The sequence below is a fragment of the Streptomyces sp. Ru71 genome (assembly GCF_002920535.1).
Lineage (GTDB): Bacteria > Actinomycetota > Actinomycetes > Streptomycetales > Streptomycetaceae > Streptomyces.
The window spans coordinates 1-45,594 of sequence record NZ_PQSS01000059.1 but is presented as its reverse complement, the minus strand read 5'-3'; the positions used below and the strand labels follow the sequence as shown (position 1 = coordinate 45,594).

Annotated in this window: 46 protein-coding genes; 28 read left to right on the top strand and 18 right to left on the bottom strand. The window is 74.1% G+C overall.

All coding sequences use genetic code 11. The features are described 5' to 3' along the window. Both C3489_RS27705 and C3489_RS27700 read left to right on the top strand, forming a co-directional pair. Positions 1 to 508 (top strand): RimK family alpha-L-glutamate ligase (locus C3489_RS27705; RefSeq protein ID WP_181139876.1); only part of this gene is annotated, 508 nt, incomplete at its 5' end. Between the two features lie 215 nt (positions 509 to 723). Continuing rightward, on the top strand, positions 724 to 1,584 hold the full coding sequence (locus C3489_RS27700; protein WP_374936785.1) for a ribonuclease BN: 861 nt from the start codon (positions 724 to 726) through the stop codon (positions 1,582 to 1,584). Between the two features lie 17 nt (positions 1,585 to 1,601). On the opposite strand, the gene C3489_RS27695 is transcribed toward C3489_RS27700, so the two are convergent. Both C3489_RS27695 and C3489_RS27690 read right to left on the bottom strand, forming a co-directional pair. After that, on the bottom strand, positions 1,602 to 2,087 hold the full coding sequence (locus tag C3489_RS27695; protein WP_103784808.1) for an SRPBCC domain-containing protein: 486 nt from the start codon (positions 2,085 to 2,087) through the stop codon (positions 1,602 to 1,604). Beyond that, positions 2,084 to 2,455 (bottom strand): helix-turn-helix transcriptional regulator, encoded by a 372-nt coding sequence (locus C3489_RS27690; protein WP_103784807.1) that lies wholly within the window; start codon positions 2,453 to 2,455, stop codon positions 2,084 to 2,086. Before C3489_RS27690 ends, C3489_RS27695 begins: the two co-directional genes overlap by 4 nt. Positions 2,456 to 2,587: 132 nt before the next feature. On the opposite strand from C3489_RS27690, the gene C3489_RS27685 reads away from it, so the two are divergent. Both C3489_RS27685 and C3489_RS27680 read left to right on the top strand, forming a co-directional pair. Then, entirely contained in the window at positions 2,588 to 2,965 is a 378-nt protein-coding gene (locus C3489_RS27685; protein ID WP_103784806.1) for a hypothetical protein, read from the top strand. A 74-nt stretch (positions 2,966 to 3,039) separates the two neighbouring features. Further along, positions 3,040 to 4,029 (top strand): NAD(P)-dependent oxidoreductase, encoded by a 990-nt coding sequence (locus tag C3489_RS27680; protein ID WP_103784805.1) that lies wholly within the window; start codon positions 3,040 to 3,042, stop codon positions 4,027 to 4,029. Positions 4,030 to 4,215: 186 nt separating this feature from the next. Here the strand turns inward: C3489_RS27680 and C3489_RS27675 are convergent, their stop codons facing one another. Together C3489_RS27675 and C3489_RS27670 are read right to left on the bottom strand one after the other, a co-directional pair. Then, a complete protein-coding gene (locus C3489_RS27675) occupies positions 4,216 to 5,328 on the bottom strand; it encodes a sensor histidine kinase KdpD (protein ID WP_103784804.1) in 1,113 nt (370 codons plus the stop codon). A 1-nt stretch (position 5,329) separates the two neighbouring features. Then, complete coding sequence (locus tag C3489_RS27670; protein ID WP_103784803.1) at positions 5,330 to 6,082, bottom strand: response regulator transcription factor; 753 nt, start codon at positions 6,080 to 6,082, stop codon at positions 5,330 to 5,332. A gap of 114 nt (positions 6,083 to 6,196) precedes the next feature. On the opposite strand from C3489_RS27670, the gene C3489_RS27665 reads away from it, so the two are divergent. From C3489_RS27665 to C3489_RS27655, 3 genes are read left to right on the top strand one after another with little or no spacing between them, the layout of a single operon-like run. Further along, the gene (locus C3489_RS27665; protein ID WP_103784802.1) at positions 6,197 to 6,904 is read left to right on the top strand and encodes a glycosyltransferase family 2 protein; all 708 of its coding nucleotides are present in this window, start codon (positions 6,197 to 6,199) and stop codon (positions 6,902 to 6,904) included. Continuing rightward, a complete protein-coding gene (locus C3489_RS27660) occupies positions 6,901 to 7,518 on the top strand; it encodes a DUF2064 domain-containing protein (protein WP_103784801.1) in 618 nt (205 codons plus the stop codon). The genes C3489_RS27665 and C3489_RS27660 overlap by 4 nt, the downstream gene beginning before the upstream one ends. A 56-nt stretch (positions 7,519 to 7,574) precedes the next feature. Next, a complete protein-coding gene (locus C3489_RS27655; RefSeq protein ID WP_258054973.1) occupies positions 7,575 to 8,612 on the top strand; it encodes a bifunctional 2-polyprenyl-6-hydroxyphenol methylase/3-demethylubiquinol 3-O-methyltransferase UbiG in 1,038 nt (345 codons plus the stop codon). A gap of 313 nt (positions 8,613 to 8,925) precedes the next feature. Here the strand turns inward: C3489_RS27655 and C3489_RS27645 are convergent, their stop codons facing one another. Further along, positions 8,926 to 10,170: a molybdopterin-dependent oxidoreductase gene (locus C3489_RS27645; RefSeq protein WP_103784811.1), complete on the bottom strand. Its 1,245-nt coding sequence runs from the start codon at positions 10,168 to 10,170 to the stop codon at positions 8,926 to 8,928. Positions 10,171 to 10,283: 113 nt separating this feature from the next. On the opposite strand from C3489_RS27645, the gene C3489_RS27640 reads away from it, so the two are divergent. Further along, positions 10,284 to 11,642: a hypothetical protein gene (locus C3489_RS27640; RefSeq protein ID WP_103784799.1), complete on the top strand. Its 1,359-nt coding sequence runs from the start codon at positions 10,284 to 10,286 to the stop codon at positions 11,640 to 11,642. 168 nt (positions 11,643 to 11,810) lie between these two features. Next, the gene (locus tag C3489_RS27635; RefSeq protein ID WP_103784798.1) at positions 11,811 to 13,394 is read left to right on the top strand and encodes an adenosine deaminase; all 1,584 of its coding nucleotides are present in this window, start codon (positions 11,811 to 11,813) and stop codon (positions 13,392 to 13,394) included. A gap of 89 nt (positions 13,395 to 13,483) precedes the next feature. Here the strand turns inward: C3489_RS27635 and C3489_RS27630 are convergent, their stop codons facing one another. Beyond that, positions 13,484 to 14,503 carry a LacI family DNA-binding transcriptional regulator gene (locus C3489_RS27630; RefSeq protein ID WP_103784797.1) on the bottom strand — a complete coding sequence of 340 codons (1,020 nt, stop codon included), beginning with the start codon at positions 14,501 to 14,503 and terminating at the stop codon, positions 13,484 to 13,486. Positions 14,504 to 14,752: 249 nt separating this feature from the next. On the opposite strand from C3489_RS27630, the gene C3489_RS27625 reads away from it, so the two are divergent. From C3489_RS27625 to C3489_RS27610, 4 genes are all read left to right on the top strand, one after another. Beyond that, a complete protein-coding gene (locus C3489_RS27625; RefSeq protein WP_103784796.1) occupies positions 14,753 to 15,346 on the top strand; it encodes an ABC transporter substrate-binding protein in 594 nt (197 codons plus the stop codon). After that, positions 15,343 to 17,151, top strand: coding sequence for a glycoside hydrolase family 35 protein (locus C3489_RS27620; protein WP_181139874.1), 1,809 nt, complete (start codon positions 15,343 to 15,345; stop codon positions 17,149 to 17,151). Before C3489_RS27625 ends, C3489_RS27620 begins: the two co-directional genes overlap by 4 nt. A 64-nt stretch (positions 17,152 to 17,215) precedes the next feature. Then, a complete protein-coding gene (locus tag C3489_RS27615; protein WP_103784795.1) occupies positions 17,216 to 18,181 on the top strand; it encodes a class II fructose-bisphosphate aldolase in 966 nt (321 codons plus the stop codon). Next, positions 18,118 to 20,340, top strand: coding sequence for an RICIN domain-containing protein (locus C3489_RS27610; protein ID WP_103784794.1), 2,223 nt, complete (start codon positions 18,118 to 18,120; stop codon positions 20,338 to 20,340). Before C3489_RS27615 ends, C3489_RS27610 begins: the two co-directional genes overlap by 64 nt. A gap of 27 nt (positions 20,341 to 20,367) precedes the next feature. Here C3489_RS27610 and nadE read toward each other — a convergent pair whose 3' ends face one another. Together nadE and C3489_RS27600 are read right to left on the bottom strand one after the other, a co-directional pair. Then, positions 20,368 to 21,198 carry an ammonia-dependent NAD(+) synthetase gene (nadE, locus tag C3489_RS27605; protein ID WP_103784793.1) on the bottom strand — a complete coding sequence of 277 codons (831 nt, stop codon included), beginning with the start codon at positions 21,196 to 21,198 and terminating at the stop codon, positions 20,368 to 20,370. Between the two features lie 37 nt (positions 21,199 to 21,235). Next, positions 21,236 to 22,162 (bottom strand): SMP-30/gluconolactonase/LRE family protein, encoded by a 927-nt coding sequence (locus C3489_RS27600; RefSeq protein WP_103784792.1) that lies wholly within the window; start codon positions 22,160 to 22,162, stop codon positions 21,236 to 21,238. A 189-nt stretch (positions 22,163 to 22,351) separates the two neighbouring features. On the opposite strand from C3489_RS27600, the gene C3489_RS27595 reads away from it, so the two are divergent. After that, positions 22,352 to 23,530, top strand: coding sequence for an MFS transporter (locus C3489_RS27595; RefSeq protein ID WP_103784791.1), 1,179 nt, complete (start codon positions 22,352 to 22,354; stop codon positions 23,528 to 23,530). A 45-nt stretch (positions 23,531 to 23,575) separates the two neighbouring features. Here the strand turns inward: C3489_RS27595 and C3489_RS27590 are convergent, their stop codons facing one another. Together C3489_RS27590 and C3489_RS27585 are read right to left on the bottom strand one after the other, a co-directional pair. Continuing rightward, complete coding sequence (locus tag C3489_RS27590; RefSeq protein WP_103784790.1) at positions 23,576 to 24,625, bottom strand: LacI family DNA-binding transcriptional regulator; 1,050 nt, start codon at positions 24,623 to 24,625, stop codon at positions 23,576 to 23,578. Between the two features lie 75 nt (positions 24,626 to 24,700). Then, positions 24,701 to 25,549: a class I SAM-dependent methyltransferase gene (locus tag C3489_RS27585; protein WP_103784789.1), complete on the bottom strand. Its 849-nt coding sequence runs from the start codon at positions 25,547 to 25,549 to the stop codon at positions 24,701 to 24,703. Positions 25,550 to 25,686: 137 nt separating this feature from the next. Between C3489_RS27585 and C3489_RS27580 the strand changes: the two genes are divergently transcribed. From C3489_RS27580 to C3489_RS27560, 5 genes are all read left to right on the top strand, one after another. Further along, positions 25,687 to 26,271 carry a TetR/AcrR family transcriptional regulator gene (locus tag C3489_RS27580; RefSeq protein WP_181139873.1) on the top strand — a complete coding sequence of 195 codons (585 nt, stop codon included), beginning with the start codon at positions 25,687 to 25,689 and terminating at the stop codon, positions 26,269 to 26,271. 166 nt (positions 26,272 to 26,437) lie between these two features. Next, positions 26,438 to 26,956, top strand: a complete 519-nt coding sequence (locus C3489_RS27575) for a DUF4232 domain-containing protein (protein ID WP_103784787.1) — start codon at positions 26,438 to 26,440, stop codon at positions 26,954 to 26,956. Positions 26,957 to 27,169: 213 nt separating this feature from the next. Continuing rightward, positions 27,170 to 28,090 carry an AraC family transcriptional regulator gene (locus tag C3489_RS27570; protein ID WP_103784786.1) on the top strand — a complete coding sequence of 307 codons (921 nt, stop codon included), beginning with the start codon at positions 27,170 to 27,172 and terminating at the stop codon, positions 28,088 to 28,090. A 47-nt stretch (positions 28,091 to 28,137) separates the two neighbouring features. Further along, the gene (locus C3489_RS27565; protein WP_103784785.1) at positions 28,138 to 28,590 is read left to right on the top strand and encodes a VOC family protein; all 453 of its coding nucleotides are present in this window, start codon (positions 28,138 to 28,140) and stop codon (positions 28,588 to 28,590) included. 49 nt (positions 28,591 to 28,639) lie between these two features. Beyond that, complete coding sequence (locus C3489_RS27560; RefSeq protein WP_103784784.1) at positions 28,640 to 29,380, top strand: maleylpyruvate isomerase family mycothiol-dependent enzyme; 741 nt, start codon at positions 28,640 to 28,642, stop codon at positions 29,378 to 29,380. A 16-nt stretch (positions 29,381 to 29,396) separates the two neighbouring features. Here C3489_RS27560 and C3489_RS27555 read toward each other — a convergent pair whose 3' ends face one another. Further along, complete coding sequence (locus C3489_RS27555) at positions 29,397 to 29,792, bottom strand: MarR family winged helix-turn-helix transcriptional regulator (RefSeq protein ID WP_103784783.1); 396 nt, start codon at positions 29,790 to 29,792, stop codon at positions 29,397 to 29,399. 86 nt (positions 29,793 to 29,878) lie between these two features. Between C3489_RS27555 and C3489_RS27550 the strand changes: the two genes are divergently transcribed. After that, on the top strand, positions 29,879 to 31,369 hold the full coding sequence (locus tag C3489_RS27550; RefSeq protein WP_103784782.1) for an MFS transporter: 1,491 nt from the start codon (positions 29,879 to 29,881) through the stop codon (positions 31,367 to 31,369). A 100-nt stretch (positions 31,370 to 31,469) separates the two neighbouring features. On the opposite strand, the gene C3489_RS27545 is transcribed toward C3489_RS27550, so the two are convergent. Continuing rightward, positions 31,470 to 32,135: a response regulator transcription factor gene (locus tag C3489_RS27545; protein WP_103784781.1), complete on the bottom strand. Its 666-nt coding sequence runs from the start codon at positions 32,133 to 32,135 to the stop codon at positions 31,470 to 31,472. Beyond that, positions 32,132 to 33,355, bottom strand: coding sequence for a sensor histidine kinase (locus C3489_RS27540; RefSeq protein WP_103784780.1), 1,224 nt, complete (start codon positions 33,353 to 33,355; stop codon positions 32,132 to 32,134). Before C3489_RS27540 ends, C3489_RS27545 begins: the two co-directional genes overlap by 4 nt. A gap of 151 nt (positions 33,356 to 33,506) precedes the next feature. Here C3489_RS27540 and C3489_RS27535 point away from each other — a divergent pair, with 151 nt between their 5' ends. Both C3489_RS27535 and C3489_RS27530 read left to right on the top strand, forming a co-directional pair. After that, positions 33,507 to 33,965, top strand: a complete 459-nt coding sequence (locus C3489_RS27535; RefSeq protein ID WP_103784779.1) for an SRPBCC family protein — start codon at positions 33,507 to 33,509, stop codon at positions 33,963 to 33,965. Beyond that, entirely contained in the window at positions 33,965 to 34,294 is a 330-nt protein-coding gene (locus C3489_RS27530) for a TfoX/Sxy family protein (RefSeq protein WP_103784778.1), read from the top strand. Before C3489_RS27535 ends, C3489_RS27530 begins: the two co-directional genes overlap by 1 nt. A 49-nt stretch (positions 34,295 to 34,343) precedes the next feature. Here C3489_RS27530 and C3489_RS27525 read toward each other — a convergent pair whose 3' ends face one another. Further along, a complete protein-coding gene (locus C3489_RS27525) occupies positions 34,344 to 35,042 on the bottom strand; it encodes a TetR/AcrR family transcriptional regulator (protein WP_103784777.1) in 699 nt (232 codons plus the stop codon). Positions 35,043 to 35,185: 143 nt separating this feature from the next. Between C3489_RS27525 and C3489_RS27520 the strand changes: the two genes are divergently transcribed. Then, a complete protein-coding gene (locus C3489_RS27520) occupies positions 35,186 to 35,635 on the top strand; it encodes a nitroreductase family deazaflavin-dependent oxidoreductase (protein WP_103784776.1) in 450 nt (149 codons plus the stop codon). Here C3489_RS27520 and C3489_RS27515 read toward each other — a convergent pair. Continuing rightward, on the bottom strand, positions 35,625 to 36,917 hold the full coding sequence (locus tag C3489_RS27515) for a geranylgeranyl reductase family protein (protein WP_103784775.1): 1,293 nt from the start codon (positions 36,915 to 36,917) through the stop codon (positions 35,625 to 35,627). The genes C3489_RS27520 and C3489_RS27515 overlap by 11 nt on opposite strands. 136 nt (positions 36,918 to 37,053) lie before the next feature. Here C3489_RS27515 and C3489_RS27510 point away from each other — a divergent pair, with 136 nt between their 5' ends. Beyond that, complete coding sequence (locus C3489_RS27510) at positions 37,054 to 38,409, top strand: dipeptidase (RefSeq protein ID WP_103784774.1); 1,356 nt, start codon at positions 37,054 to 37,056, stop codon at positions 38,407 to 38,409. A 61-nt stretch (positions 38,410 to 38,470) separates the two neighbouring features. Further along, positions 38,471 to 38,911 carry a hypothetical protein gene (locus tag C3489_RS27505; RefSeq protein ID WP_219821987.1) on the top strand — a complete coding sequence of 147 codons (441 nt, stop codon included), beginning with the start codon at positions 38,471 to 38,473 and terminating at the stop codon, positions 38,909 to 38,911. Positions 38,912 to 38,914: 3 nt separating this feature from the next. Here the strand turns inward: C3489_RS27505 and C3489_RS27500 are convergent, their stop codons facing one another. Together C3489_RS27500 and C3489_RS27495 are read right to left on the bottom strand one after the other, a co-directional pair. Further along, on the bottom strand, positions 38,915 to 39,958 hold the full coding sequence (locus tag C3489_RS27500; protein ID WP_103784773.1) for an NUDIX hydrolase: 1,044 nt from the start codon (positions 39,956 to 39,958) through the stop codon (positions 38,915 to 38,917). A 149-nt stretch (positions 39,959 to 40,107) separates the two neighbouring features. Then, positions 40,108 to 40,302 carry a hypothetical protein gene (locus C3489_RS27495; RefSeq protein WP_103784772.1) on the bottom strand — a complete coding sequence of 65 codons (195 nt, stop codon included), beginning with the start codon at positions 40,300 to 40,302 and terminating at the stop codon, positions 40,108 to 40,110. Between the two features lie 183 nt (positions 40,303 to 40,485). Between C3489_RS27495 and C3489_RS27490 the strand changes: the two genes are divergently transcribed. Further along, positions 40,486 to 42,525, top strand: coding sequence for an NPCBM/NEW2 domain-containing protein (locus tag C3489_RS27490; protein ID WP_103784771.1), 2,040 nt, complete (start codon positions 40,486 to 40,488; stop codon positions 42,523 to 42,525). A gap of 25 nt (positions 42,526 to 42,550) precedes the next feature. Here C3489_RS27490 and C3489_RS27485 read toward each other — a convergent pair whose 3' ends face one another. Continuing rightward, a complete protein-coding gene (locus C3489_RS27485; protein ID WP_103784770.1) occupies positions 42,551 to 43,504 on the bottom strand; it encodes an ROK family protein in 954 nt (317 codons plus the stop codon). A 229-nt stretch (positions 43,505 to 43,733) separates the two neighbouring features. Between C3489_RS27485 and C3489_RS27480 the strand changes: the two genes are divergently transcribed. Both C3489_RS27480 and C3489_RS27475 read left to right on the top strand, forming a co-directional pair. Continuing rightward, positions 43,734 to 44,822: a LacI family DNA-binding transcriptional regulator gene (locus tag C3489_RS27480; protein ID WP_103784769.1), complete on the top strand. Its 1,089-nt coding sequence runs from the start codon at positions 43,734 to 43,736 to the stop codon at positions 44,820 to 44,822. 7 nt (positions 44,823 to 44,829) lie between these two features. Further along, the coding region (locus C3489_RS27475) for a hypothetical protein (protein ID WP_103784809.1) at positions 44,830 to 45,594 on the top strand (765 nt) is incomplete at its 3' end.

Below are 45,594 nucleotides of genomic sequence, written 5' to 3'. Positions count from 1 at the left end.
CAACGACACCTTCCACCTCACCGGCGTGGACCAGCTGGAGCGGGCGGCGGCGTTCTACGCCGAGCGGGGCACGGACTGGATGCTGTCGCGGGACGCGGGGAACTTCACGGCCGACGGGCGGCGCCATCAGTTCCGGGTGTTCGTGCTGCACGGCCGTGTCGTGCACGCCCGTGAGCATCTGCAGCCGGCGCTGGACACCCCGTGCAACACCTGCCAGGGCGCGACGCCGGTGCCGATCGCGCCGGCGGATCTGCCGCCGCGGCTGACGGAGCTCGCCGTCGCCGCATCGGCCTCGGTCGGGCTGCCGTTCGCCGGTGTGGACCTGGCCGTGGAGAACGGCGGGGTCGTCTTCGAGGTCAACGTCCAGCCGGCCTTCGTCGACGGTGAGCTGCCGACGGTGGCGGTGCCGTATGTGCGGGCGCACCTGGAGGCGGTCCTCGGGCGCGGGGGCGACGGCCGGGCCACGGCGGGGGCGGCCTCCTCGGGCGGGGCACCGTCCGAGGTGTGAGCACACCGCCCCCCACCGCGGGCGCCGAGGTGTGAGCACACCGGCGGGAGCGCAGGCGCCGAGGTGTGAGCACCCCGGCGTCCACCGCGGGCGCCCGCGGTGGATCATCCGATCGGCCTCCGTCGGCCGCTGGCTCCCACGCCATGGGCAAGTAGGCTGCTGGTGAGCGCTGTGCGTCGCGCGAGCCGACGGAAGAGCACCCTGTGAAGAGAAGTCTGCGCGTGCTCCACCAGGGAGTGAGCTGGGTCAACAGCCATCACCTCCTGCGGCGCGGCAGGGAGCTGGAGCTGATGCACCGGGCCATGGGATTCGCCACCCTGGCCCTGGTGACGCTGGCTCCGCTGCTGATCGTGGTGGCCGCGGCGGATCCGCTGGAGCGCGGGGGCTTCTCCGCCTGGCTCGCCGACGGCATGGGGCTGTCGGGCCGCTCGGCGAAGATCCTCACGGACATCACCACCCCGCCCAGCAGCGTCGTCAACACGACCAGTGTGTGGGGTGGCATCGCGCTGGCCGTGTTCGGTGTGTCCTTCGCGGGCAGCGTGCAGAACGGCTACGAGCGGATCTGGCATCTGCCGCCGGGGCCCTGGCACAAGATCTGGCGGCAGGCGGCCTGGCTGACGGTGCTGACCGTGTACCTGTACCAGGAGGTGCAGACCCGCGCGGCCCTGAGCGGGCCGGAGCGGATCGCGCTGTCGTCGGCGACGGGCATCGCGTTCTTCTGGTGGGGCCAGTACTTCCTGCTCGGCGGTCAGGTGCGCTGGCGGCACCTGCTGCCGGGCTCGGTCGCCACGCTGGTGGGTCTGGTCGGCCTCAGAGGGTTCTCGTACCTCGTCTTCACCCCGCTCATCCTCGACAACGCGATCAGCTACGGAACGGTCGGCATCGTCCTGGTGGTGGAGTCCTGGCTGATCGGGGTGGGGTTCGTCGTCTACGGCGGCTCGATGTTCGGCCATTGGCTCTACGAGCACCATCTGCGGGCCCGCCACGGCGCGGGGCCCCCCGGGTCCGGGCCGCGGCCCCCCGGCAGCCCGGACTCCCCGCCCGGAGGCCCGGACATCGGCCCGCTGAAGGGCTGACGGGTCCGGGCGGACGGTCAGCCGGCGAGGATCGCGTCGATCTGGCCGACGGCCTCCTGCAGGCCCTCCTCCATCCCCATCTTCATCAGCTGCTCCATCTGCTCACGCGAGTCGAAGGTGGAGCGCATCTCCATGCGCGTTCCGTCCGCCTGCTCGGTGAGCCGCACCCGCACCGCCATGGTCGGCATGTCGGCGGCCGGGTTGCCGTCCTGGTCGGAGAAGCCGTCGGTGAACTCCAGCAGGCCGGGCGGGGTGACGGTGGTGACCCGCCACCAGCCGCGGTACTTGTCGCCCTCGGGCCCGGTCATGAAGTACGTGACGTTGCCACCCGGGGTCAGGTCGTGCTCCTCGACGGTCGCCGGGTAGGTCGGCGGCCCCCACCAGCGCTCCAGCTGCCGCGGGTCGGCCCACAACTGCCAGACCCGCTCGACGGGTGCGGTGAAGTCGGCGATCAGGGTGAGGGTGAGGTTGTCCAGGTCCTTGTCCACGCTGGTGACGCTCATGGGTGTCGTCCTTCCGGATCGTGGGGAGGGGGGTCGGTGTCCTGTGCGAGCAGCCGGGACATGCGGTCCACACGACCGCGCCAGGCCGATTCGAGTTCGTCGAGCACCTGGCGGGCCCGGCCGACCGCGTCGGGGTCCGTACGCACGAGCTGCTCCCGACCGTTGCGCTGCTTGCCGACCAGGCCGGCCCGCTGCAGCACCGCGACGTGCTTCTGTACGGCGGCGAAGCTCATCGGGTAGGCGTCGGCCAGCCGCGACACGGACACCCCGTCGGTGAGGCACCGCCGGAGTATGTCGCGCCGGGTGGCGTCGGCCAGTGCGTGGAACAGACGGTCCACGGCCTCGTCGTTCAGTTCATCTACAACCATTTGGTTGTACGTTAGCTCACCACCGGCCGCATGTACAGCGCTCGGCGCCGGTCCGCGCCGGAGCACGCCCTCACTTTTCGTGTCGCCCACCTCCGCCCGCCCGAGCCGCCCGGTCCTGGATAGAGTCGGGCCATGTCGCATGCAGACAAACTGCTGGTCGCCATCGCCTCGCACGTGGAGTCCGGGCACAGCAACCAGATGTCGCTGACCGTGGTCGTGGACGGAGCCGTGATCACCGGGCGGCTCGCGCCCGAGGGGGTGTGGCGCCAGCGCGTGGCCGAAGTGCTGCGGGACTCCGAGCGGCTCGGCAGGTTCGCCACGATCTTCACCGGGGGCTCGCCGGAGGCGGAGGCCACGGACGGGGGCAAGCCGCCCACGCACCTGCACTTCCATCTGGCGCGGATCATCCAGGGCACCACCGGTATCCCCGAGTCCGGCGGCATGTACCGCGTGGCCATCGAGGACGTGACCGCCTGGACCATCGGGGACGTGCGCTACTCCGACGGCTGATCCTCCCCTTACGAAGCCGTGACGTGCCGGGCCGCGAACCACCGCGCCGCCCGCCGCGGACCTAACCTGCGGCCATGCGAGTACTGGTCACCGGCGGTGCCGGGTTCATCGGGTCCCATGTGATCGAGGCGCTGGCCGAGCGCGGACACGAGGCGGTGGTGTTCGACGTGCGCGCCGACCCGGCCGCCGACGTGCGCGACGCCGGGGCGGTGGAGCGGGCGCTGGCGGGCGTCGACGCCGTGTGCCACCAGGCCGCGATGGTCGGTCTCGGCACCGGGTTCGCGGACGCCCCGGACTACGTCTCCCACAACGACCTGGGCACCGCCGTCCTGCTCGCGGCGATGGCCCGGGCGCGGGTGCGGCACCTGGTGCTGGCCGGGTCGATGGTGGTCTACGGCGAGGGGCGGTACACCTGTCCCGCGCACGGGGCGGTCCGGCCGGGGCCACGGGCCGAGGCGGACCTGGCGGCGGGGCGGTTCGAACCGCGCTGCCAGATGTGCGGCGGGGACCTGAAGCCCGGCCTGGTCGCCGAGGACGCCCCAACCGATCCGCGCAACGTGTACGCGACGACGAAGCTCGCCCAGGAACACCTGGCGGCCGCCTGGGCACGCTCCACGGGCGGTGCGGCGGTGTCGCTGCGCTACCACAACGTGTACGGCCCGCGGATGCCGCGCGACACCCCGTACGCCGGGGTGGCGTCGTTCTTCCGGTCCGCGCTGGCGCGGGGCGAGGCACCCCGGGTGTTCGAGGACGGGTGCCAGCGGCGGGACTTCGTGCACGTACGGGACGTGGCGACGGCCAATGCGGCGGTGCTGGAGGCCGGTTCGGCCCCGGGCGCGCTGACCGCGTACAACACCGGCAGCGGCGAGCCGCGCACCGTGGGTGAGCTGGCCCGTGCGCTCGCGGCGGCGCACGGCGGGCCGCGGCCCGTGGTGACCGGCGAGTACCGGCTGGGCGACGTCCGGCACATCACGGCGGACTCCTCACGGCTGCGGACCGAGCTGGGCTGGCGGCCGAAGGTGGAGTTCGAGGAGGGGATGCGGGAGTTCGCGGCCGGGGCGTGAGGGTTTGTGTGGGGCGTGAAGTCTCGTGCGGGATGTGGAGCCCTGGCCGGGGCGTGAGCTGTGGCCGGGACGTGAGCCGGGGCCAGGAGGCGAGTCTCGGCCGGGATGCGAGCCGGGACCCGGACGGGAATCTCGGCCGGGGCATGAGCCGGGGCCCGGACGGGAATCTCGGCCGGGGTGTGAGCGTCAGGCCTCGGCTGTCGGCAGGACTACCTCGAAGCGGCAGCCGCCCGCGACGTTGCGTACGGCGGCCCGGCCCTGGTGGGCCTCGACGATGCCGCGCACGATCGCCAGGCCGAGGCCCGCGCCGGCCGGCGGGGTGCGCGCGTCGGAGCCGCGCCAGCCGGTGTCGAACACCCTCGGCAGGTCCTCCTCGGGGATGCCGCCGCAGCCGTCGGTCACGGACAGCACCACGCCGTCGGGGGCGCGTTCGGCGGCCACCGCGACCGTGCCGTCGGCCGGGGTGCGGCGGATCGCGTTGATCAGCAGGTTGCCCAGCACCCGGCTCATCTCCTTGCCGTCGACCTCCACCGGCACCGGCTCCACCCGGTCGCCGACCAGCCGTACGCCGTGCTCGCGGGCCAGCGGGCCGGCCCCGGCGAGGGCGTCGCCGACCAGGTCGTACAGGGAGATCCGGGAGCGGGTCAGGGCGAGGGTGCCGGCGTGGATGCGGGACAGCTCGAACAGGTCGCCCACCATGTCGTTGAGGCGCTCCACCTCGGTGCGGATCTGCCGCAGATAGCGGTCGGGGTCGGCGGCCACCCCGTCCTCCAGCGCCTCCGCCATCGCCCGCAGGCCGGCCAGCGGGGTGCGCAGATCGTGCGAGATCCAGGCGACGAGCTCCCGGCGGGAGGACTCCAGGGCGCGCTCGCGCTCGCGGGACTCGGCGAGCCGGGCGCTGGTCGCCGCCAGCTCCCGGCTCAGCTGGTCGAGTTCGGCGGTCGTCGGGCCGTCGGGCGCGGCGAAGGAGCCGCCGTCGCCGAAGGACCGCGCGGCCAGGGCGAGTTCCCGGCTGCGGGCCACCACCCAGCGGCCCAGCAGCAGCGCGGTGGCCAGGGAGACGACGGCGGCCATGGCGGCGACGGTGGTGACGACGCTCAGGTCGTGCGCGGACAGGAACATCGCCTCCGCCACCGCCAGGGTGCCGGCCAGCATCGCGCCCACCGCCACCGCCGCGACCACGGTCAGCGAGGCGGTCAGTGAGCGCCGGCGGATCAACCGCAGGACGCCCGCGCCCACCAGGCCGGTGGCGGCGGCGCCGCAGAAGGCGTACAGGGCGATCAGCAGGGTGTCGGACACGTCAGCCCTCCCCGGCCCCGGTCGCCCCGGTGGGGTCGAAGCGGTAGCCGACGCCCCATACGGTCTGGATCAGGCGCGGCCGGGCCGGATCGTCCTCGACCTTGGCGCGCAGCCGCCGTACATGGACGGTGACGGTGGACAGGTCGCCGAAGTCCCAGCCCCACACCTCCCGCATGAGGTCCTCGCGGCTGCAGGCGCGGCCGGGGTGCTGCAGGAAGAAGGCGAGCAGGTCGAACTCGCGCAGTGTGAGGGCGAGTTCCACTCCGTCGCGGGTGGCGCGGCGGGCGGCCGGGTCAAGGGTGAGCCCGGCCGCGGCGAGCGGCCCGGCCGCCGGTCCCGGCCGGGTGCGGCGCAGCACCGACTGCACCCGCAGCACCAGTTCCCGGGGGCTGAACGGCTTGGTGACGTAGTCGTCGGCGCCGACTTCCAGGCCGAGGATGCGGTCGTCCTCGTCGCCGCGCGCGGTGAGCATGATCACCGGGACGGGTGCGCGTTCGCGGATCCTGCGGCACACCTCCAGGCCGTCCATGCCGGGCAGCATCAGGTCGAGGACGACCAGGTCGGGGCGGTTGCGGGCGGCCCGTTCCAGCGCGGTGGGGCCGTCCGCCGCGCGGTCCACGGCGCAGCCGGCGCGGGCCAGGTAGCCGGCGACGACCTCGGCGACGGTGGGGTCGTCGTCGACGACCAGGACCCGGGCGGAGGGCGCCGCCGGGCCGTCGGCCACGGGCTGCGCGAAGGGGTGCGGCTGCTGCATGGGTCCAGCCTCGCACCGCGCCCGCGCCGGTGGCGCGCGCGGGGCGTCGGACCGGTTCGATGTCCGTGTTTCGTAAGGAGCCGAGGCCCGGAATGCCGGTTTTGCGTCCGTAGGGTGAGTGCCGTGACGACCTCTCCCGCCCGCTGCGGCGTCGACGTGATCCTGCCCTGCCTCGACGAGGCCGAGGCGCTTCCCTGGGTACTGGGCCGCATCCCGCCGGGCTGGCGGGCCCTCGTCGTGGACAACGGCTCCGGCGACGGCTCTCCCGAGGTGGCCCGCGACCTCGGCGCCACCGTCGTGCACGAGCCCCGGCGCGGCTTCGGGGCCGCCTGCCATGCCGGGCTGACCGCGGCGAGCGCCGAGATCGTCTGCTTCTGCGACTGCGACGGCTCGCTCGACCCGTCGCTGCTGGTGCCGTTCGTCGACGAGATCCGCTCCGGCGCGGCCGATCTGGTCCTCGGCCGGCGCCGGCCGCACGGCCGTGGCGCCTGGCCGGTGCACGCCCGCGCCGGCAACCTCGCCCTGGCCCGGCTGGTGCGCCGCCGCACCGGGCTGCGGCTGCGCGACCTCGGCCCGATGCGCGCCGCCCGCCGTGAGCCGCTGCTCGGCCTCGGCCTGACGGACCGGCGCAGCGGCTACCCCCTGCAGATGGTCGTGCGGGCCGCCGACGCCGGCTGGCGCATCGCCGAGCACGACGTGCCCTATCTGCCGCGCACCGGGGCCTCGAAGGTGACCGGCACCTGGCGCGGCACCTGGCAGGCGGTACGGGACATGAGCCGCACGCTGGCCGAGCCGGTCGCGGACGCGGGGCGGCCACGGTGACCACGCTGATCGTCATCGCCAAGGAACCCCGGCCCGGCCGGGTCAAGACGCGGCTCACACCGCCGTTCACGCCGCGGCAGGCCGCCGCCCTCGCCGAGGCCGCGCTCGCCGACACCCTGACGGCGGTCGCGGCGACGCCCGCGACGCGGCGGCTCCTCGTCCTGGACGGCAGCCCGGGGCCGTGGCTGCCGCCCGGCTTCGACGTCGTACCGCAGTGCGGTGGCGGGCTGGACGAGCGGCTCGCCGACGCCTTCGCCGGCTGCGACGGCCCGGCGCTGCTCATCGGCATGGACACCCCGCAGGTGACACCGGACTTGCTCGACGTGGACTTCACCGGCTGCGACGCATGGTTCGGCCCGGCCGAGGACGGCGGCTTCTGGGCCCTCGGCCTGGCCGCGCCCGATCCCCGGCTGGTGCGGGGCGTGCCCATGTCGACCCCGGCGACCGGGGCCGTGCAGCGGCAGCGGCTGCTCGCGGCGGGGCTGCGGGTGCGCGAACTGCCCCGGCTGCGCGACGTGGACACCGCCGGCGACGCGACGGCGGTCGCCGCACAGGCCCCGCACGGCCGCTTCGCCGCGCGGCTGGCCCGCCTCACCGCGGGCCCGGGCCGGTGAGCGCCGCGCACGAGGCTCCGCCACCGGCCGCCCGCCTCCGGAACGCCGTGCGCGGCGTGTCCGCGTGGGCCGGGGACGAGCCCTACGCCGGAGCCCTGCACGCCGGACGCGGACCGCTGTTCCTGCGGCGGGCCGACGGCTGGCTGCTGCCGCTGGAGGTGGAGCGGTGGTGCGCCGACGCCGACGCGGTGGACCTGGACGTCCTGGACCACTGCGAGGGCGCCGTCCTCGACGTCGGCTGCGGACCGGGCCGACTGGTCGCGGCGCTCGCGGCACGGGGGCGGCCGGTGCTGGGCCTGGACGTCAGCGAGGCAGCGGCCGCCTCTACCCGACGACGACTGCGCCGGGCCGGGTGTGGGGAGGCCACGGCGACCGAGGAGGGCGTGGCGCCGCCGTCGGGCGGGGGCTGCGGGTTTGCGCCAGGCGGGGTATGCGCGTTCCCGTGCGACGGCTGCTGGACGTCGCCACCGCACGAGGACCGGACGTCGCCACCCGAGCAGAACTGCGCGCCACCACGCGGCCGGGTCCTGGCGGCCCAGCTCGGCACCGCCCAAGCGGCGCAACCCGGCCCGGCCCGGGCGGCACAGCTCAGCACGGCCCAAGCCGCCCAGCCCGGCACAGCCCAGGCGGCCCAGCCCGCGCCGGCCGCCGTGCTCTGTCGTTCCGTGTTCGCGCCGCTGCCCCGCGAGGGGCGTTGGGGGACCGCCCTCCTGCTCGACGGCAACATCGGTATCGGCGGTGATCCGCACGCCCTCCTCGTCCGGCTGGCTCACGTCCTCGCCCCGGGCGGCCTCGTGCTCGCCGAGACCGCGCCGGTGGACGTCGACGAACGGGTCACGGTCCGCCTCACCGGCACGGGCGGCGCGGCCGGGACCCCGTTTCCGTGGGCACGCCTCGGCACGCCCGCCCTGGTGCGTCACGCGCGGCGCGCGGGCTGGCGCGTCGCCGGTCAGTGGACGGCGGGCGGCCGGTGCTTCGTCGCCCTGCGCAGCCGCCACACCAGCAGCACGGCGGAACCGCCGAAGAGGGCGGCGCTGATCAGCAGCCAGCGGGTCAGGAAGCCGTCCGCCGGCAGCCCGGCGGCCCCCCGGTAGGATCCGGCGACCCGGCCGCTGATCAGCGGGAACCACACGAGGAGCAGCAGGCCGGACAGCGCGGCCGGCACGCGGACGTACAGCGCCCACCGCCGGCCGCCTGCCGCGCCGCACGCCCGCAGCAGGGCGCGGTCCAGGGCGGCGTACAGCGGCAGCAGCACCAGGTCGTGCAGCAGCGCCGCCCCGACGAACCACAGCGCGACGCCGAACCAGTCGCCCTCCAGCAGCCGTACCCCGGCGTATCCGGCGAGGGCGAACGAGCAGGCCAGGAGCAGCAGTTGGAGCGGGCTGCCGAGGGGGATCCGGGGGCGCATCACAGGGCTCCGAAGGTCAGACGGGCCACCCACTTGGTGTTCAGCACACCGGGGGCGGCGGGGACGATGACCCGCGCCGGGTAGCCGTGATCGAGGCTGAGCGGCTCGCCGTTGACGGACAGGGCGAGCAGGCTGCGGCCGTCGGCGACCTGGCCGGCGCTCAGCGCGGCCCGGCGGAAGGCGCCGTGCCGCTGGAGCGACTCCACGAGCACGTCGGCCGGGTCGTCGTGTCCGACGAGCGCGGCGAGGTCGCGCAGCCGTACCCCGCGCCACCACTGCTCGGAGGTCGACCAGCCCTCCACGCACGCGATCGGCAGCGCCGCGCTGTACTGCGGCAGGCGCAGCAGCTCGCCGCGGGAGAGGCGGACGGTTCCGGCGGGGCCGGTGACGGCCAGCCGCCATGCCTCCTCTCCGGTCTCGACGGCACGGATGCCGGCGTACTCGGCGGTCTTGTTGATCTGGAAGCCGTTCGGCCCGTCGCCGGGGTCCGCCCAGCCGTGCGGGGCGAGCAGCGCCGTGCGCCGCAGCGGCCCGTCGAAACTGCGGCCCGCGCTGGTGGCGAACAGCAGCAGCGAACCGCCGCCGACCAGCCACAGCGCCCCGCGGCGGGACACGCTCGGCGGATCGGGACGCGGGGAGACGAGGTCGGCGCCCAGCGCGTCCTCCGGCACGGCCGACGCCCGCCGCCGTACGTTGCGCACCGCGGCCGGTACCCGCAGCGCCGCGTGCACGACGAAGGCGGCGAAGAAGACCCAGGCCCCGTAGAAGTGCAGCGGGTAGAAGGACCCGGGGAAGACGTAGTCGAGCTGGACGTTGAGCACGCCGGTGGTGAACTCGAACAGCGCTCCCCCGACCAGCAGCAGCAGCGAGATCCGCTCCAGGGCGTGCGCGAGGGACCGGGCCGGCGGCAGCGCGAACAGCTTGGGCACCACCGACCACAGCTTGGCCAGCAGCACCGGGATCAGGGTGATGCCGAGCGTGACGTGGACGCCCTGGGTGAGCCGGTACAGCCAGACCGGGTTCGTCGGCCAGGAGAAGAGATAGAAGCCGAGGACGCCCTTGCCGGGCGTCTTGTCGTTCACCGGGGACAGGTCCGGGTTGTAGGCGGCGTAGGACACCAGTCCGGTCACGAACAGCACGGTGATGCCGACGAGCAGCACCAGTCCGAGCACCGAGGTGAACCACGGTCCGCGCAGGGGGCTGCGCCAGAAGCCGGGCGAGGTGGGAAGCCGTTGGTCGCGCATGTGCCGACCGTAGGCCGCGATCGGTGCGACGGTGGGGCTGCGACCCATGACGAAACGCTGACGTCGTGCCGTCGGGGCACCGGCGGGACCGCCGTTCGCCCTAGCGTGCCGGTGTGAACCGAGCCCTCCTGCGCGATCTGTACGCCGTCGTCGCCGCCGCCCTGCTCGTGGCGGCGGCGGTGTTCGTCGGCCGCCACATCCGGGACTTCCCGCACACGCTGTTCGTCGACTGGCCGCCGCTCGTGGGGTTCTGGCGGCCGCACACCGGCCCCGGCACCCCGGCCGCCCTGGCGGTGGCGGTCCTGGTGGTGGGGTACGGCCCGGTGGCCGCGGCCCGGCTGCCCTGGCGGGCGCTGCTCGCCACCGTGTGGGGTGCGGCGCTGGCCTGGATCTGGTCGCTTGCCCTGGTCGACGGCTGGCAGCGCGGCGTCGCCGGCCGGCTCACCACCCGCTTCGAGTACCTCCAGGCCGTCGGCCGCTTCCACGACATCCCGGCCACCCTGCGGGACTTCACCCACCACATCCTGCTGCACTCCCCCGGCAACTGGCCCGCCCATGTGGCCGGGCATCCGCCCGCCGCGACGCTCACCTTCGTGCTGCTGGACCGGGCCGGTCTGCACGGCGGCGGCTGGGCCGGGGCCTGGTGCATCACGGTCGGCGCCACGGCGGGCATGGCGGTGCTGGTGGCGGTGCGCCTGCTGGCCGGGGAGGAGACGGCACGGCGTGCGGCGCCGTTCGTGGTGCTCGCCCCGGCGGCGGTGTGGCTGGGCACGTCCGCCGACGCGTACTTCGCGGCCGTCGCCGCCTGGTCGGTCGCGCTGCTCGCGGTGGCGGTGATCCGCCGGTCCCGTTCGGCGGCGCTCGGCGCGGGGCTGCTGTTCGGCCTGACCTGCTACCTGTCGTACGGGCTCACACTGATGGCGCTGGTCGGGGCCGCCGTGGTGCTGCTCGCGCGGCCGCCTGCCGGCCGGCTGCTGCGCGGGCTTCCCTTCCTGATCGCCGGGTGCGCGGTGGTGCCGGTGCTGTTCACGCTCGCCGGGTTCGACTGGTGGGAGGCGTACCGGCTGCTGGTCGAGCGCTACTACCAGGGTGCCGGGGGCGTGCGCCCGTACGGCTACTGGGTGTGGGCGAACCTGGCGTGCACCGTCCTGGTGGTCGGGGCGGCGACCGTGGCGGGGCTGCGGCGGGCGGGCGCGGTGCTGGTCCGCGAGCGCGGTGCCCTGCGTCCCGCGCGGGTGGGCGCCGGCCCCTCGCCGCAGCTGCGGCTGGCGGTGCTCGCGTGTGCCGCCCTGCTCGCGCTCCTCGCCGCGGACCTGTCCGGCATGAGCAAGGCGGAGACGGAGCGGATCTGGCTGCCGTTCGCGGTATGGCTGCTGCCTACGGGCGCGCTGCTGACCCGTCCCCGGGCCTGGCTCGCCGCACAGGCGGCGCTCGCCCTGCTGCTCAACCACCTTCTGCTGACCGGCTGGTGACAGCGGGCGGCCCGGCCGCGCCGAGCTGTTGCGCGCCCCGGGGCATCCGCACACCGGGCTGCCGGTGGTCGGCGGCGACCTGGGCCGGCGTCACCCGCACGGGTGATCGTCCGCCGTGCCCGGTGTGCTGCCGGGGCATTGCCGGCGCCGCGTGATGATCATGGGCCCGTGACGTATCACCACTCCCAACTCCCCCGCCGTGGCGGCCTGCTGCTCACCGCCGCGCTCGGCGTGCTGAGTCTGCTGCCCGTCCCGACCGCCCAGGCCGCCGCGTCCGCGCCACGGCCCACCACCCCCTCCGAGCGGAGCACCGACGCGTACCTGGACGTCGTACGCGACGACCCCCGGCTGCTGCGCCGCTTCTTCGAGGCCATGCCCAAGGGCGGCGACCTGCACAACCACCTCTCCGGTGCGGTGAGCACCGAGTACCTGATCGAGCTGGCCGCCGAGGACGGGCTGTGCGTCGACACGGCGACGATGACCGCCGTGGCCCCGCCGTGCGGCCCCGGCACCCGGCCGGCCGCCGACGCGCGCGGCGACTGGGCGTTCCATGACGCGCTGGTGCGGGAGTGGTCCATGCAGGACTTCCCGCCGGGCGGCAACGGCCACGACCACTTCTTCGACACCTTCGGCAAGTTCGGCGAGGTGACCTGGCGGCACCGGGGCAAGCTGCTGTCCGAGGTCGCCGACGACGTCGTACGGGGCAACCAGTTCTATCTGGAGACGATGGTCTCGCCGGCGTCCGAGAGCGCGAAGAAGCTCGCGGGCGAGGTGGGCTGGGACGACGACCTGGCCCGGCTGCACGGGAAGCTGACGGTCGGCGGGAAGCTGGACGCGCTGGTGGCCGAGGCCCGCAAGGAGGCCGACGACGGCGACGCCGAGTTCCGTGCCGCGTCGCACTGCGGCACCCGGCGGGCGCGGCCGGGGTGCGGGCTGGAGGTGCGGTGGATCTCCCAGGCCTCGCGCGGCAGTTCGCCGGAGCGGGTGTTCACGCAGCTGGCCCTCGGGATGCGGCTGGCCGAGCGCGATCCCCGGTTCGTCGCGGTGAACCTGGTGCAGCCGGAGGACTGGGACAGCTCGCTGCGCGACTACAGCCTGCAGATGCGGATGGTGCGCTATCTGCGGGGCGTGTACCCGCACGCCCATGTGACGCTGCACGCGGGCGAGTTGTGGCCGGGGCTGGTCAAGCCGGCCGATCTGAGGTTCCACGTCGCCGAGGCGGTGGACGTCGCCGGCGCCGAGCGGGTCGGGCACGGCGTCGACCTGGTGCATGAGGACGACTGGCAGCGCACCGCCCGCACGATGGCCGGGCGCGAGGTCGCCGTCGAGGTGCCGTTCAGCAGCAACGCGCAGATTCTGGGCGTGCGGGGCGCCGACCATCCGTTCGCCACGTACCGCGCGTACGGGGTGCCGGTGGTCCTGGCCACGGACGATCCCGGGGTGAGCCGGATCGACATCGCCCACGAGTACCAGTACGCGGCCGAGACGTACCGGCTGTCGTACACGGAGCTGAAGGACCTCGCCCGGGCCTCGCTGGAGTACGCGTTCCTGCCGGGCGAGAGCCTGTGGCGGGGCAATCCGACGCGGCAGGGGTACGTGGCCGTCGGGGCGTGCCGGGGCGAGGAGCCCGGGCAGGGCACGGTGCGGGAGGCCTGCCGCCGGCTGCTCGCCGGCAGTCCCAAGGCGGCCGTTCAGTGGCGTCAGGAGGCCGCGTTCCGGGCGTTCGAGCGGACCGTGGGGCTCGTGCGCTGACACCGCGTCCGCGGCAGGGGGCCGTCGTCCGGGTGCCCAGGGGCGCCCGCGGCGGCCCCTTTGCCGCGCGGGTGCGTCGCCGTCGTGGATCAGGGCTTGGCCGGGGCCGTGCTCGCGCGGATCACCAACCGGGGCTCCACCAGGGCCGGTTCCGGCACCGCGGCCGGGTTCTCGATGTGGCGCAGGAGGTGGGCGACCGCGAGGGCGCCCATCTGCGTGAAGGGCTGGGCGACCGTGGTCAGCGACGGCGAGCAGTACTCGGCGAGTTCGATGTCGTCGACGCCGACCACCGAGATGTCCTGCGGCACCCGCCGGCCCAGCTCGTGCAGGGCGCGGATCACACCGAAGGCCATCTCGTCGCTGGCCACGAACACCGCGGTGGCGTCGGGGATGCGGCCGAGGATCAGGCCGTTGCGGTAGCCCGAGGCGGGCGACCAGTCGCCCTCCAGGGGCGGGGGGACCGTCCGGCCGGCCTCCTCCAGGGTGGTGCGCCAGCCGTCGCGGCGGGCGGCTGCCTCCAGCCACTCCTCGGGGCCCGCGATGTGCCAGACCGTGTCATGGCCGAGGTCCAGCAGATGGCGGGTGGCCTGGCGGGCGGCCAGGGACTGGTCGACGGCGACGACCTCGGTGGCGGCGGTGCGTGAGCCGTCGATGGTGATGGTGGGGACGGACCGGGTGAGCTGCTCGATCCGCGGGCTGGTGTGGGTCAGCGGCACGGAGAGGATCACCCCCTCGACGTCCTGCTCGGCGAGCCGGGCGAGGGCGGCCTCGATGGCGGAGGTGTCCAGGGAGGCCGTCGTCGCGGTGCTGACGGTGTAGCCGGCCTCGCGGGCCGCGTTCTCGATGCCGGAGGTGACGGCGGCGCGCGAGTAGAAGGTGGTCTGCAGGGTGACCACGCCGATCGTGCGGCTGCGGCCGGAGGACAGCGCCCGGGCGGCGCTGTTGCGGCGGTAGCCGAGCTGCTCGACGGCGGCCAGGACCCGCCCGCGGGTCTTCTCCTGCACGTTCGGGTGCCCCGACAGCACCCGCGAGACGGTCTGCGCCGAGACCCCCGCGAGCCGGGCCACGTCCGCCATCGCGGGCGGCCGGTCCCCGCCGACACTCCGCATCGTCCTGCGTCCCTTCCCCGGTGACAACGCGTCGATGATATCGCCCACACGCCGCCGTCCGGCCTGGTCTTCAGGCCCGTTGTCAGGGCTGCCGGCTTTCCCTCAGTCAGGCTGTTGGCATCGATAACATTCTCTGCCATAGTTGCGGCCGTCGACGCGCCGCCCGCCGGGGGACCGGCGGCGCGTGCCACGACGCACGGCCTCGCGGGCGCTCTTCGCTCCGCCTACCCATGCCTACAGGAGACGACCATGAAGCGGTCCGCCGTCCGCCTTGCCGGAGCCGGGGGCGGCCTGGTGCTCGCCCTCGCCGCCACGGGCTGCTCCGAGTCCGGCTCGGACACCACCTCCGCCGACGGGAAGATATCGATAACATTCTGGGGCTGGGCGCCCGGTTACGCCGATGCCGTGGCCGCCTTCAACAAGAGCCACCCGGACATCCGGGTCATCTACCAGGCGGTGCAGCCCGGCGCCAAGGGCGGCTACCAGAAGATGCTCAACGTGGTGAAGGCCGGCAACGCGCCCTGCCTGGCCCAGGTCGGCTACGAGACGCTGCCGAGCTTCGCCGCCCAGGGCGCCCTCAAGGACGTGCACGCGTACCGGTCCGTCCAGGAAGAGGCGGAGTTCCCGCCGGCGGCCTGGAACGCGGTGAGCGTCGGCGACCAGGTCTACGGCGCACCTGTCGACACGGGCCCCATGGCGCTCTTCTACAACAAGAAGGCCTTCGACGAGCTCCACCTGAAGGTGGTCGTCGGATCGCTGGTGTCCGTCGTCCCGCTACTGATCGCCTTCCTCGCGCTCCAGCGTTTCTGGCGCGCGGGCATGACCGCCGGAGCCCTCAAGTGACCGCCTCCCCCGCCGCCGTCGCCACGGCACCCCTGCTGACGTACACCGACGGCGTCCTGCTGCGCGCCGGCCGCCCGCACCGCGTCCTCGCCGGTTCGCTGCACTACTTCCGGGTGCACCCGAAGCAGTGGGCCGACCGGCTCGACCGGCTCGCCGCGCTCGGGCTGAACACCGTGGACACCTATGTGCCGTGGAACTTCCACGAGCGCGTCCCGGGCGAGGTCCGCTTCGACGGCCGGCGCGATGTGGCCCGCTTTCTGCGACTGGCGCAGGAGCGCGGACTGGACGCCATCGTGCGGCCGGGGCCCTACATCTGCGCCGAATGGGACAACGGCGGGCTCCCGGCCTGGCTGACCGGCCTGCCCGGCATGCGGCCGCGCACCTCCCACCCGCCGTATCTTGAGGCGGTCGCGCGCTGGTTCGACCAGGTCGTCCCGCGGATCGCTGAGCTGCAGGCCGGGCGCGGCGGCCCGGTCGTGGCGGTGCAGATCGAGAACGAGTACGGCAGTTACGGCGACGACCACGGCTACGTCCGCTGGGTCCGCGACGCCCTGGTCGAGCGGGGCGTCGAGGAGCTGCTGTACACGGCCGACGGCCCGACCGCGCTGATGCAGGACGGGGGCAGTGTGCCGGGCGAGCTCGCGGCGGCGACGTTCGGCTCGCGGCCCGAACAGGCGGCGGCGCTGCTGCGGTCGCGCCGGCGCGGCGAGCCGTTCCTGTGCGCGGAGTTCTGGAACGGCTGGTTCGACCACTGGGGCGAGAAGCACCACGTGCGGTCCCCCGTCAGTGCCGCCGAGGACGTCGGCGGCATCCTCGACGCGGGCGGCTCGCTCAGCCTGTACATGGCACACGGCGGCACCAACTTCGGCCTGTGGGCCGGTGCCAACCACGACGGCGAGCGGCTGCAGCCCACCGTCACCAGCTACGACTCGGACGCGCCGATCGCCGAGAACGGCGCGCTCACGCCGAAGTTCTTCGCCCTGCGGGAGAGGCTGGCCGCCGTACGGGAGACCGAGCTGCCCCCCGTGCCCGCCGACCCGCCGGTGCTCGCGCCGCGCACCCTCCCGGTCACGCATGGCGCCGCCCTGCTGGACGCGCTGCGCGCGGCGGGCGAACCGGTGCGCGCCCCGGCCCCGCTGAGCTTCGAGGAGCTCGGGCTGTCGTCCGGTCTGGTGCTGTACGAGGCCGAGCCGCTGCTGCCCGAGGGCAGCCACGAGGTGACGGTGACGGGGCTGCACGACCGGGCCCAAGTGTTCGTCGACGGGGCGCCCGTCGCCGTACTGGACCGGGAGACCGCGTCGTTCACCGTGCGCGGGAGCGGGGCCCGGGTGCGGCTGACGCTGCTGGTGGAGAACCAGGGGCGGATCAACTACGGGCCGCTGCTCGGCCAGGGCAAGGGCATCCTCGGCGGGGTGCGGGTGGAGCGGCGGCTGGTGCACGGCTGGACCATGCGCCCGCTGCCGCTGGACGAGTGGACGGCGCGGGACCTGGCGGACGCCACGGCGGCGGCACCGGCCGACGGCCGGGCGGGCTTCGCCACGGCACGGCTCACCGTCGCCGAACCCGCCGACACCTTCCTCTCCCTGCCCGGCTTCGGCAAGGGGTTCGTCTGGGTCAACGGCACCCTGCTGGGGCGCCACTGGCACATCGGCCCGCAGACCACGCTCTACGTCCCCGGCCCGCTGCTGCGCGCCGGCGAGAACACGGTCACGGTCCTGGAGCTCGAACGCCTCGGGGACCACCTCGCCCTCGTGGACCGGCCGAGCCTGGGCCCGGCCGAGGAGTACGTCGAGACCTTCGACTGACCACCGTCCCGGTCACCGTGCCGGCCACTGTTCCGGCGCAACCCCCCGTCTCCCGGAGGTCCCCATGACCCTGGCCGCCGCCGGTGCGCTGCTCACCGAAGCCGCCGCCCAGCGCCGCGTCGTCGCCGCGTTTCCCGTGCTCACGCTGGACCAGGCCCAGGCCGTCGTCCAGGGGGCCGAGACCGCCCGCTCCCCGGTGATCGTGCAGCTCGGCCCGGACGCCGTACGCCACCACGCGGGCCGGCTGCTGCCGCTGGCCCGGGCGGTCGCCGAACTCGCCGAACCGGCCGGCGTGCCGGTGGCGCTGCACCTGGACCGGGTGCGCAGCACCGCGCTGCTGGCGCAGGCCGCGCACGCCAGGTGCAGCTCGGTGCTGTACGACGCGGGGCGGCTGCCCCGGGCACGGGAGGTGGCCACCACCGCCGAGGTGGTCCGCTGGGCACACGAACAGGGCCTGTGGGCGGAGGGCGAGTGGGCCCGGCCGGGCCGTGGGGACGCTGAGGACGAGTCCGGGCCGGGACGCTCGTACGCGGAAGGCGAGTCCCGGCCAGGACGCGCGGACGCGGCGGACGACCGGGCCGCGGCCAACGCGGACGTGGCGGCCGTCCGGGACTACGTGGCCCTCACCGGCGTCGACTCCCTCGCCGTGCCGGACGACCCCGCACTGCTCGCCCGGCTCCGGTCGGCCCTCCGCCTGCCCCTGGTGCTGCACGCGCCCCATGGGCTGCCGGAGGCGTGGCTCGTCCGGGCGGCCGCCGCCGGGGCCACGAAGGTCGTCCTCGGCTCCGTACTGGACGCGGCCCTGACCCGAACCCTGTCCGCACAGCTCGCCCGGGACGCCCACGCCGATCCGCGCACCTATCTCGCCGCCGGTCAGCGGGCGATGGCCGCCGCCGTCGCCCGGCTCATCACCACCCTGAACGCTCACGCCGCACGCCCCACTCCCCCATCGAGTAAGGAGCACCTGTGTCAACTCCTCGACGAAGAGCGGTCGGCACGGCCGTCGCGCTCGCCACGGCACTCGGCCTGACCTGCGCACTGACGACCGGTGCCGCCGAGGCGTCCGACGCCACGTACACGGTGAGCGTCGGCGCGAAGGGTTCCTGGACGCACCCGGACGACACCCCGGCGGCGCCGTACATCGACAAGGACGGCACGTTCCACTACCAGCAGGCGCACGCCCTCTACGGCGCGAACGACAGCCGGCAGTGGACCTTCTACACGGGCACCGACCTCGACACCGCCACCCGCTCCAGCGCCCTGAGCGACGCGGTGAACCCGGCCGACGCCCACGACAAGAACAACGACACCACCTGGCGCTGCAACAACAGCCCCACCGGCAAGGAGGCCACGTACGCGCCCTCGGGTTCGGGCTACGCGCAGAAGAACTACTGCGACCTGACCGGCGTGTGGGTCGACCCGGACACCGGCGACTGGTACGGCCTGGTCCACAACGAGTTCACCCCGCAGCCCTTCGGCGACGGCGTCCACTACGACGCGATCGACTACGCGGTCTCCACCGACCAGGGCCGTACCTGGACCATCAAGGACCACGTCATCACCTCGCCGTACAGCACCAAACGCGGCGACACCACGGCGTTCCCGCAGCAGACCTACCACTACGGCGACGGCGACCCGCGCCTGTACGTGGACGCCGCCTCCGGCTACTTCTACGTCTTCTACGGCTCCCGGATCGTGGAGAAGGGCGGCGGCTGGAAGGCGTTCCACGCGCATGTGGCCCGCGCGCCGATCGCGGGGAAGATGGCGCCCGGCAGCTGGCGCAAGTGGTACGACGGCACCTGGTCCGAGCCCGGCACCGGCGGCCGGGAGAGCAACATGGTCCCGGTGGACGCCGCGCACCCCACCGGCTACACCCCCGTCTCCGGTGAGTACGACCCGGCGAACAGCGGCACGGTGAGCCAGCAGGTGGCGGCAGGCCGGATGCCGCCCACTTCCCCGCTGTTCGTCATGGACATCACCTACGACGCCCACCTGGGCCTGTACATCGGCGAGCCGCAGGCCGTCGACCAGAGCGGCAAGGCGCCACAGCAGTTCTACGCCACGGACGACCTCGCCTCGCAAAAATGGCGGCTGATCGGCGACACCGGCAGCCACACCAACGCCTCCTGGTACCGCTGGTTCCTCGACCCCGCCAACCGCACCAGCAGCCAGATCGTCGGCAAGTCGTTCCGCTCCTACTGCTCCTTCGGCTGCAGCGGTGGCTCCTCGGGCGAGTACGTCGACGTCACCATCGGCACGTCCGCCCCCGCCGCGCCGGTCGACCCGAGCAAGGTCTACCGGATGGCGAGCGGTGACGGCCGGATCCTCGCCCAGGTGTCCGGGGGTTCCGGCACCACGTCCCTGGCGGCCCCGACGGGCTCGCGCCGGGAGTCGTGGATCTTCACGCCGAACGGCGACGGCTCGTACCGGATCGCCAACGCGGCCACGGGCCGGCTGCTCGGCGTCGACTCCTCCAGCCCCGCCCAGCGGGCCTGGGGCACCGAGCCGACCGTCACCGCGGCCGGCTCCGGCGGGCCGAGCGTCGGGCAGCAGTGGTTCGTCGTCCCGGGCCGCACGGCCGGCGGCGCCGCGACCGGGACGTACCGCATCGTCAACCGCTACAGCGGCCTGGTGATCGGGCTGTCCGCCGCCTCCGGGCGGCTCGCCGAGACCACCCCGGTGCGCGCCTGGACCGCCCCCGCAGGCAGCGGTGCCGGCGGTGCGCGGACCGCGGCCGAGCAGACCCTGACGCTGTCCGCCGTGGGCACGGCACCGGACACGCTCGACGGCACACACACGCTCGTCACGGGCGGCAAGGCGCTCGACGACCCCGGTCACAGCACCACCGCCGGCACCCAGCTCATCACCTACGCCGTGAACGGCGGTGCCAACCAGAGCTGGAGGTTCTCGCGGCAGGCCGACGGCTCCTACCAGCTGGCCAACGCCGAGTCCGGGCTGTGCGCCGACGTGGAGGGCGGCTCGACGGCGGCGGGCGCCCAGGTGATCCAGTGGCCGTGCACCGGCGGCGCCAACCAGCGCTGGACGGTCAGGCGCCTGGCGTCCGGCGCTTACAGCGTGACGTCGGTGCGGAGCGGGCTGCTGCTGACCACCGCGTCGACCGGTGACGGCGCACCGGTGACGCAGCAGTCCGACAGCGGCTCGCCGCTCCAGCAGTGGACGATCGCCTGACGGCGGCACGCTCCGCCCGGCTCGGGCTCAGGGGGCGATCGGCAGCCGGCGCTTGTGGTCGGTGAGCCGGTAGCGGCGGACGATGGCCGTGAAGGCCTCCTCGCCGACCGGCTTGCCCTCCAGGAAGTCGTCGATGTCGTCGTAGGTGACGCCGAGCGCGTCCTCGTCGGGCTTGCCCGGGTCCAGGGTCTCCAGGTCCGCGGTCGGGGTCTTCCACACCAGTGCGGCGGGTGCGCCGAGGGCCTCGGCCAGCGCCCGTACCCGCCGCTTGGTCAGGCCGGTCAGCGGCACCACGTCGGCGGCGCCGTCGCCGTACTTGGTGAAGAAGCCGGAGACCGCCTCGGCGGCGTGGTCGGTGCCGACGACCAGGCCGTCGTGCGCGCCGGCGACCGCGTACTGGGCGATCATGCGCTGCCGGGCCTTGATGTTGCCGTGCACGAAGTCCTGGTGGTGGGCGTCGCGGAAGGCGGTGCCGGCGGACAGCACCGCCTCCAGCGCGGCGTCGCTCGCCGGGCGCACGTCGACGGTCAGGACGCGGTCGGGCCGGATGAACTCCAGCGCCCGCTGCGCGTCCTGCTCGTCGGCCTGCACACCGTAGGGCAGCCGCATCGCGTAGAAGGTCGCCTCGTGCCCGGCCGCGCGGACCCGCTCCACCGCGAGCTGGCACAGCCGGCCGGCGGTGGAGGAGTCCACACCGCCGCTGATGCCCAGCACCAGGGCGCGCAGACCGGTGGAGGTGAGCTGGTCGGCGAGGAACGCCACCCGGCGTTCGATCTCGCGCCGCGCGTCGAAGTCGGCGCTGACCTCCAGGTCACGGGCGATCTGCTGCTGCACGGCTATGGACGCCGGGTCGGTCACGGTTGCTCCTTGGTCGTGGTGCTGTGGTTCTGGTGGATCAGTGGTGGACGCCCGGCAGCGGCGGGGCGCCGGTGACGGACATGACGAGGGAGTACAGGGCGGTGTCGGCGGCGATGAACATCCGGTTCCGCTTGGCTCCGCCGAAGCGGATGTTGGCGACGACGTCAGGGACCAGGACGCGGCCGAGCAGGGTGCCGTCGGGGTCGTAGCAGTGCACGCCGCCGTCCATGGCCGCGGCCCACAGGCGGCCGGCGTCGTCGAAGCGGATGTTGTCGAAGTTGCCGATCTTGCACTCGGTGAAGATCCGGCCGTCGTCCAGGGTGCCGTCCTCGCGCACGCCGAAGACGCGGATGTGGTTGGCGCGGCTGTCGGAGACGTACAGCCGGCGCTCGTCGAGCGAGAAGACCAGCCCGTTGGGCCCGTCGAAGCCGTCGGCGACCAGGCGGACCTCGCCGCTGCCGGGGTCGACGCGGTAGACGTTGCGGGCGCCGATCTCGCTGTCGGCGCGGTGGCCCTCGTAGTCGGTGGCGATGCCGAAGTCGGGGTCGGAGAACCAGATCGAGCCGTCGGACCTCACGGCCGCGTCGTTCGGGCTGTTGAGCCGTTTGCCCTCGAACCGGTCGGCGATCACGGTGACCGAGCCGTCGTGCTCGGTGCGGGTGACACGGCGGTTGCCCTGCTCGCAGGTGATCAGGCGGCCCTCGTTGTCCAGCGCGTTGCCGTTGGGGTGCCCGGCGGGCGCGCGGAAAACGCCGACCGCGCCGGTGGTCTCGTCCCAGCGCAGCAGGCGGTCGTTGGGGATGTCGCTCCACAGCAGGTACCGCCCGGCGGGCACGTAGAGCGGGCCCTCGGCCCAGCGGCTGCCGTCGTGGAGCTTCTCCAGCCGTGAGTCGCCGAGGTGGCACCGGCCCGTGCGGAACCGGTCGTCGAGGATCTCGTACAGCTGCGGTCGCTCACCAGGCATGCCGCCACCTTCCCTGCGCTTCCCGACTCCGGATGTCGGTCCGACAATACGGCGCCCCGCCTCGGAAGATCCGTCGGGCCACGTGGATCGGCCCTCGCCGGCCGAGGACCCGCCCCCCTTGTCCGACGCGGGCCCGGCTTCTAGCCTGACTTTGTGCCGCAAATAAACAAAACCCGTTCGCACAGCGCCGTGCCGGGTCCCCCCGCCCCTCTCCTCCGACTCCGTCTCGCCCTCACCGCCTTCTTCGCCCTCGACGGCTTCGTCTTCGCCGGCTGGGTCGTCCGCATCCCCGCGATCAAGCACCAGACCGGCGCCTCCGCGAGCGGCCTCGGCCTCGCCCTCCTCGGCGTCTCTGCCGGCGCGGTCGTCACCATGACCCTGACCGGCCGCCTGTGCCGCCGCCACGGCAGCCACCGGGTGACGGTCGTGTGCGCCGTCCTGCTGTCCCTCAGCGTGGCGCTGCCTCCGCTCACGCACTCGGCGCTCACGCTGGGCGCGGTCCTGCTGGTGTTCGGTGCGGCCTACGGCGGCATCAACGTCGCCTTCAACAGCGCGGCCGTCGACCTCATCGCCGTACTGCGCCGTCCGGTCATGCCGAGCTTCCACGCCGCCTTCAGCCTGGGCGGCATGCTCGGCGCCGGCCTGGGCGGACTGGTGGCAGGCCGTTTCACGCCCGCGCAGCATCTGCTCGCCCTCACGGTCGCCGGGCTGCTGGTGACGGCCGTCGCGGGGCGGCCGCTGCTGCGGTACGGCGGCCAGGTGCCGCAGGCGGCGGGGCACGGGGAGACCGACGCCGGGCCGGCCGTCCGCCGACCCGGCCGGCGGACCCGCGGGCTGGTGGTCGTCTTCGGGCTCATCGCCCTGTGCACTGCCTACGGCGAGGGCGCCATGGCCGACTGGGGCGCCCTCCACCTCCAGCAGGACCTCGGCACCTCGGCCGGTGTCGCGGCGGCCGGCTACTCCTGCTTCGCCCTGGCCATGACGATCGGCCGCCTGACCGGGACGGCCCTGCTGGAGCGCCTCGGGCGCACCCGTACCGTCGTCGCGGGCGGTGCCACCGCGGCCGCCGGGATGTCCCTCGGCTCGCTGGCCCCGTCCGCGTGGGCCGCGCTGCTCGGCTTCGCCGTGACCGGGATCGGCCTGGCCAACCTCTTCCCGGTCGCCGTCGAACGCGCCGGCACGCTGGCCGGCCCGAGCGGCGTCGCCGTCGCCTCCACCCTCGGCTACGGCGGCATGCTCCTGGGCCCGCCGGCCATCGGTTTCATGGCCGACTGGTTCTCCCTGCCGACGGCCCTGACGAGCGTGGCAGCCCTCGCGGCCGTCGCCGCGGCGATCGGAGCGGTGACGCACCGGGCGGGGGTGCGGTGAGCCCGACGGCAGCCGAGGGGGCGGATCGATGAGCGGGTGACCGGGTCACGCGGGCCGTGCAGCGTTCGCCCCTTCACTGCCCCGGCCCCCCGTGCTCTCCCGCACGATGAGCCGGTGTCCCGCCACCTCCTCGCGTGGGGGCATCGCCTCCGGGGCGTCGACACGGGACAGGAGGAGGGACACCGCGGCCCGGGCGATGCCCTGCTTGTCGGGGGCCACCGTGGTGAGGCTCGGCACGCTGAAGCGGGAGGCGTCGATGTCGTCGAAACCGGCCACGTCCAGCTCCCCGGGCACGCTCCGGCCCCGCTCGTGCAGCGCGCGCAGCGCGCCCAGGGCGAGGTGGTCGTTGAGGCAGAGCAGGGCGTCGGGCGGGGTGTCGCGGTCCATCAGGGCGGCCGCCGCCCGCGCGCCGTCCTGCCAGAGGAAGGCGTCCACCGGCACCACCAGGCCCGGGTCGAAGGGCAACCCGGCCGCCGTCAGGGCCTCGCGGTAGCCGTCGGTGCGCAGCCGGCCGGTGCCCTGCCGGCCGTCCACCGCACCGCCGACGACGGCGATACGGCGCCGGCCCCGCGCCAGCAGATGGGCGGTGACCTCGCGCGCCGCGCGGACGTTGTCGATGGCGACGTGGTCGGTGCTGCCCTCGGCGGAGCGCTCGCCGAGCAGCACCACCGGCAGCCGCCGGTCCCGGGCGGCGAGGTCGCGGGGCAGCAGGGAGAGCGGGCTGAGGATCACCCCGTCGGAGAACTGCGCGTCGAAGCCGCGCAGCGCCGCCAGTTCCCGCTCGCGCACCCCGCCGGTCTGGTGCAGCAGCACCGTGTGCCCGCGCCGGTCGGCCTCGGCCGTCACATGCTTGGCCAGCTCGGCGAAGTAGGCCACGTCCAGTTCCGGCACCGCGAGGGTGATCATGCCGGTACGGCCCTGGCGCAGCTGCCGTCCGGCGATGTTGACCCGGTAGCCCAGCGCGTCGATGGCCTCCCGCACGGCGGCGCGGGTGCGCTCGGAGACATGCTCGAAGTCGTTGATCACGTTGGAGACGGTCTTGGGGGAGACGCCCGCGTACCGCGCCACGTCCTTGATGCTCGGTCTGGCCGCCACGCCGTCTCCTCCCTTCCGCCGCCGCGATCGTAGCGACCGCCAGGCCCGAAGAGCCCGGTGTGTCGACCCCCGCGTCTACCGCGCCACCTCGGCCGTGACCAGCCAGGAGGTGCTGAGCAGGCGGACCGTGCCGTCCGGCTCCTCGTGCGCGCGCAGACGGCCGGTCAGGGTGGAGTGGGCGCGGTCCTGTGCGTCGGCGTCGGCCCCTTCCAGCAGATGGCGGCCGGGGCCGGTGCCCAGCAGGAACTCCGCGGCGTCCTCGGCGCCGGCGCCCCAGGCCCCGTACGCCTGCACCCGCTGGACGGTGATCCCGGTGAAGCCGGCCGCGGTGAGGACCTCGCGGACGCGGTCCGGCGCGGCCAGGGAGAACATGCCCGGCAGTCCCGGCGTTCCGAAGTCGCCGACCGGCAGGAAGTCCCGCAGCGATGCCACCGCAGCCACCCAGTCGTTGAGCGGGGCGTCGGCCGGACAGACGAAGGCCAGCCGCCCGCCGGGGCGCAGCGCACGGCCGATGTTGCCGAAGGCCGCCACGGGGTCGGCGAAGAACATCACCCCGTACCGGCTGATCGCCGCGTCGAAAGCGCCCCGGTCGAAGGGGTGCACCTGTGCGTCGCCCTGGACGAAGGAGACGTTGGCGATGCCCTCCCGGTCCGCGCGGGCGCGGGCCGCGGCCAGCATCGGACCGGAGAGGTCGAGCCCCAGGGCGTGCCCGTGCGGCGCCCGCAGCGCGGCGAGCCGGGTGGTCTGGCCGGAGCCGCAGCCCAGGTCGAGGACCCGGTGACCGGCGGTGATGCCGGCGGCGTCGAGCAGCGGCTCGTCGAAGCCCTGGTTCACGGCGTTCCAGCGGTCCTGGTGCTCGGCCCAGTGGACGCCTTCGGGGCCGTTCCAGGCCTGTGCCTGCTCGGTGTTGACGAGGTCCTGCACGGTGCCTCCCGTGGTCGAGGACGGAGAATGGGCGTACGCCCAAACACTATGGGCATCCGCCCATACCGGCAATCCCCGTTACGATGCGGCAGGTCGCGCCCTTGGCGGGCGGTAGCTGCGGAGCGGAAGAGAGGCCCATGTCACCGCGTGGAGTGGCGACGCCGAACGTGCGCGAGCGACTGTTCGCCGCCGCCGAGCGCGTCGTGGTCAGGGACGGACCCGGGGCGCTCACCAGCCGGTCCGTCACCACCGAGGCGGGCTGCGCCAAGGGGCTGCTCCACGCGCACTTCGCGGGGCTGGACGAGTTCGTGGCGGAGCTGTGCCTGGACCGGTTCGCGCGCACGGCGGCGCAGGCACGGGCGCTGTCCGGGCTGGCCGGGCAGGACACGGTGGTGCACAACCTCAGCTCCGTCGCCCTCGCCCTGTTCGACTCCGGCGGGCCCGCCATCTCCGGCCTGGCCATGACCCGACCCGCCGCCGCGCTGCGCATCCGGCAAGCCTTGGAGGGCGGGGCGCCCGGTTTCACCGCGATCCAGGAGGCCATCACCGGCTATCTGGAGGCGGAGCAGCGTCTCGGGCGGCTGGCGGACACCGTCGACCCGGACACGGTGGCCCTCGCCGTCGTCGGCACCGCCCACCACCTGCTGATGACCAGCTGGCCGGGCGCCCCGGACCCACGGGAGCCGATGGAGCGCCTGGTGGCGGCACTGGTGGCCGGCTAGGAGAGCACGTCAGGGACACACGGGGTCAGGATGTTCCGCGATCGCGTGCAACCCGTTGCGGGCCACAGGTGTCTCAAGAAGTGGATGCACCCTTTCTCCGGCTTTCGTGGCCGCCTCTCACATCCCTCTCCAGGCCATCGACACACATCCACGGAGGTGTCGTGCCATGTCGCTCTCCCTCCCCCTGCGCCGCCCCCTTCCCCGGAAGCTGGTCACCGCCGGCCTGGTGGCCGCGGTCGTCGCCGGCGGTGCGGGCGCCGCTGCCGTCGCCGCTCAGCCGGCCGGCGCGGCGGTGCCCACCTGTGCCGCGAGCAACCTGTACCTGTCGATGGGGCGCCAGGACCACGGTGCGGGTCAGCTGTACTGGCCGATCCGGTTCACCAACACCGGCACCGGCACCTGCGCGCTGCGCGGCTATCCCGGCGTGAGCGTGCTGGACGTCGCCCACCGGCAGATCGGTCCGGCCGCGGGCCGTAGCGGGCAGTCGTTCTCCACGGTGACGCTGCGCCCGGCGCAGACGGTCAGCGCGGTGATCCACACGACCAACGGCCCGATCGGCGGCCCGTGCCGGCCGACCGGGACGTATCTGCGGGTCTACCCGCCCGCCTCGCACCAGGCGCTGCTGGTCCCGGCGTCGCTCCGCGTGTGCTCGAACGTCTTCACCGTCGGCCCTGTCTCACGCTGAACCGGCCCGGTCCCGGCCCGGCTGACGCGCGCGCCCCGGTCCGCCCTGCCTGACGCGCGGTCCCGGTCCGCCCTGCCTGACGCACGCCCGGTCCCGCCGCGCCTGTCACGCGCGCCTCGACCGGCGGAACCCACGGCTGGCGCCCGGAGGGCCGAGACCCGGGCCCCGCCCCGCTGCCTCGCCCGCCGCGACCGGCCGCAGGACAATGACCGCATGGCCCCCGAGACCGCGCCCCCGACCGCCGACGTCGTGGACCACGCGTTCGCCGGCGACGCGCTCGCCGACGACGCCCTCGTGGACGAGGCCCTCCACGCGACCCCCGCACCCGCGCTGCGCGGCCTGGTCGGCTGGTACTCGGGCTACCGCCAGCGCGGCGTCCCGCACGGACGGCACCTCGGGCTGCCGTCCCCCTGGCTGACCCTGATCCTCACCCTCGACGAGCCGCTCAGCATCGCCGCCCACCCGGACCCGGCGGCGGCCGGCGGTGACTACGCCACCCTGCTCGGCGGACTGCACCTGACGCCCGCGCACATCGAGGTGCCGGGCCGGCAGTCGGGCATCCAGGCCGCGCTCAGCCCGCTCGGGGCCCGGCTGCTGCTGGGGCTCCCGGCCGGCGAGCTGGCCGGTACGGACGTGCACGCCGACGACGTCCTGGGCGCCGAGGTCGCCGAGGTGCACGAGCGGCTGCGCACGACGGCGGACTGGCCGGCCCGTTTCGGCGTCGTCGACGGCTGGCTGCTGCACCGGCTGGCCCGGCACGCGGACCGGCCTCCCGCTCTCGCGCCCGAGGTCGTACGGGCCTGGCGGCGGCTGCTCGCGGCCGGCGGCACGGTCCGGATCGACGCGCTCGCCGCCGAGATCGGCTGGAGCGACCGCCACCTGCGCAACCGCTTCCGCGAGGAGATCGGCCTGACACCGAAGGCGGCGGCCCGGGTGGTCCGCTTCGACCGGGCCCGGCGCCGGATCGCCGCCCGCCCGCACCGGCCCGACCTCGCGGGCCTGGCCGCCGATCTCGGGTACGCGGACCAGTCGCACCTGGACCGCGAGTTCACCGCCCTGGCGTCCTGCGCGCCGAGCGCGTGGCTGGCCCGGGAGTTCCGAAACATCCAAGCCGGGCACCTGCCGCCCGGCTGATCCTGACGGTGACCGCACCCGATCCAGCCGGAAGGGAACCCACCGCCATGAGCACCACCCCGCAGACCACGACAGCCGGAACGACCAGCTCCGCCCCGCGCCCGCCCGCGCCCCAGGTCTGGCCGACCCTGCGCGCCCGCGACGCCCGCGCCCTGATCCGCTTCCTGGTGGACGCCTTCGGCTTCGAGGAGACCGTCGTCTACGAGGGCGACGGCGACCTGGTGCAGCACGCGGAACTCGCCTGGCCGGAGGGCGGCGGCGTGATGCTGGGCTCGCTGCGCCCGGACGCCAAGCAGGACGCCTGGCGTTTCCAGCCGGGCTCCTTCGGCGCGTACGTCGTCACGGCCGACCCGGACGCGGTGTACGCGCGAGCCAAGGCGGCCGGCGCCGAGATCACCTCCGAACCGCACGTGACGGACTACGGCTCGCGGGACTTCGCCGCCCGCGACCCCGAGGGCAACCTGTGGAGCTTCGGCACGTATCCGGGCGAACCGCGCTGACGGACCCCGGGCTTGCCTTGGAGCGCGCTCCATCCGGCACACTCCCCCCATGGAGACAGCCGAGTTCGTGGACATTCTGAGCCGCGAGGGCGCCCTGCTGGCCGCGGCCGCCGAGGCGGCGGGGACCGACGCGAAGGTGCCGACCTGCCCGGACTGGCAGGTCCGGGACCTGCTGCGGCACACCGGCGCGGTGCACCGCTGGGCGGCCCGGTTCGTCGCCGAGGGCATCACCGCGCCCCGGCCCATGGACGCCGAACCGGACCTGGACGGCGAGGAGCTGCTCGACTGGTACCGCGACAGCCACCGGCGCCTGGTCGACACCCTGGCAGCGGCCCCGCCCGAGGCGCCGGCCTGGACGTTCCTTCCCGGGCCCGTCACCTCCGGAGCGGGGTTCTGGGCCCGCCGGCAGGCGCACGAGACGGCGATCCACCGCTACGACGCCGAGACGGCCCGCGGCGGCACGCCCACCCCCATCGGCACCCGGTTCGCGGTGGACGGCGTCGACGAGCTGCTGCGCGGCTTCCACGCCCGCCCGAAGAGCCGGGTGCGCACCGACGAGCCACGCGTGCTGCGGGTGCGCGCCACGGACGCGGACGACGCGGTGTGGACCGTACGGCTGTCGGCGGAGCCGCCGGTCGCCACGCCGGGCGCGGAGGGTGAGGCGGAGACCGAACTGGCCGGTCCGGCCGAGCGCTTGTACCTGGCGCTGTGGAACCGCGTCCCGGTGCCGTCCGTGACGGGCGACCCCGCGCTGGCGGACCTGTGGCGGGAGAAGTCGGGGATCGTCTGACCGCTGCGGGCGGCGCTCAGCCGCCGGCCAGCATCCTGGTCAGCACCGCGCGCTGCACCGGCCGCACCTCGCCGTGCAGCGCGCGGCCCTTGTCGGTGAGGGCGACACGCACGCCCCGCCGGTCCTCCGGGCACAGCGCGCGGTCCACCAGGCCGCACTTCTCCAGGCGCGCGATCAGCCGGGACAGCGCGCTCTGGCTGAGGTGGACGCGGTCGGCGATCTCCTGGACGCGCCAGGCGCAGGAGCCGTCCGCTGCCGCGCCCTCCGCGAGGACGTCCAGCACCTCGAAGTCGCTGGCGCACAGACCGTGTTGCCCGAGGGCACGGTCCAGTTCGCACTGGGTGCGCGCATGCAGCGCGAGGATGTCCCGCCACTGCTCCACGAGCGCCTGTTCGGCCTTCTTCGCCGCCATGAGCGCACCGTAGCAGAGAAGCGATTTGATTGCATCAGAATTAAATGCGCTTGCATTGAATGCATGCGCATGGAAGAGTCTGGGTCATGACCTCTCCGCTCAACCCCTCCGCGTCCCCGTCTCCAGCGGTGCGCTGGACTCCCCGGCTGTGGGGCACCCTGCTGGTGCTGTGCGCCGCGATGTTCCTGGACGCGCTGGACGTGTCGATGGTCGGCGTCGCCCTGCCGTCCATCGGCGCCGATCTGGACCTGTCCACCTCGACCCTGCAGTGGATCGTCAGCGGCTACATCCTCGGCTACGGCGGTCTGCTCCTGCTCGGCGGACGCACCGCCGACCTGCTGGGCCGGCGCCAGGTGTTCCTGGTCGCGCTCGGCGTGTTCGCGCTCGCCTCGCTGCTGGGCGGCCTGGTCGACTCCGGTCCGCTGCTGATCGCCAGCCGCTTCATCAAGGGCCTGAGCGCCGCCTTCACCGCGCCGGCCGGCCTGTCGATCATCACCACGACGTTCCCCGAGGGCCCGCTGCGCAACCGCGCCCTGTCCATCTACACCACCTGCGCCGCCACCGGCTTCTCCATGGGCCTGGTGCTGTCCGGCCTGCTCACCGAGGCCAGCTGGCGCCTCACCATGCTGCTGCCCGCGCCCATCGCCCTGATCGCGCTGCTGGCGGGCCTGAAGCTGCTGCCGCGCAGCGCCCGCGAGGAGAACCACCAGGGCTACGACATCCCCGGCGCCGTCCTCGGCACCGCCTCGATGCTGCTGCTGGTCTTCACCGTCGTCCAGGCACCCGAGGTCGGCTGGGCGTCGGCGCGCACGCTGCTGTCGTTCCTCGCCGTGGCCGTGCTGTTGACCGCGTTCGTGCTGGTCGAGCGGCGTTCGGCCGGACCGCTGGTGCGGCTCGGGGTGCTGCGCTCCGGCAACCAGGTGCGCGCCCAGCTCGGCGCGGTGGCGTTCTTCGGGTCCTACGTCGGCTTCCAGTTCCTGACCACGCTGTACATGCAGTCCCTGCTGGGCTGGTCGGCGCTGCACACCGCGCTGGCCTTCCTGCCGGCCGGCGCGCTGGTGGCGGTCTCCTCCACCAAGGTCGGTTCCATCGTCGACCGGTTCGGCACCCGGCGGCTGATCCCGGCCGGATTCGCGCTGATGGTCGCCGGCTACGCCCTGTTCCTGAACGTCGACCTGGACCCGGTGTACGCGGTGGCGATCCTGCCGTCGATGCTGCTGATCGGCGCGGCGTGCGCGCTGGTCTTCCCCTCGCTCAACATCCAGGCCACCAACGGGGTCGAGGACCACGAGCAGGGCATGGTCTCGGGTCTGCTGAACACCTCGGTGCAGGTGGGCGGCGCGATCTTCCTGGCCGTGGTGACGGCGGTGGTCACCGCGAACGCCCCGGAGCACGCCACCCCGCAGGCGGTCCTGGACAGCTACCGCCCCGGGTTCGTAGTGGCCACGGCCATCGCCCTCGCCGGACTCCTGATCAGCCTGACCGGCGTGCGCGAACGCCGCGCGCGGCGCTCGGTCGTGGTCGCCCGGTCCACGGCGACAGAGCCGAAGCCGGACCGCGTCCCGGTCCACGACTAGGGGGCTTCGCCTCATCCTGGGGTGCCCGACGGGTCGCTTGCCCGCCGGGCACCCGGCTGTGTCCCTGCAGGGTTCCGCTGACGCGGTTCCGGCAGTGCGGTCAGCCCAGCCAGCCCGGGCGTACCAAGCCCGACTCGTAGGCCAGGACGACCAGTTGGGCCCGGTCGCGGGCTGCCAGTTTCACCATGGTGCGGCTGACGTGGGTCTTCGCGGTGAGCGGGCTGACCACCAGGCGGCGGGCGATCTCCTCGTTGGACAGGCCGAGCCCGACCAGGGCCAGCACCTCACGCTCCCGCTCGGTGAGCCGGGACAGGGTCTCGGCCGCCGCCGGTTCCTTGGAGCGGGCGGCGAACTCGGCGATCAGCCGGCGGGTCACGCCGGGCGACAGCAGCGCGTCGCCGGCGACCACCGCCCGTACCGCGCGCAGGAGTTCCTCCGGTTCGGTGTCCTTGACCAGGAAGCCGGAGGCACCGGAGCGCAGCGCCTCGAAGACGTACTCGTCGAGTTCGAAGGTGGTGAGCATGACCACCTTGACCTCCGCCAGCCGCTCGTCGTCCGTGATGCGGCGGGTCGCGGCGAGGCCGTCGAGCAGCGGCATGCGGATGTCCATCAGCACGACGTCCGGGCGCAGTTCGGCGACCGCGCGCAGCGCCTCCTCGCCGTCGGCGGCCTCCCCGGCCACCTCGATGTCCGGCTGGGCGTCGAGCAGCGCCCGGAAACCGGCCCGGACCAGTGACTGGTCGTCGGCGAGCAGTACGCGGATCACCGGTCCTCCTGTGCCTTGAGCGGGAGTTCGGCCAGCACCCGCCAGCCTCCGTCGGGGCGCGGCCCCGCCTCGATCGTGCCACCCAGCGCCGCCGCCCGCTCCCGCATCCCGGCCAGCCCGTTGCCGCTGCCACCGGCGTCCGCGCCGGACGCCGGTCCGTCGTCGTCGATCCGCAGCCGCAGCGCCCGCCCGTCGTGACCGAGCCGCACGCGCGCGTGCCGCGACTGCGAGTGCCGTACGACGTTGGTGAGCGCCTCCTGCACGATGCGGAACGCGGCGAGGTCGGCGCCCGGTGCGAGCGGCGGGGCCGTGCCCTCGACGTCGACGGTGAGACCGGCGCTCGCGGCCTGCTCCACCAGTTCCGGCAACCGGTCCAGGCCGGGCGCGGGCGCGCGCGGCGCGGCCCCCGGCGCGCGCAGCGTGTCGAGCACCTGGCGCACCTCGCCCAGCGCCTCCTTGCTCTTGGCCTTGATGGCGGTCAGGGCCTGACGGGCCTGCTCGGGATCGGAGTCCAGCAGCGCCAGTCCGACCCCGGCCTGCACGTTGATCACGGAGATGCTGTGGGCGAGCACGTCGTGCAGTTCGCGGGCGATGCGCAGCCGCTCCTCGTCGGCCCGCCGCTTCGCGGCCTGCGCCCGCTCGGCACGCTCGCGCGCCCACTGCTCGCGGCGGGCCCTGGCCAGTTCGGCGACGGCGGCGAGCGCCACCACCCAGGCGGCGACGACCAGTTCCTGCCCCCAGGGCGCGGCCGCGTCCCCGGACGGCGGCAGCCAGCGGTAGAGCCAGTGCCCGATGAGCACATGCCCGGCCCACAGCATCCCGACGGCCGCCCAGGCGGCCCACCGGCGGCCGGCCAGGATCGCGCTGAAGCAGGCCACGGCGACGGTGAGGAACACCGGGCCGTAGGGGTAGCCGCCGCCCAGATAGACCAGGGTCGCGGCGGCGGTGCCGAAGGCGACCGCCACCGGGTACCGCTTGCGCCACAGCAGGAGCCCGCCCGCGATCACGAGCAGCACGCGCGCGAAGGAGTCGAGCGGGGCGCGGTCGCCGTGCTGCTGGTGTGCGGCGAAGTGCGAGCCGATCAGCACGAAGGCGGTGATCAGCAGGGTCGAGAGCCAGGGCGGGTGGACGTGGCGCTCCTCGTCGTCCCACCGGCCCGCCCACGGCGGCCCGTGCCGCCACCACTGCGGCGGGCCGCCGCGCACACGCTCTCTGTCCATGCCCGCCACGCTAGACGCCGCTCCCGCCGGACGGCGTCAGCCGGGCGAGGTGATCACGGGTACTCCCCGGGAAGTACGCCGCCGGTCGGCGGACGCGGGGGTGCGCCGCCATCCTGGAAACGGGGCCGATGGCGGTGAGGAGAGTGCCGCGATGACGATCGACGTGACGGTGCGGCGGACGATCCCGGTGCCGCCCGAGCGGGTGGCCGCGTACGCCATGGACTGGCGCAACGACAGCCGCTGGACCCAGGGCATCCGCCGGGCCGAGCTGACCCGGCCGGCGGGGCCGGGCGGCTTCGGCACGGGCGCCGAGGTCACGCGCACGGCGTACTTCCTGGGGCGGCGCATCGACTATGTGCTGCGCGTGGCCGCGTACGAGCCGCCGCGGCTGCTGGACATGGTCTCCGTGGCCGGACCCATGCCGATGCACGTGACGTACACCTTCACGCCCGACGCGCGCGGCACACTGGCCGCCCTCCGGGTGCGCGGCGGCCCGGGCGGCCTGTTCCGGCTGGCCCGGCCCCTGCTGGCCCGCCAGGTCCGCTCCTCCCTCACCAAGGACCTGCGCGACCTCGAACGCCGGCTGACCGAGCGGGAAGGAGACGGGTGATGGCGTACGACGAGGGGCTGGCCGAGCGGGTCCGGGCGCTGCTGGGCACCGGTCCGGACATCGCCGAGAAGCGCATGTTCGGCGGGCTGGCCTTCCTGCTGCGCGGCAACATGGCCGTCGGGGTGACCGGCGACGACCTCATGGTGCGGGTCGGGCCGGACGCCACCGATGCGGCTCTGGCCCGGCCGGGGACGCGGCTCTTCGACATGACCGGCCGCCCGATGCGCGGCTGGGTGGTGATCGCCGGGCAGGCCGTGGCCGAGGACGACGCGCTCCGCGCGTGGGTCGCCCAGGGGCGGGACTTCGCGGCGGGCCTGCCGCCCAAGTGAGGGCCCCTCCGGTCGCCGCGCGGCGTGCACGAGGCAGCGGGTGAGGGGCTCAGGCGCGGGGCAGGCCGACGCTCTCCGCCAGCCGTGCCACCGCGTGCCGGAAGAACTCCTCCCGCTCCTCCACCACCCGGTTGAACTGGCCGAACAGCTCGAAGCTCACCAGGCCGAACAGCTGCGCCCAGGCCGCCACCAGCGCGGTCACCGTCTGCGGCGGCAGCTCGGGCGCGAGGTCGGCCGCCATGCGCTCGGCTTCGGGGCGCAGCGCGGACGACAGGGGCGGCTCCGTCAGGGTCCCCTCGCGGTGGGCGTCGCCGGCGAGCGTGAGGAAGAGGCGCCCGACCCGGGCGGCGGGCGGCACGGTCGTCTGCGGCGCGCTGTATCCGGGGACGGGCGAGCCGTAGATCAGGGCGTACTCGTGGGGGTGCGCGAGCGCCCAGTGGCGTACGGCTTCGCACACCGCCGTCCAGCGTCGTGTCACCGGGGCGCCGGCGACCGCCGCGTGCGCCGACTCGGCGGCCTCGCCGAGGGAGTCGTAGGCGTCGATGATGAGCGCGGTCAGCAGGTCGTCGCGGCTGGGGAAGTAGCGGTAGAGCGCGGAGGAGACCATGCCGAGGGCGCGCGCCACCGCACGCAGCGACAGCTTGGCCGCGCCTTCCTCGGCGAGCTGTCTGCGCGCCTCGTCCTTGATGGCCGCGGTGATCTCGATCCTGGCCCGGGCCCGGGCGCCGCGTGCGATGTCGCTGCTCATGACACCCAGTCTGCCACGAGGGAGAGCAGCGCACACATTTGTGAGCACTGCTCTTGCATTGCCGTGCCGACCGCGCCAGACTGGGGTGAGCGAGAGCAGTGCTCACACTGCGAGAGCACCGCTCACTTTCCTTGGAGGCTGCCATGTCCGCACACGTCCGCAAGCCCGGCTGGTTCACCGTGAACGTCCTCAACCGCGCGGTCGCCTGGCTGACCCGCCGGGGCCTGAGCGTGTGGGGCTCCCGCGTGCTCGCCGTGCGCGGCCGCAAGAGCGGCCAGTGGCGCACCACCCCGGTCAACCTGCTCACGGTGGACGGCGCGCAGTACCTCGTCGCCCCGCGCGGACATGTGCAGTGGACGCACAACATGCGCGCCGCCGGCGGCGGTGAGCTGCGCCTCGGCCGCCAGGTGGAGGTGTTCGCCGCCACCGAGCTGCCCGACGACGACAAGGCGCCGATCCTGCGCGCCTACCTCAAGCGGTGGAAGGCCGAGGTCGGCGTCTTCTTCGACGGGGTGGGCCCGGACTCCTCCGACGCCGAGCTGCGCCGGATCGCCCCCGACCACCCCGTCTTCCGCGTCACCGTCACGAACTGACCTCGCCCGGCGCGGAGCCGGACTCCTCGCGCACCGGTGCGGACTCGCCCGCCACGCCCTCGGCCGCTGCGGCCTGGCGCCGGTCCAGCGCGGTCAGCGCGCGGTGGGCGATCGGCCGGGTGCGGACGATCTCCCCCAGCGACGTGGAGCCCCGGGTGATCTCCATGAACGCCCGCCACGCCGGACGCAGTCCGGTCAGGGCGGCGTGGAAGACACCGGGGCGCCGCTCGAACACGGACAGCAGCCGCTTGCCGACGGCCATCTCCACGCCGAGCCCGGCCTTCACGGCGAACGCGTAGTTCAGGGCCTGGCGGCGGGTGTCCACCGCGTCGTGCGCCTCGGCGATGCGCACCGCCCACTCCCCCGCGAGCCGGCCCGAGCGCAGCGCGAAGGAGATGCCCTCACGGGTCCACGGCTCCAGCAGCCCGGCCGCGTCCCCGCACACCAGCACGCGCCCCCGCGAGAGCGGCGAGTCGTCGGCACGGCAGCGGGTCAGATGGCCGGAGGAGACGGCCGGCTCGAAACCGGCGAGGCCCAGGCGGCCGATGAAGTCCTCCAGGTAGCGCTTGGTGGCGGCACCCTCGCCGCGCGCCGAGATCACACCGACCGTGAGCGTGTCGCCCTTGGGGAACACCCAGCCGTAACTGCCGGGCAGCGGGCCCCAGTCCAGCAGCACCCGACCCTTCCAGTCGTCGGCGACGGTCCGCGGCACCGGGATCTCCGCCTCCAGGCCGAGGTCGACCTGGTCGAGCTTGACGCCCACGTGGGCTCCTATCCGGCTGGCGCTGCCGTCGGCGCCGACGACCGCCCGGGCCAGCAGCGTCTCACCGCCCTGGAGCACCACCGCGACCGTGCGCCGGTCGGGAACGGCCGCGCCGTGCTGCTCGACGCGCTGCACCGTGGCACCGGTGCGCAGCTCGGCGCCCGCCTTCTGGGCGTGCTCGACGAGCCGCTGGTCGAACTCGGGCCTGTTCACCAGCCCGAACAGCATCTGCTTGGAGCGCCGGGTGCGGGTGAAACGGCCGTCCAGGGAAAACGTCACCGCGTGCACCCGGTCCATCAGCGGCAGCTCGAAGCCGGGCGGGAGCGCGTCGCGCGAGGGGCCGATGATGCCGCCGCCGCAGGTCTTGTAGCGGGGCAGTTCGGCCTTCTCCAGCAGCAGCACGCGCCGCCCCGCGACAGCCGCCGCGTAGGCCGCCGAGGCTCCCGCGGGCCCGGCACCCACCACGACGACGTCCCACACCTGCCGCCCGTCGCCCGCCGAAGAGTTCTCGCTGCTCACGATGGTCTACCGCTCCCGATCACGCCGCTGCCGCTGCTGCCACAGGCATCCTACGGCGGAGATCGTCCGGGGCCGCTGTGGGAGGATCGGCAGCACTCACCTGTAGGACAACGTCGCACCCACGAGGAGCGTGCCCATGTCGTCGCATCCGGTCGCCGAGACCGTCGCCTCGCTGATGCCCCGGGCCCGGGCGGAACTCGCCGAGCTGGTGGCCTTCAAGTCGGTGGCGGACTTCGCGCAGTTCCCGAAGAGCGAGAGCGAGGGCGCCGCCCGCTGGGTCGCCGACGCGCTCACCGCCGAGGGCTTCACGGACGTGGCGCTGCTGGACACCCCGGACGGCACGCAGTCGGTGTACGGCTACCTGCCCGGGCCGGAGGGCGCGAAGACCGTGCTGCTGTACGCCCACTACGACGTGCAGCCCCCGCTGGACGAGGCCGGCTGGGTCACCCCGCCGTTCGAGCTGACCGAGCGCGACGGCCGCTGGTACGGCCGGGGCGCCGCCGACTGCAAGGGCGGCGTCATCATGCACCTGCTCGCGCTGCGCGCGCTGAAGGCGAACGGCGGCATACCGGTCAACGTGAAGGTGATCGCCGAGGGCTCGGAGGAGCAGGGCACGGGCGGCCTGGAGCGCTACGCCGAGCAGCACCCGGAGCTGCTCGCGGCCGACACGATCGTGATCGGCGACGCCGGCAACTTCCGCGTCGGCCTGCCGACGGTGACCACCACCCTGCGCGGCATGACCCTGGTCCGGGTGCAGGTCGACACGCTGGAGGGCAACCTGCACTCCGGCCAGTTCGGCGGCGCCGCCCCGGACGCGCTGGCCGCGCTGATCCGGGTGCTGGACTCGCTGCGTGCCGAGGACGGCTCCACCACGGTCGACGGACTGGCCGGCGAGGCCGCCTGGGAGGGCCTGCAGTACGACGAGGAGCAGTTCCGCAAGGACGCCAAGGTGCTCGACGGCGTGGAGCTGATCGGCTCCGGCACGGTCGCCGACCGCATCTGGGCCCGCCCGGCCGTCACCGTCCTCGGCATCGACTGCCCGCCGGTGGTCGGCGCCACCCCGTCGGTGCAGGCGAGCGCCCGCGCCCTGATCAGCCTGCGGGTGCCGCCGGGCGTGGACGCGGCCGAGGCCACCAAGCTGCTCCAGGCGCACGTGGAGGCGCACACCCCGTGGGGCGCCCGGGTCGCGGTGGAGCAGATCGGCCAGGGCCAGGCGTTCCGCGCCGACGCCGCCAGCCCCGCCTACCAGGCGATGGCCGACGCGATGGCCGTGGCCTACCCGGGCCAGGAGATGCAGTACGCCGGCCAGGGCGGCTCCATCCCGCTGTGCAACACCCTGGCCGCGCTCTACCCGCAGGCGGAGATCCTGCTGATCGGGCTGAGCGAGCCCGAGGCGCAGATCCACGCCGTCAACGAGAGCGTGTCGCCCGAGGAGCTGGAGCGGCTGTCGGTCGCCGAGGCGCTGTTCCTGCGCAACTACGCGGGCGGCTGACCGGCTCTGCCCACGGCACTGGGCCCCTCGCCGCGCGGTGAGGGGCCCTTGCGTTCCCCCCATGGACGTCATCGAGCTGCTCCCCCGGCTGCATCTGCTGCGCTTCCCCGTCGACCAGGCCTGCCTCTGGCGGGACGGGGAGGACGACCTGACGCAGATCGACGCGGGACCGGCGGGCTCGGGCGCCGCGATCGGCGGCGCCATCAGATCGCCCGGCCGGGACCCCGGCACTGTCCGACGGATCGACGCCGCCCGCCCGGGTCGTGGAGGTGTCCGGCGGGGACCTCCTCGGCCTCGGCGGCGGTGCCCGCGTCGTGCACGCCCCGGGCACACCGACGGCACCGTCATGCCGGGGGTGTTCGACCTGGACGAGGAGCGGGCGCTCGCCTCCCTGCGGGAGCAGGCCGGGCTGGAGACGGAGCCGGCCTGTCTCGGCCACGGGGAGGCGGTGACCGTCGAGGCCGGTGCGGCGCCGCGGGCCACCGCGGACCAGTACGCCTGACCGTCACCCGACGGGTGTGCCCGCCTCCAGATACAGGGCGGCGCCCCGCTCGCGGGCGCGCAGGGCCCAGCGCAGGCGCTCGTAGCGGACCGGGGGGAGCAGCCCGGCGGCCTCCTCCTCGGTGACGAACCGCCACCCGCGCAGTTCGGGCCCGGGCAGCAGCATCCGGCGGGCCGTGGCGGAGTCGAGGCGGCCGCCGTCGAAGAGCAGCCGCAGGCCGCCGTAGCCGGGGGGAGCCGGCCGCTCCCAGTCGACGACGAGGAGGCGGGGCACCTCGTCGAGCCGTATCCCGGTCTCCTCCGCGACCTCACGCATGCCCGCGCGGGCCGGTGCCTCGCCGGGCTCGACGACTCCGCCGGGGAACTCCCAGCCGGCCTTGTAGGTGGGGTCGACGAGCAGCACCCGGTCCTGCTCGTCGAAGAGGAGGACACCGGCGGCCAGGGTCTCGGCGGTGGGCTCCGGGGTCTGCACGATGTCGCACACGGGGGCGGTGCCGCTGCCGACCGCCTCGGCGATCCGCACGGCGGTCTGGTACGGCGTGAGGGCGCCGGTGTCGAGGAGGTGGGCGTCGGCGGTGAGCCAGGAGGCCAGCGCCGCGCGGTAGGGCTCGATGTGGTCGTAGGCCCACTGCCGGACGCGTATCTCGCCGTCCGGGAGGTCCGGCGGTACCGGGCGCTGGGCTATTCGTTCGCGCAGGATCGTTTCAGCCGGGGCGAGGAGGATGTGCCGTACCTCGATCCGACGGGCGGCGAGGCCGCCGAAGATCTCGTCCCGGTACTCCTGGCGCAGCAGGGTCATGGGGACCACCAGGGTGCCGCCCAGCTCGGCGAGCATCGCGGCCGCGGTGTCGATGACGAGCCGGCGCCAGATCGGCAGGTCCTGGAAGTCGCCGACCTCGGCGAGGCGTTTGGGCGGCAGCAGGTGCTGGAGTGCTCCGCCGATGAACTCGGGGTCGAAGAGCGTGCTGTTCGGGATCAGGTCGATCAGTTCGCGCGCGGTGGTGGACTTCCCCGCACCGAACGCACCGTTGATCCAGACGACGGTCACGGTTCCCCCTCTTCTGTTGGCCCCCTGTGGCTTGCCCGCTCCACCCTGCCACGGAAACCAGGCCCAGTTGAGGGCGCGTGAAACGGCGGTGCCGCCCCCTCGCGCATCCACGCGCCAGGAGGGCGGCACCGCCGCTGACCGGGTCCTGGTCAGTTGAGTCCGCCGAGCGCGCCCTCATCGACGTCGAGGCTGTCCTGGGCGACGGTGTGGTCCAGGGTGCTCAGGGTGTCGTCCACGTTCAGGTTCGTCAGGTCGTCGGCGTCCAGACCGTGCGACGGGGTGATCGCGGCGACGACGAACCCGGTGGCGAGGGAGGCGATGGCGAGCATGCTGCGCTTCTTCATGCCCGGCTCAACTGCGCAGACGGATTTAGGTCACGCGCCCGGCTCCCACCTCCGACGGACCGCGGCTTCAGACGCCGACACCCCACCTCTTCCAACAGACTCCGACATCTTCTACCGTGAACCCACAAAGAATGACAGGAGCATGACGTCATTTCGGTTCGGGAGCTCGGAGGAAACGTAACGATGCGTCACCTTCCCACCCGCACATCGCACCGAAGACTCGCCGGGGTGCTCACCGCGGCGCTGCTGTGCACGGCCGGCCTCGCCGCCCCCGCCGTCGCGGCACCGGTCGCCGCACCGGACGCCGCGCCCGCCGCGGACGCGCCCGCCCTCGCCGACGGCCTGGCCCTCACCCCGCCGATGGGCTTCAACAACTGGAACTCCACCCACTGCCGGGCCGAGTTCGACGAGACGATGGTCAAGGGCATCGCGGACCTCTTCGTCGCCAAGGGCCTCAAGGCGGCCGGCTACCAGTACGTCAACCTCGACGACTGCTGGGCGCTGCCGGGGCGGGACGCGGACGGCAAGCTGGTGCCCGACCCGGCCCGCTTCCCCAACGGCATCAAGGCGGTCGCGGACTACGTCCACGCCAAGGGCCTCAAGCTCGGCATCTACACCAGCGCCGGCACCAAGACGTGCAGCAACATCGGCTTCCCCGGCGCGCTGGGCCACGAGTACAGCGACGCCCGGCAGTTCGCCGACTGGGGTGTGGACTACCTCAAGTACGACAACTGCAACAACCAGGGAGTGGACGCCCGGCAGCGCTACCGCACCATGCGCGACGCGCTGAAGGCCACCGGGCGGCCCATCGTCTACAGCATCTGCGAGTGGGGCGAGAACCGGCCCTGGGAGTGGGCCGCGGACGTCGGCCACCTGTGGCGCACCACCGGCGACATCTCCGACAGCTGGGGCTCGATGCTGGCCATCGCCAAGCGGAACCTGCCGCTCGCCCCCTACGCCGGTCCCGGTCACTGGAACGACCCCGACATGCTGGAGGTCGGCAACGGCGGCATGACCGACACCGAATACCGCTCGCACTTCTCCCTGTGGTCGGTCATGGCCGCGCCGCTGCTCATCGGCACCGACCTGCGCAAGGCCACGGACGCGACGTACGAGATCCTCGGCAACAAGGAGGTCATCGCCGTCGACCAGGACCCGCTGGGCAAGCAGGGCACCGTCGTCTCCTCGGCCGGCGGACGCTGGGTGATCGCCAAGCAGATGAAGGACGGCAGCCGCGCCGTCGCCCTGTTCAACGAGTCGTCCACGGCCCAGCGCATCGCCACGACCGCGCAGGCCGTCGGACTGCCGGCCGCCGACGGCTACACACTGCGCGACCTGTGGCGGCACACGTCCTACAACACAGCCGGCACCATCGCGGCCACCGTCCCGGCGCACGGCACGGTCCTGGTCCGCGTCGCCGCCGACGACGCCTGGGCCGCACAGCCGCCGGCCGTCGAGTCCGGCCTGGAGGGCGGCGCGTTCATCGAGGCGGGCAAGCCGGTCACGGTGACCTCGACGGCCACCGACCTCGGCCGCACCCCGGCCCGCGCTGTCTCCGTCGCCCTGACGGGTCCCGCGGGCTGGACCGTGCGCGCGACCTCGCCCAGCACGGCGGCCTCCCTGCCGACCGGACGCTCCCTGCGCACCGGCTGGACGGTCACCGCTCCCGCCGGGACGCCGACGGGGTCGTACGACCTGACGCTGACGACCAGTTACCGCTCACCCACAGGCGTGCCCGTGGCCAATGCGGTGACCCTGACGGCGTCCGTGGTCGTGCCTCCGCCCGCCGGGGTGTCGTATCTGGGCGATCTGCCGTGGCTGTCGGCCGACAGCGGCTGGGGACCGGTGGAGCGCAACACCAGCAACGGGGAGAGCGCGGCCGGTGACGGGCATCCGATCACCATCGGCGGTGCGGTGTACGCCAAGGGGCTCGGCGTGCACGCGCCCAGCACGGTCGCCTACTACACCGGCCGCTCCTGCACGACGGTCAGCGCGGCCGTCGGCGTGGACGACGAGAAGGGCGCCAACGGGACGGTCGCCTTCGAGGTGCGCGCGGACGGCAGAACGGTCGCCTCGACCGGGGTGCTGACCAACGCGATGCCCGCGCAGACCCTCACCGCGGACGTCTCCGGCGCCCAGGTGGTGGAACTGGTGGTCACCGACGGCGGCGACGGCGTCGACTCCGACCACGCGGACTGGGCGGACGCCCGCCTGAGCTGCTGACCGCACACGGCCCGGACGGTGGCCCTCAGACCCCCGCGGCAGTGGCGCCCGCCACCCCGGTGAGCGCGGCCGCGGCCGCGCCGACCAGGCCGGCGTCGGTGCCCATCTCGGCCGGGGCCACCGTCAGGTGCCGCACGAAGGACAACGTCGCGTAGTCGGCCAGGGACCGGCGCAGAGGGGCGAACAGCACCTCGCCGGCCTTGCCCACGCCCCCACCGATCACCGCGATGTCGATCTCGGCCAGGGTCGCGGTGGCCGCGATGCCGGCGGCCAGCGCCTGGGCGGCCCGCTCGAAGGAGGCGACGGCCACCGGGTCCCCGGCGCGCGCGGCGGCGGCCACGGCGGCGGCCGAGGTGTCGCCGTCGGGGCCGGGCCGCCAGCCGTGCTCCAGGGCGCGGCGGGCGATGTTCGGACCGCTGGCGATGCGCTCGACGCAGCCGCGCGAGCCGCACGGGCACGGGTCGCCGTCCAGGTCGACGCTGATGTGGCCGATGTGGCCCGCGTTGCCGGTGGGCCCGGGGTGCAGCCGGCCGCCCAGCACCAGGCCGCCGCCGACGCCGGTCGAGACCACCATGCACAGCGCGTTGGCGTGGCCCCGGGCCGCGCCCTGCCAGTGCTCGGCGGCCGTGATCGCCACGCCGTCGCCGATCAGCTCCACCGGAAGGCCGCCGGTCACCGCGCGGACCTGCGCCACCAGCGGGAAGTCCCGCCAGCCGGGGATGTTCACCGGGCTGACCGTGCCCGTGGAGGCGTCCACCGGTCCGGCGCTGCCGATGCCGAGCGCCTGCGCGCGCCCCCACAGCGGCGACACCGTCAGCTCCGCGAGCACCTCCTCGACGGCCCGCATGACGGTGTCGCCGTCCTCCCGGGCGGGGGTCGGGCGCTGGGCGCGCACCAGGATCGAGCCGCGGCCGTCGACCAGCGCGCCGGCGATCTTGGTGCCGCCGATGTCGAGCGCGGCGACGAGGTCGGTGGTCATCGGTGTCGGATCTCCCCGTTCGGCAACAACGGCAGTATCGGCGGTGGGAACCGGGCGAAAACCCGGAGGGCAGCCGGCCGGCCGGGGGTGGGGCGTGGGCCGGAGTCTGCGGTGGACAGTCTCTCCCGCGCGTGACAACGTTGTCCAGGCTCTATGCTCGACGCCACATCCTCATACAAGCCCATGGACCACCGCATCCCGCGCAAGTCGATGGGACCCACCGCCCCCCGTGGACGACAGGACAGGACAGCGCACCGTGCCCGAGACCGCCCGCAGCACCGCCCGCCTCGCCGATCGCCTGCCCGGCAGCCGGTACGGCAACCGTCCCACGATGAAGGACGTCGCGGCCCGTGCCGGAGTCGGTCTGAAGACCGTCTCCCGGGTCGTCAACGGCGAGCCCGGCGTCACCCCGGACACCGAGCGGCGCGTCCAGGAGGCCATCGAGGCGCTGGGCTTCCGGCGCAACGACAGCGCGCGGGTGCTGCGCAAGGGCCGCACGGCGAGCATCGGGCTGGTCCTGGAGGACCTCGCCGACCCGTTCTACGGCCCGCTCAGCCGCGCGGTGGAGGAGGTGGCCCGCGCGCACGGGGCGCTGCTGATCAACGGCTCCAGCGCCGAGGACCCGGACCGCGAGCAGGAGCTCGCCCTGGCACTGTGCGCGCGGCGGGTGGACGGTCTCGTGGTGATCCCGGCCGGAGACGACCACCGCTACCTGGAGCCGGAGATCAGGGCGGGCGTGGCGACGGTGTTCGTGGACCGCCCGGCGGGCCGGATCGACGCCGACTGCGTGCTGTCGGACAACTTCGGCGGCGCCCGCGACGGCGTGGCCCACCTCATCGCCCACGGGCACCGCAGGATCGGCTTCATCGGCGACATGCCGCGCATCCACACGGCCGCGGAGCGACTGCGCGGCTACCGAGCGGCCATGGAAGACGCCGGAATACCACTGACAGACTCCTGGATGTCACTGGGCGCCACCGACCCCGAGCGGGTGCGCCGGGCGGCCGAGCAGATGCTGTCGGGCCCCGAGCCCGTCACCGCGATCTTCACCGGCAACAACCGGGTCACCGTCACCGTCATCCGTGTCCTCGCGGCCCACGACCGCCGGGTGGCGCTCGTCGGCTTCGACGACGTCGAACTGGCCGATCTGCTCCAGCCGGGCCTCACCGTGGTCGCGCAGGACGCGGCGGCCCTGGGCCGCACCGCAGCCGAGCGCCTCTTCCGCCAGCTGGACGGCGACCTGATCGCCCCCGAGCGGGTCGAGCTGCCGACCCGGCTGATCACCCGGGGGTCCGGCGAGCTTCCCCCGGCCTGCTGAGGCGCCGGTGGTGGACTTCACGCTGGCCGCGCTCGGCCTGGCCCAGGTGCCACGGGAGAACCCGCTGCTGTATCCCGGCGCCTGGCCGCGCGAGTCGGGCCTGCTCGACGGGGACCGCCTCCTCCCCCTGGACCGCCTGGTACACGACGACCGCGCCCCTGTCCTGACCGTGGGCTCCAACGCCTGCCCCGGCCAGCTCCGGCACAAGCTGGACGAGTTCTCGGTCACCACGCCGGTCCCGATGGTGCTCGCACGGGTGAGCGGCGTGGACGTCGGCGTCTCCGCGCACGTCAGCCGCATGGGATACGTGTCGGCCTCGCCGATCCACTCCCCCACCACGGTCCGGGACCTGTTCGTCATCTGGCTGGACGCCGAGCAGCTGGCCGTCATCGACACCAGCGAGGGCGTACCCCGCCCGGACGGCAACTTCCACCGCGTGTGGCTACCCGCCCCGGACGTACGCGTGGAACTGGCGGACGGCCGGATCCTCCCGGGCGTGTACTCCTACGTCAACCGCCACGGCGTCCTGCGCGGCGGCACGGAAGCACCACGCGGCCACCCAGGCCAGCGCCCCCTGCTCACCGAGCTACTACGAAGCTCGCCACGGCTCAGGGAACTGTTCGGCAACACACCCGAGGAGTTCTGCGCCCGCGCCCGAGCCGACGCACACCTGTGCGCACGGGGAACGCGAGTACTGGCCGAGGAGAACCTGGTCACCACATCCGGCCTGGAACAGTACGCGGACGGCCACCCGGGCGAGGGCTCATCGCTG

Coding starts and splice junctions, on each gene's coding strand:
- C3489_RS27695 (WP_103784808.1), bottom strand. CDS start 2,087: ATGAGCGTCACCAGCGTGGACAAGGACCTGGACAACCTCACCCTCACC.
- C3489_RS27690 (WP_103784807.1), bottom strand. CDS start 2,455: ATGGTTGTAGATGAACTGAACGACGAGGCCGTGGACCGTCTGTTCCAC.
- C3489_RS27685 (WP_103784806.1), top strand. CDS start 2,588: ATGTCGCATGCAGACAAACTGCTGGTCGCCATCGCCTCGCACGTGGAG.
- C3489_RS27680 (WP_103784805.1), top strand. CDS start 3,040: ATGCGAGTACTGGTCACCGGCGGTGCCGGGTTCATCGGGTCCCATGTG.
- C3489_RS27670 (WP_103784803.1), bottom strand. CDS start 6,082: ATGCAGCAGCCGCACCCCTTCGCGCAGCCCGTGGCCGACGGCCCGGCG.
- C3489_RS27645 (WP_103784811.1), bottom strand. CDS start 10,170: ATGCGCGACCAACGGCTTCCCACCTCGCCCGGCTTCTGGCGCAGCCCC.
- C3489_RS27630 (WP_103784797.1), bottom strand. CDS start 14,503: ATGCGGAGTGTCGGCGGGGACCGGCCGCCCGCGATGGCGGACGTGGCC.
- C3489_RS27625 (WP_103784796.1), top strand. CDS start 14,753: ATGAAGCGGTCCGCCGTCCGCCTTGCCGGAGCCGGGGGCGGCCTGGTG.
- C3489_RS27615 (WP_103784795.1), top strand. CDS start 17,216: ATGACCCTGGCCGCCGCCGGTGCGCTGCTCACCGAAGCCGCCGCCCAG.
- C3489_RS27600 (WP_103784792.1), bottom strand. CDS start 22,162: ATGCCTGGTGAGCGACCGCAGCTGTACGAGATCCTCGACGACCGGTTC.
- C3489_RS27580 (WP_181139873.1), top strand. CDS start 25,687: ATGTCACCGCGTGGAGTGGCGACGCCGAACGTGCGCGAGCGACTGTTC.
- C3489_RS27575 (WP_103784787.1), top strand. CDS start 26,438: ATGTCGCTCTCCCTCCCCCTGCGCCGCCCCCTTCCCCGGAAGCTGGTC.
- C3489_RS27570 (WP_103784786.1), top strand. CDS start 27,170: ATGGCCCCCGAGACCGCGCCCCCGACCGCCGACGTCGTGGACCACGCG.
- C3489_RS27565 (WP_103784785.1), top strand. CDS start 28,138: ATGAGCACCACCCCGCAGACCACGACAGCCGGAACGACCAGCTCCGCC.
- C3489_RS27560 (WP_103784784.1), top strand. CDS start 28,640: ATGGAGACAGCCGAGTTCGTGGACATTCTGAGCCGCGAGGGCGCCCTG.
- C3489_RS27555 (WP_103784783.1), bottom strand. CDS start 29,792: ATGGCGGCGAAGAAGGCCGAACAGGCGCTCGTGGAGCAGTGGCGGGAC.
- C3489_RS27550 (WP_103784782.1), top strand. CDS start 29,879: ATGACCTCTCCGCTCAACCCCTCCGCGTCCCCGTCTCCAGCGGTGCGC.
- C3489_RS27540 (WP_103784780.1), bottom strand. CDS start 33,355: ATGGACAGAGAGCGTGTGCGCGGCGGCCCGCCGCAGTGGTGGCGGCAC.
- C3489_RS27535 (WP_103784779.1), top strand. CDS start 33,507: ATGACGATCGACGTGACGGTGCGGCGGACGATCCCGGTGCCGCCCGAG.
- C3489_RS27530 (WP_103784778.1), top strand. CDS start 33,965: ATGGCGTACGACGAGGGGCTGGCCGAGCGGGTCCGGGCGCTGCTGGGC.
- C3489_RS27525 (WP_103784777.1), bottom strand. CDS start 35,042: ATGAGCAGCGACATCGCACGCGGCGCCCGGGCCCGGGCCAGGATCGAG.
- C3489_RS27520 (WP_103784776.1), top strand. CDS start 35,186: ATGTCCGCACACGTCCGCAAGCCCGGCTGGTTCACCGTGAACGTCCTC.
- C3489_RS27510 (WP_103784774.1), top strand. CDS start 37,054: ATGTCGTCGCATCCGGTCGCCGAGACCGTCGCCTCGCTGATGCCCCGG.
- C3489_RS27505 (WP_219821987.1), top strand. CDS start 38,471: ATGGACGTCATCGAGCTGCTCCCCCGGCTGCATCTGCTGCGCTTCCCC.
- C3489_RS27495 (WP_103784772.1), bottom strand. CDS start 40,302: ATGAAGAAGCGCAGCATGCTCGCCATCGCCTCCCTCGCCACCGGGTTC.
- C3489_RS27490 (WP_103784771.1), top strand. CDS start 40,486: ATGCGTCACCTTCCCACCCGCACATCGCACCGAAGACTCGCCGGGGTG.
- C3489_RS27485 (WP_103784770.1), bottom strand. CDS start 43,504: ATGACCACCGACCTCGTCGCCGCGCTCGACATCGGCGGCACCAAGATC.